Annotated in this window: 57 protein-coding genes (1 of these 57 running past the window's edge); 21 read left to right on the forward strand and 36 right to left on the reverse strand. The window is 65.9% G+C overall.

What is annotated here, in order from left to right; translation table 11 throughout:
* Positions 1–156: 156 nt before the first annotated feature.
* Both B2R83_RS09130 and B2R83_RS09135 read left to right on the forward strand, forming a co-directional pair.
* The gene (locus tag B2R83_RS09130) at positions 157–1,227 is read left to right on the forward strand and encodes a flavodoxin family protein (RefSeq protein ID WP_292040323.1); all 1,071 of its coding nucleotides are present in this window, start codon (positions 157–159) and stop codon (positions 1,225–1,227) included.
* A gap of 16 nt (positions 1,228–1,243) precedes the next feature.
* Positions 1,244–1,984 (forward strand): GntR family transcriptional regulator, encoded by a 741-nt coding sequence (locus tag B2R83_RS09135; protein ID WP_292040326.1) that lies wholly within the window; start codon positions 1,244–1,246, stop codon positions 1,982–1,984.
* 26 nt (positions 1,985–2,010) lie between these two features.
* Here B2R83_RS09135 and B2R83_RS09140 read toward each other — a convergent pair whose 3' ends face one another.
* From B2R83_RS09140 to B2R83_RS09190, 11 genes are all read right to left on the reverse strand, one after another.
* Positions 2,011–2,802 carry an SDR family oxidoreductase gene (locus B2R83_RS09140; protein WP_292040328.1) on the reverse strand — a complete coding sequence of 264 codons (792 nt, stop codon included), beginning with the start codon at positions 2,800–2,802 and terminating at the stop codon, positions 2,011–2,013.
* A gap of 96 nt (positions 2,803–2,898) precedes the next feature.
* Positions 2,899–5,694 (reverse strand): M16 family metallopeptidase, encoded by a 2,796-nt coding sequence (locus B2R83_RS09145; RefSeq protein ID WP_292040330.1) that lies wholly within the window; start codon positions 5,692–5,694, stop codon positions 2,899–2,901.
* 75 nt (positions 5,695–5,769) lie between these two features.
* Positions 5,770–6,219, reverse strand: a complete 450-nt coding sequence (locus tag B2R83_RS09150; protein WP_292040332.1) for a CBS domain-containing protein — start codon at positions 6,217–6,219, stop codon at positions 5,770–5,772.
* 83 nt (positions 6,220–6,302) lie between these two features.
* A complete protein-coding gene (locus B2R83_RS09155; protein ID WP_209588149.1) occupies positions 6,303–6,653 on the reverse strand; it encodes a DUF3579 domain-containing protein in 351 nt (116 codons plus the stop codon).
* A 114-nt stretch (positions 6,654–6,767) separates the two neighbouring features.
* Positions 6,768–7,727: a CobD/CbiB family protein gene (locus B2R83_RS09160; protein WP_036216010.1), complete on the reverse strand. Its 960-nt coding sequence runs from the start codon at positions 7,725–7,727 to the stop codon at positions 6,768–6,770.
* A 110-nt stretch (positions 7,728–7,837) separates the two neighbouring features.
* Positions 7,838–8,506 carry a CoA pyrophosphatase gene (locus B2R83_RS09165; protein ID WP_292040336.1) on the reverse strand — a complete coding sequence of 223 codons (669 nt, stop codon included), beginning with the start codon at positions 8,504–8,506 and terminating at the stop codon, positions 7,838–7,840.
* A gap of 68 nt (positions 8,507–8,574) precedes the next feature.
* Positions 8,575–8,961, reverse strand: a complete 387-nt coding sequence (gene rplS, locus B2R83_RS09170; RefSeq protein ID WP_027864878.1) for a 50S ribosomal protein L19 — start codon at positions 8,959–8,961, stop codon at positions 8,575–8,577.
* A 110-nt stretch (positions 8,962–9,071) separates the two neighbouring features.
* Positions 9,072–9,833, reverse strand: a complete 762-nt coding sequence (gene trmD / locus B2R83_RS09175; protein ID WP_292040339.1) for a tRNA (guanosine(37)-N1)-methyltransferase TrmD — start codon at positions 9,831–9,833, stop codon at positions 9,072–9,074.
* Positions 9,834–9,859: 26 nt separating this feature from the next.
* Positions 9,860–10,414, reverse strand: a complete 555-nt coding sequence (gene rimM, locus B2R83_RS09180) for a ribosome maturation factor RimM (RefSeq protein ID WP_292040343.1) — start codon at positions 10,412–10,414, stop codon at positions 9,860–9,862.
* Positions 10,415–10,431: 17 nt separating this feature from the next.
* Entirely contained in the window at positions 10,432–10,680 is a 249-nt protein-coding gene (gene rpsP / locus B2R83_RS09185; protein WP_036216003.1) for a 30S ribosomal protein S16, read from the reverse strand.
* 166 nt (positions 10,681–10,846) lie between these two features.
* A complete protein-coding gene (locus B2R83_RS09190) occupies positions 10,847–11,599 on the reverse strand; it encodes an AAA family ATPase (protein WP_292040476.1) in 753 nt (250 codons plus the stop codon).
* An 89-nt stretch (positions 11,600–11,688) separates the two neighbouring features.
* Here B2R83_RS09190 and B2R83_RS09195 point away from each other — a divergent pair, with 89 nt between their 5' ends.
* Positions 11,689–12,102 (forward strand): NINE protein, encoded by a 414-nt coding sequence (locus B2R83_RS09195; protein ID WP_292040345.1) that lies wholly within the window; start codon positions 11,689–11,691, stop codon positions 12,100–12,102.
* A gap of 98 nt (positions 12,103–12,200) precedes the next feature.
* On the opposite strand, the gene B2R83_RS09200 is transcribed toward B2R83_RS09195, so the two are convergent.
* From B2R83_RS09200 to B2R83_RS09250, 11 genes are all read right to left on the reverse strand, one after another.
* Complete coding sequence (locus tag B2R83_RS09200; protein ID WP_292040347.1) at positions 12,201–12,617, reverse strand: hypothetical protein; 417 nt, start codon at positions 12,615–12,617, stop codon at positions 12,201–12,203.
* A 103-nt stretch (positions 12,618–12,720) separates the two neighbouring features.
* On the reverse strand, positions 12,721–12,900 hold the full coding sequence (locus B2R83_RS09205; protein ID WP_292040348.1) for a hypothetical protein: 180 nt from the start codon (positions 12,898–12,900) through the stop codon (positions 12,721–12,723).
* A complete protein-coding gene (locus B2R83_RS09210) occupies positions 12,897–13,559 on the reverse strand; it encodes a hypothetical protein (protein WP_292040350.1) in 663 nt (220 codons plus the stop codon). Before B2R83_RS09210 ends, B2R83_RS09205 begins: the two co-directional genes overlap by 4 nt.
* A gap of 322 nt (positions 13,560–13,881) precedes the next feature.
* Entirely contained in the window at positions 13,882–15,672 is a 1,791-nt protein-coding gene (locus tag B2R83_RS09215) for an acyl-CoA dehydrogenase (protein WP_292040352.1), read from the reverse strand.
* Positions 15,673–15,751: 79 nt separating this feature from the next.
* Complete coding sequence (locus B2R83_RS09220) at positions 15,752–16,681, reverse strand: electron transfer flavoprotein subunit alpha/FixB family protein (RefSeq protein ID WP_292040356.1); 930 nt, start codon at positions 16,679–16,681, stop codon at positions 15,752–15,754.
* A gap of 19 nt (positions 16,682–16,700) precedes the next feature.
* The gene (locus B2R83_RS09225; protein ID WP_209588142.1) at positions 16,701–17,450 is read right to left on the reverse strand and encodes an electron transfer flavoprotein subunit beta/FixA family protein; all 750 of its coding nucleotides are present in this window, start codon (positions 17,448–17,450) and stop codon (positions 16,701–16,703) included.
* Between the two features lie 203 nt (positions 17,451–17,653).
* Entirely contained in the window at positions 17,654–17,881 is a 228-nt protein-coding gene (locus tag B2R83_RS09230) for a sulfurtransferase TusA family protein (protein ID WP_036216507.1), read from the reverse strand.
* 323 nt (positions 17,882–18,204) lie between these two features.
* Complete coding sequence (gene alaS, locus B2R83_RS09235; protein WP_292040358.1) at positions 18,205–20,814, reverse strand: alanine--tRNA ligase; 2,610 nt, start codon at positions 20,812–20,814, stop codon at positions 18,205–18,207.
* Positions 20,815–20,913: 99 nt separating this feature from the next.
* Complete coding sequence (locus B2R83_RS09240; RefSeq protein WP_292040360.1) at positions 20,914–22,584, reverse strand: flagellinolysin; 1,671 nt, start codon at positions 22,582–22,584, stop codon at positions 20,914–20,916.
* Positions 22,585–22,681: 97 nt separating this feature from the next.
* Complete coding sequence (ugpQ, locus tag B2R83_RS09245) at positions 22,682–23,434, reverse strand: glycerophosphodiester phosphodiesterase (protein WP_292040362.1); 753 nt, start codon at positions 23,432–23,434, stop codon at positions 22,682–22,684.
* Between the two features lie 21 nt (positions 23,435–23,455).
* Complete coding sequence (locus B2R83_RS09250) at positions 23,456–23,806, reverse strand: DUF1294 domain-containing protein (protein WP_292040364.1); 351 nt, start codon at positions 23,804–23,806, stop codon at positions 23,456–23,458.
* Positions 23,807–23,952: 146 nt separating this feature from the next.
* On the opposite strand from B2R83_RS09250, the gene B2R83_RS09255 reads away from it, so the two are divergent.
* Together B2R83_RS09255 and B2R83_RS09260 are read left to right on the forward strand one after the other, a co-directional pair.
* On the forward strand, positions 23,953–24,501 hold the full coding sequence (locus tag B2R83_RS09255; RefSeq protein WP_292040365.1) for a hypothetical protein: 549 nt from the start codon (positions 23,953–23,955) through the stop codon (positions 24,499–24,501).
* Between the two features lie 615 nt (positions 24,502–25,116).
* On the forward strand, positions 25,117–25,557 hold the full coding sequence (locus B2R83_RS09260) for a DUF3597 domain-containing protein (protein ID WP_036216498.1): 441 nt from the start codon (positions 25,117–25,119) through the stop codon (positions 25,555–25,557).
* Between the two features lie 136 nt (positions 25,558–25,693).
* On the opposite strand, the gene B2R83_RS09265 is transcribed toward B2R83_RS09260, so the two are convergent.
* Both B2R83_RS09265 and trpS read right to left on the reverse strand, forming a co-directional pair.
* Complete coding sequence (locus tag B2R83_RS09265) at positions 25,694–26,743, reverse strand: zinc ribbon domain-containing protein (RefSeq protein ID WP_292040368.1); 1,050 nt, start codon at positions 26,741–26,743, stop codon at positions 25,694–25,696.
* Between the two features lie 123 nt (positions 26,744–26,866).
* Positions 26,867–27,895, reverse strand: coding sequence for a tryptophan--tRNA ligase (gene trpS, locus B2R83_RS09270; protein WP_027866807.1), 1,029 nt, complete (start codon positions 27,893–27,895; stop codon positions 26,867–26,869).
* Between the two features lie 307 nt (positions 27,896–28,202).
* On the opposite strand from trpS, the gene B2R83_RS09275 reads away from it, so the two are divergent.
* The 3 genes from B2R83_RS09275 to B2R83_RS09285 all read left to right on the forward strand — a co-directional run bounded on the left by B2R83_RS09275 (position 28,203) and on the right by B2R83_RS09285 (position 33,179).
* On the forward strand, positions 28,203–30,521 hold the full coding sequence (locus tag B2R83_RS09275) for a family 1 glycosylhydrolase (protein WP_292040371.1): 2,319 nt from the start codon (positions 28,203–28,205) through the stop codon (positions 30,519–30,521).
* Between the two features lie 142 nt (positions 30,522–30,663).
* On the forward strand, positions 30,664–32,424 hold the full coding sequence (locus B2R83_RS09280) for a cation:proton antiporter (RefSeq protein ID WP_292040373.1): 1,761 nt from the start codon (positions 30,664–30,666) through the stop codon (positions 32,422–32,424).
* Positions 32,425–32,528: 104 nt separating this feature from the next.
* The gene (locus B2R83_RS09285) at positions 32,529–33,179 is read left to right on the forward strand and encodes a hypothetical protein (protein WP_292040376.1); all 651 of its coding nucleotides are present in this window, start codon (positions 32,529–32,531) and stop codon (positions 33,177–33,179) included.
* Here the strand turns inward: B2R83_RS09285 and B2R83_RS09290 are convergent.
* Both B2R83_RS09290 and B2R83_RS09295 read right to left on the reverse strand, forming a co-directional pair.
* Positions 33,176–34,786: an NAD(P)/FAD-dependent oxidoreductase gene (locus tag B2R83_RS09290; RefSeq protein WP_292040379.1), complete on the reverse strand. Its 1,611-nt coding sequence runs from the start codon at positions 34,784–34,786 to the stop codon at positions 33,176–33,178. The genes B2R83_RS09285 and B2R83_RS09290 overlap by 4 nt on opposite strands.
* Positions 34,786–36,297: a polyamine aminopropyltransferase gene (locus B2R83_RS09295; protein ID WP_292040382.1), complete on the reverse strand. Its 1,512-nt coding sequence runs from the start codon at positions 36,295–36,297 to the stop codon at positions 34,786–34,788. Before B2R83_RS09295 ends, B2R83_RS09290 begins: the two co-directional genes overlap by 1 nt.
* A 59-nt stretch (positions 36,298–36,356) precedes the next feature.
* On the opposite strand from B2R83_RS09295, the gene B2R83_RS09300 reads away from it, so the two are divergent.
* Genes B2R83_RS09300 through B2R83_RS09325 form a run of 6 tightly spaced genes read left to right on the forward strand, consistent with a single transcriptional unit; the run spans position 36,357 to position 41,100 of the window.
* Positions 36,357–36,743 carry a DUF350 domain-containing protein gene (locus tag B2R83_RS09300; protein ID WP_209588132.1) on the forward strand — a complete coding sequence of 129 codons (387 nt, stop codon included), beginning with the start codon at positions 36,357–36,359 and terminating at the stop codon, positions 36,741–36,743.
* Between the two features lie 41 nt (positions 36,744–36,784).
* Positions 36,785–37,825, forward strand: coding sequence for an SPFH domain-containing protein (locus tag B2R83_RS09305; protein ID WP_292040385.1), 1,041 nt, complete (start codon positions 36,785–36,787; stop codon positions 37,823–37,825).
* On the forward strand, positions 37,825–39,279 hold the full coding sequence (locus tag B2R83_RS09310; RefSeq protein ID WP_292040388.1) for a DUF4178 domain-containing protein: 1,455 nt from the start codon (positions 37,825–37,827) through the stop codon (positions 39,277–39,279). The genes B2R83_RS09305 and B2R83_RS09310 overlap by 1 nt, the downstream gene beginning before the upstream one ends.
* A gap of 10 nt (positions 39,280–39,289) precedes the next feature.
* Entirely contained in the window at positions 39,290–39,454 is a 165-nt protein-coding gene (locus B2R83_RS09315) for a hypothetical protein (protein ID WP_156923803.1), read from the forward strand.
* Entirely contained in the window at positions 39,451–39,810 is a 360-nt protein-coding gene (gene speD, locus B2R83_RS09320; RefSeq protein ID WP_209588129.1) for an adenosylmethionine decarboxylase, read from the forward strand. The genes B2R83_RS09315 and speD overlap by 4 nt, the downstream gene beginning before the upstream one ends.
* A gap of 36 nt (positions 39,811–39,846) precedes the next feature.
* Positions 39,847–41,100, forward strand: coding sequence for a CaiB/BaiF CoA transferase family protein (locus B2R83_RS09325; protein WP_292040393.1), 1,254 nt, complete (start codon positions 39,847–39,849; stop codon positions 41,098–41,100).
* Here the strand turns inward: B2R83_RS09325 and B2R83_RS09330 are convergent.
* The 7 genes from B2R83_RS09330 to B2R83_RS09360 form a co-directional block, all read right to left on the reverse strand.
* Positions 41,097–41,420: a hypothetical protein gene (locus B2R83_RS09330; RefSeq protein ID WP_209588127.1), complete on the reverse strand. Its 324-nt coding sequence runs from the start codon at positions 41,418–41,420 to the stop codon at positions 41,097–41,099. The two genes, B2R83_RS09325 and B2R83_RS09330, sit on opposite strands and share 4 nt — an antisense overlap.
* Positions 41,421–41,554: 134 nt before the next feature.
* Complete coding sequence (locus tag B2R83_RS09335) at positions 41,555–42,760, reverse strand: MFS transporter (protein WP_292040396.1); 1,206 nt, start codon at positions 42,758–42,760, stop codon at positions 41,555–41,557.
* Positions 42,761–42,770: 10 nt separating this feature from the next.
* Positions 42,771–43,643 (reverse strand): hypothetical protein, encoded by an 873-nt coding sequence (locus tag B2R83_RS09340; RefSeq protein ID WP_292040398.1) that lies wholly within the window; start codon positions 43,641–43,643, stop codon positions 42,771–42,773.
* 17 nt (positions 43,644–43,660) lie between these two features.
* Positions 43,661–44,443: a hypothetical protein gene (locus B2R83_RS09345; protein WP_036215965.1), complete on the reverse strand. Its 783-nt coding sequence runs from the start codon at positions 44,441–44,443 to the stop codon at positions 43,661–43,663.
* Entirely contained in the window at positions 44,440–44,949 is a 510-nt protein-coding gene (locus B2R83_RS09350; RefSeq protein WP_036215962.1) for a hypothetical protein, read from the reverse strand. Before B2R83_RS09350 ends, B2R83_RS09345 begins: the two co-directional genes overlap by 4 nt.
* Before the next feature lie 16 nt (positions 44,950–44,965).
* The gene (locus B2R83_RS09355) at positions 44,966–45,256 is read right to left on the reverse strand and encodes a DnaJ domain-containing protein (protein ID WP_027866825.1); all 291 of its coding nucleotides are present in this window, start codon (positions 45,254–45,256) and stop codon (positions 44,966–44,968) included.
* A gap of 96 nt (positions 45,257–45,352) precedes the next feature.
* Positions 45,353–45,484 (reverse strand): hypothetical protein, encoded by a 132-nt coding sequence (locus B2R83_RS09360; protein ID WP_292040402.1) that lies wholly within the window; start codon positions 45,482–45,484, stop codon positions 45,353–45,355.
* A gap of 141 nt (positions 45,485–45,625) precedes the next feature.
* On the opposite strand from B2R83_RS09360, the gene B2R83_RS09365 reads away from it, so the two are divergent.
* The 3 genes from B2R83_RS09365 (at position 45,626) to B2R83_RS09375 (ending at position 50,431) form a co-directional block, all read left to right on the forward strand.
* The gene (locus tag B2R83_RS09365; RefSeq protein ID WP_292040404.1) at positions 45,626–47,383 is read left to right on the forward strand and encodes a glutamine--tRNA ligase/YqeY domain fusion protein; all 1,758 of its coding nucleotides are present in this window, start codon (positions 45,626–45,628) and stop codon (positions 47,381–47,383) included.
* Between the two features lie 285 nt (positions 47,384–47,668).
* Positions 47,669–49,624, forward strand: coding sequence for a CHASE domain-containing protein (locus B2R83_RS09370; RefSeq protein ID WP_292040407.1), 1,956 nt, complete (start codon positions 47,669–47,671; stop codon positions 49,622–49,624).
* 114 nt (positions 49,625–49,738) lie between these two features.
* Positions 49,739–50,431, forward strand: coding sequence for a glycine-rich domain-containing protein (locus B2R83_RS09375; protein WP_292040409.1), 693 nt, complete (start codon positions 49,739–49,741; stop codon positions 50,429–50,431).
* Positions 50,432–50,490: 59 nt separating this feature from the next.
* On the opposite strand, the gene B2R83_RS09380 is transcribed toward B2R83_RS09375, so the two are convergent.
* The 3 genes from B2R83_RS09380 to B2R83_RS09390 all read right to left on the reverse strand — a co-directional run bounded on the left by B2R83_RS09380 (position 50,491) and on the right by B2R83_RS09390 (position 52,168).
* Positions 50,491–50,760 (reverse strand): hypothetical protein, encoded by a 270-nt coding sequence (locus tag B2R83_RS09380; protein WP_292040412.1) that lies wholly within the window; start codon positions 50,758–50,760, stop codon positions 50,491–50,493.
* A 260-nt stretch (positions 50,761–51,020) separates the two neighbouring features.
* On the reverse strand, positions 51,021–51,251 hold the full coding sequence (locus tag B2R83_RS09385) for a hypothetical protein (RefSeq protein ID WP_292040414.1): 231 nt from the start codon (positions 51,249–51,251) through the stop codon (positions 51,021–51,023).
* The gene (locus tag B2R83_RS09390; RefSeq protein WP_292040416.1) at positions 51,248–52,168 is read right to left on the reverse strand and encodes an SDR family oxidoreductase; all 921 of its coding nucleotides are present in this window, start codon (positions 52,166–52,168) and stop codon (positions 51,248–51,250) included. Before B2R83_RS09390 ends, B2R83_RS09385 begins: the two co-directional genes overlap by 4 nt.
* A gap of 117 nt (positions 52,169–52,285) precedes the next feature.
* Here B2R83_RS09390 and B2R83_RS09395 point away from each other — a divergent pair, with 117 nt between their 5' ends.
* The 4 genes from B2R83_RS09395 to B2R83_RS09410 form a co-directional block, all read left to right on the forward strand.
* Positions 52,286–53,314 carry a CDP-6-deoxy-delta-3,4-glucoseen reductase gene (locus B2R83_RS09395; protein WP_292040418.1) on the forward strand — a complete coding sequence of 343 codons (1,029 nt, stop codon included), beginning with the start codon at positions 52,286–52,288 and terminating at the stop codon, positions 53,312–53,314.
* 70 nt (positions 53,315–53,384) lie between these two features.
* The gene (locus B2R83_RS09400; RefSeq protein ID WP_292040421.1) at positions 53,385–54,644 is read left to right on the forward strand and encodes an MFS transporter; all 1,260 of its coding nucleotides are present in this window, start codon (positions 53,385–53,387) and stop codon (positions 54,642–54,644) included.
* Entirely contained in the window at positions 54,641–55,330 is a 690-nt protein-coding gene (locus tag B2R83_RS09405) for a response regulator transcription factor (protein WP_292040423.1), read from the forward strand. The genes B2R83_RS09400 and B2R83_RS09405 overlap by 4 nt, the downstream gene beginning before the upstream one ends.
* A gap of 4 nt (positions 55,331–55,334) precedes the next feature.
* Positions 55,335–55,361: the start of a sensor histidine kinase gene (locus tag B2R83_RS09410; RefSeq protein WP_292040425.1), read on the forward strand. It continues 1,200 nt past the right edge of the window; only the first 27 of its 1,227 coding nucleotides appear in the window; its start codon is at positions 55,335–55,337; its stop codon lies off the right edge, out of view.

Consider the following 55,361-nt stretch of genomic DNA (forward strand, 5'->3'; position numbering starts at 1 on the left):
CTTAACTGAACGGCATTAGGGCTCTGCCCGGTTTTTTTTCGTCCCTGCTTTGTCCGGGCGTTTTGTGCCGATTCTCCATGCTATGTGCGCGCGCGAACATCAGCGCCGCCGCGCCAGGCCGATAATTTCTGCCATTCAAACGCAGGCGGAGGCGGCATGACAGAGGTACGCAAGGGACAGGCACCGGCCAAGCTGGGGCGCAACGAATTCCACCTGCGCTTCCGCCAGGCCTTCTTCGATCCCGCCTACGACAAGCTGGCGCAGGAACTGGACGCCATCGAACAGGTGGCCTGGGAAGCCTATGACGAAGGCCGCAAGGCGCCGCGCACCGTGAAAGCCGGGCCCGGCTTCGCCGACCCGGGCTATGATCTCTCGGTGGAGTGGAAAGAGGCCCACGATCGCCTGCAGGCGGCCGAGCGGCACCAGAAGGACCCGTCCGCGCGCAACCGCATCCTCCTGATCAACGGCTCGGCCCGCAACGACGGCACCTGCCCCGGCGAGGTGTCCAAGAGCTGGCGCCTGACCATGCTGGCGCGCGAAGTCCTGCTGGCCGAGGGTTTCGAGGCCGACGTGCTGGACCTGAGCCTGCTCAATTCCGACTACGACCGCCACATCCATCCCTGCAAGGGTTGCGTCTCGACCGCCATGCCGCTGTGCCACTGGCCCTGCAGCTGCTACCCGAACCACGCCGAGCGCCAGGTGGGCGACTGGATGAACGAGATCTACGAGCGCTGGGTGCTGGCGCACGGCGTCATCATCGTCACCCCGGTCTACTGGTACCAGGCGCCCGCCGTGCTCAAGCTGATGATCGACCGCCTGGTGTGCGCCGACGGCGGCAATCCCGACCCCTCCTCCACCCACGGCAAGAAGGCCGAGCAGGCCAAGGAACTCGAGCTGAAGGGCTGGGACTATCCCAAGCACCTGGCCGGGCGCGCCTACGGGCTGGTGGTGCACGGCGACGTCGCCGGCATCGAAGGCACGCGCCGTTCGCTGGCCGACTGGTTCGCCTGGATGGACTTCGTCGATGCCGGCAGCTTCGCCCAGCTCGACCGCTACATCGGCTACTACGAATCCTATGCCGAGAGTCACGCGACGCTCGACCGCGATTGGGCAGTGCAGGAAGAGGTGCGCAACGTGGCGCGTGCGGTGATGGAGGCGGTGCGCGAGATCCGCGCGGGCCGGGTCGCGGTCTCCCAACATCGACTCAGGGACCCGCGCTCCAAGTAGCGGCTAGAATGCGGGGATGAACGTACTCGCAGAATTCATGCATTCGGCCGCCGGCGGCGGCAAGCTTCCCCTGTACCAGCAGCTGCAGCAGGCGCTGCGCCGCGCCATCGACGAAGGCGCCTGGGGCTCGGCCTCGGCCATCCCGGCGGAGCGCCAGCTGGCCCAGGAACTCGGCATCTCGCGCATCACGGTGCGCAAGGCGATCGACGCCCTGGTCGAGGAAGGCCTGCTGGTGCGCCGGGCCGGCGCGGGCAACTTCATCAACACGCGCATCGAGAAGAACTTCGCCAAGCTCAGTTCCTTTTCCGAGGACATGCGGGCGCGCGGGCGGGTGCCGCGCAACGAGTGGATCAAGCGTTCCGAAGGCCTGGTGACGCCCGAGGAGGCGCTGCGCCTGCGGCTCTCGCCGGGCGCGCCGGTCTACCGCTTCCATCGCATCCGCTATGCCGACGAGCTGCCGATGTGCCTCGAGTACGCGACCATCGCCGCTTTTGCCCTGCCCTCGCTCGATGCGGTGGGCGATTCGATGTACGAGGCCCTGCAGGCCGCCGGCCACCGGCCGGTGCGCGCCCTGCAGCGTCTGTCGGCGCTGCTGCTGAACGCGGAACAGGCGCGCCAGCTCGGGACGCGCGAAGGCGACGCCGGGCTGTGCGTGGAGCGGCTGGGGTTTGCCCGCGATGGACGGGCGGTGGAATTCTGCAGGTCCTACTTCAGGGGCGACATGTACGACTTCGTGGCGGAGCTGAACGCCACGTAAATGGCCGGCAAGGCCGGCCATTTACCTCAGATCGCGGTGAAGCCGCCGTCCACCACCAGCTCGTGGCCGTTGACGTAGGAGGCCTGCTCCGAGGCCAGCCACATGGCCGCATTCGCGATCTCGGCGGTCTCGGCGAAGCGCTTCATCGGATGCGCCGACTTGAGCTTCTTCTCGCTGGACGGATCGCGTTCGACCGCGCGCGCCAGCATCGGCGTCTTGACCGCGCCAGGGCACAGCGCGTTGATGCGGATGCCTTCGCGCGCGTACTCGGCCGACGCGCTCTTGGTCAGGCCGACCACGGCGTGCTTGCTGGCGGCGTAGATCGCGCGGTTCGGCGCGCCCACCATGCCCGACACGCAGGACACGTTGACGATCGCCCCGCTGCCCTGGCTGAGCATCTGGCGCAGCTGGTACTTCATGCACAGCCACACGCCCTTGACGTTGGCGCCAATGATGCGGTCGAACTGCTCCTCGTTGCCCTCGGCCAGCGTTGCGCACTCTTCGTCGACGGCGGCGTTGTTGATGGCGATGTCCAGGCGGCCGTAGTAGTTGATGGCCTTCTCGACCAGCGCCTCGACCTCGCTCGCCCTGGTGACGTCGCTGCGCACGAACAGCGCCTTGCCGCCGTTTTCCACGATCATCGCGGCGGTCGCGTGGCCGCCGTCGACGGCGGTGTCGGCGACGACGACCTGCGCGCCGGCGCGGCCGAAGGCCAGTGCGATCGCGCGGCCAATGCCGCTGGCCGCGCCCGTGACCAGCGCCACCTTGCCGGCGAACGACAGTTCCGGCGGCACTTGCGCTTTTGATATCCCTTTCATGATGCTCCTGATGCTGTGCAAATAATGCTTCCTAAGGGCAACATTTTAACGCAGCAATAGGGTCCTTGTCATAATTGAGAGTGCGCTTGTTGCTTTCTAGGGTGCCTTATTTCCCTTGTCGCCCGCCTTGCTCTGGTCGCCCGCCATCACCACCGACAGCTTCGCCGGGTCGATCGCCTTGCGGAAGGCCGCGTTCAGCTGCGGCAGCGTGACCGCCATCAGCTTGGCCTCGAACTGGGCCGACCAGTCGTAGGTGCGGCCGCGGTACAGGTAGGAAGTCCAGCCCGAGGCCAGCGCGGCATCGTTGGTCCGGTTCTGGATGCGCTGCTGCATCAGGCCCGACTTGGCGTCGGCCAGTTCTTCGGCCGTGAAGCCGCCTTTTACGGCACGCGCCAGTTCGTCGCGCACCGCGCTATCGAGCTTGCGCAGGTTCTGCGGGGCGGCGATGGCGCTGATCGAGAAGCTGCCCGCACGGTCGAGGTCCCCTGGCGACAGGTCCGAGCCGCCGCCGTAGGACAGCCCTTCCTTCTGGCGGATGCGGTCCATCAGGCGCGATTTCAGCCCGCCCTCGCCGAACACGTAATTGGCCAGCATCAGGGCCGGGTAGTCCGCATCCTCGAGGTTCAGGTCGAGGTTCATGCGCGCCAGGTAGAAGCCGTTTTCCTTGTCCGGCGTATCCAGCGTCTTGCTGATCGGCGCCACCTCGGCATGCTTGCGCAGCACCGGCGCCACGTTGGCCGGCGCTTTCCAATTGCCGAACAGCTTGTCGACCAGGGGCACGATCTCCTTCTGGTCGAAGTCGCCGACGATCGCCATCTGGGCCGGATTGGTGTTGTAGTAGTCGCGGTGGAAAGCCTGGATGTCCTCCAGGCGCGCCGCCTTGACGTCCTCCAGGTCTTCCTCGAGCGTGTTGGCGTGGCGGATGTCGCCGCGCGGGTACTGGTCGAAGTGGGTGGACAGCGCGCGCGAAGCCACGCTCTGCGGTTCGGCGCGGCTGGCTTCCAGGCCGACCAGGATCTGCTTGCGCAGCTGCTCGAATTCGGCTGCCGGGACGGCCGGCTCGCGCAGCACGTGGGCGGCCAGTTTCAAGGCTTCGGGCAGGTGTTCGCGGGTGGTCTGGAAGCTGGTCGGGCCGCCGGTCATCTTGAGCTTGTCGAAGGCGTCGGCCAGCTGGGCGCGGGTGTATTGGCTGGTGCCGCGCATCAGCATCGCGGACGAGAGCGCCGACACCATGCCCTTGCCGAACAGGTTCTTCTCGTCGCCCATGTGCTGGTACAGGTGCACGGTGACGGTCTCGCCGCGGTTCTTCTTCGGCAGCAGCGCCAGCTTCACGCCCCCCAGCGTCGTGAGCGTGGTGCGCTTCATGATGTTGGCCTGGCTCGGGTCGAAGTCTTCGGACACCAGGCTGGAGTCGGACGGCTTGTAGTCCTTCATGACCGTTTCCACGCTCGGCGCCGCCGGAATGACCGCCCGCACCGGCGTGTCCTCGGGTATGAAGGTGCCGGTCACGCGGTTGCTGCGCACGAAGTAGCGGCCGGCGCTGGCCGCCACCTGCTCCGCCTTGACTTCCTTGATGCGTTCGCGGCCCAGGAAATACAGGCGCCAGTCGCCCAGCGCGATGGCCTCGGACAGCGCCACGCCGAAGGCCTGGGCGTCGTTGACGCTGCGTTCGATCGTGTTGAGCCAGGAGCGGCGCACGCGCTCCATCTCTTCCTCCGTCGGCGGACGCTTGGCGAAGCCTTCGACGGCCTCAAGGAGCGCCTCGCGCACCGGCTCGATCGGCTCGCCCTTCTTCACCACCGCGCCGTAGAACTGCAGGCCCGGGGCGTAGCCGGTCTGGCCGAAGCTGAACACCTGGCTGGCCTTGCCGGTTTCCACCAGGAGCTTGTGCAGGCGGCCGTTCGGCGCGTCGCCCAGGATCTCGGAGGCGAAGCCGAGGGCTTCCGACTCCTGCTGCAGGTCGGACGGGATCTTGTAGCCGACCGCGACGATCTGCATGTCGCCCTGGCGCCGCACGGCGAAGCTGCGTTCGCCGTCCTGGGTCGGCTCGACGGTCCAGAACTGCGGCAGCGCGCGCTTCGGCTTCGGGATCGCGCCGAACAGGCGGTTGATCTGGGCCAGGGTCGCGTTCGGCTCGAACTTGCCGGCCACCAGCAGCACCGCGTTGTCGGGCTGGTAATAGGTGCGGTAGAAGGCCTGCAGGTTGGCGATCTTGACGTTCTCGATGTCGCTGCGGTTGCCGATGGTCGAGCGGCCGTAGCTGTGCCAGTCGTAGGCCACGCTCTGCATGCGCTTGAACAGCACCTGGCTAGGGGAATTCTCGCCGCTTTCGAACTCGTTGCGCACGACCGTCATCTCGGAGGCCAGGTCTTTCTGCGCCACCGGCGAGTTGACCATGCGGTCGGCCTCCATCTGCAGCGCCCAGTCCAGGTTCTCGGGCGAGGCCTGGAAGACTTCATAGTAGTTGGTACGGTCGAGCGAGGTGGTGCCGTTGAAGTCCATGCCGCGCCGCGCGAACTGGCCGGTGATGTCGGGGTTCTTCTTGGTGCCCTTGAACAGCAGGTGCTCGAGCAGGTGGGCCATGCCGGTCTCGCCGTAGTTCTCGTGGCGCGAGCCGACCAGGTAGGTGACGTTGACGGTCACGGTCGGGCGCGAATTATCGGGAAACAACAGCACCTTCAGGCCGTTGGCCAGGCGGTATTCGGTGATGCCCTCGGCGGAAGGGCCGAGGGTGACGCCCTTGGGCAGGGGCGCACTCTTCTGCTGCGGCGCTGTGCGCTGCTGCGCAGTATCCTGCGCCGGCGCGCTCCAGGCGGCGCCGGCCATGAAAAAGCACAGGCTGCCGCTGAGCACCTGCGCGGCGAGGCCGCGCTTGCAAGTCAATCCGTCCATGGTGTCCTGTCATGTTGGCAGGACAATCCGTCCTGCATGTTCGTGAACAATGCAGGATGGTAACAGACGGAATCCCTACTGGCGGGCCCTGCGCTCGTGCGCTTGTTGATATGGGCTAATACGGCTCAATTCGCCCATCTCTTCGGCCAGGAATTCGAGCAGGTCGTCGGCGCTGACGATGCCGGCCAGGCTGCCATTGGCGTCGATGACAGGCACGCGGCGGATGCCGCGCAGGCGCATGCGTTCGATGGTCTCGTAGACGTCGTCGGTGTCGCGCGCGGTGAGCAGGTCGTCGGTCATGATGTCGCCCACCTGCAGGCTGGCCGGGTCGAGCCCGGGAGCGATCACGGAAATGACGATGTCGCGGTCGGTCACGATCCCGACCGGGACGCGGGCGCCGTCGAACTGGTCGACGACGATCACGTCGCCCACGTGCAGGCGGCGCATCGTGATGGCCGCGCCCTGCACGGTTTCGTCACGGGTGCAGTGGGCGGCTTCGCTGGTGCAGATGTCGCGGATGTGCATGGCGGTGTCCCCCAATGAAAAATGGCGCTATGACTTTTATCATAGCGCCAGTTCTCGAATCTGGAAGGTGAAACCGGCAAGTGTCAGGCGGCCGGCTTCTTCTCGTCCGGGGCCGGCACGAAACATGCGTCCGCCACCTGCAGGTCGTTGTCCTTGGCAAAATTCAGCAGGAAGTGATAGGCCAGGGGTTCGATCTTCTGCAGTTCGCGGCTGACCACCACGGCCTTCACGCCGTTGACGACGGTCGGGTGGACCCAGGGCGAGAACTGGAGGTGGGAATCGCGGCCGGCGGCGCCGGGAGCGAAGCAGGACATGACGCCGCACAGGCGCTCGGCCCAGTCGCTGGGGCGGAACTGCCTGCCTTTGCTCGTAATGCCCAGGATGAAAAACTCGTCCTTCAGTTTTTCATCCGTGGTGTGCGGTAACTCGGCCATAGTGCTGCTTGCTGATACAAGAATACTGCGTGGATGAGAACAACCTCAGCTCAGTATTATATCTTATAGAAGACTCAAGGACGAGACCCGATACACGCTGATACACGATAAGGCTCAGCCGAGCCACACCACGCTCGACAGCAGGAGTAGCAGGATCATCCACAGGATCAGCGCCCGCCACACCAGCCCGACCGTGCTCTGCAGCGCGCGCAGGTTCGGTTCCTCGCCCGGCAGCACCTCGGTATCGCTGTCGCTCAGGTCGACCGTGGCGGCATCCGCCGGCAGCAGCTGCGGGGCATTTTCGTTCGGCGTCCCCAGCCGTACGCCCATCGCGCCGCCGCCCGCGGCCAGGATGATGCCCTTCGATTCGTCGGCCCAGCGGCGCGCGAAATTGCGCCAGGCATAGATCGCGTCCTCGAAGTTGCCGACCACCGCAAAGGCCACCGCCGTCAGGCGCACCGGGATCCAGTCGATCCAATAAAACGCCTTGGCGGCGAACAGGCCGAAGGCCTCGTTGCGCATGTGGTCGGGTTCGTTCCAGGCGCGCGCCAGGTATTCGGACACGCGGTACATCACCGCCCCGGCCGGTCCGAGCGGCATCAGGAACCAGAAGAATACGCCGAATACGTTGCGGTGGGTGGTGATCAGGGATTTTTCGACGGCGACCCGGGCGATCTCGGTGGCGTCCATGCCGACGGTATCCAGGCGGGTCCACTCGGCCAGCAGCTGGCGCGCCCCGGCTTCGTCGCCCTGGTTCAGGGCCAGCTGGATCGAGGTGAAATAATGGCTGTAGTGGCGGAAACCCAGGGTCAGGTAGACGATCAGGACGTTCCAGGCAAAGGCCAGCAGCACCAGGTTGTAGTGCATGAAGACCCAGTAGATGAGCCAGGTCGGCAGCATCAGCGCCAGCATCATCAGGATCCAGCCCATGCGGCCATTCTTCTGCTCGCCCGCATTGAACCAGCCCTCGATGCGCATCGCGAACGCCTTGATGCCACCGTAGACCTGGTTATCGGCCCGCAGCGGCTTCAGCTGTTCGATGATCAGCGCGACGAGGATGGAGAAAAATGTCATTCAGGAATCCTTTTTTGTTCTGGCAATACCATGCTGCCCGCTACGATAGCGGAGAAGCCGTCCGGAATCAAATCAGCGAGTGGAGGATTCTTTCAGGTAAGTCGAACCAGTCAGGCGCGCAGGAAGTGATACAGGTTGCGCAGCATGGCGGCCGTCGCGCCCCAGATGAAGTAATCCTTGTAGGGCATGGCATAGAAGCGCCGCTTGCCGCTGCCGTCCGGCAGGGCCACCGAACGGCGTTGATGGTGGGCGCCGGACATCAGGAAGGCGAGCGGCACCTCGAAGATCTCGGCCACTTCGCCCGGGTCGGCGCGCAGCGCGAACGGCGGCTGCACCATGGCGACGACCGGGGTCACGCGGTAGGCGCTGATGGTGACGTGTTCGGGCAGCACGCCGATGATCTCGACGTGGCGGCGGTGCAGGCCGATCTCCTCCTCGGCCTCGCGCAGGGCGGTCTCGATCGGCGAGGAATCCAGCTCTTCGGCACGGCCGCCCGGAAAGCTGATCTGCCCGGCGTGGCTGGACAGGTGGTCGGTACGGCGGGTCAAGAGCACCGTAAGGCCTTCCGGCCGCTCCACCAGCGGCACCAGCACGGCGGCGCGGCGCAGGCGCAGGGCAGGCGCGGCCAGCGACTCGTCGGAGGTTTCGGGCTCCCACGACAAGGTGCGGGCGAAGCGCGCGCGCACGGCCGCCGGATCCAGCAGTTCCGGGGCGAGCGGCGCTTCGCCGGCCAGGCCCTCGACCGGCATCAGGGTGGGATCGAACACGGGCTTATGCAAATCGCATTTCCTTCGGCGGAAAAGAAAAAGGCATCCTTGCGGATGCCTTTTTCAGTGCACAGACGCTATTACTCAGCAGCAGCAACGGTAGCTGCTTTGCGCTGCGGCAGCTTTTCCTTGATACGTGCCGATTTGCCCGAACGCTCACGCAGGTAGTACAGCTTGGCGCGACGGACGTCACCGCGGCGCTTCACTTCGATCGAAGCGATCAGCGGCGAGTACAGCTGGAAGGTACGCTCGACGCCTTCGCCCGACGAGATCTTGCGAACGATGAAGTTCGAGTTTAGGCCGCGGTTACGACGCGAGATGACGACGCCTTCGTATGCCTGGGCGCGCTTGCGGTTGCCTTCGACGACGTTGACGCTGACGACCACGGTGTCGCCCGGTGCGAAATCAGGGATCTTGCGGCCGAGGCGCGCAATTTCTTCTTGCTCGAGTTGTTGGATCAGATCCATTTTTATTACTCCATAAACCATCTTGCTGGCGCTGTACGAGATGCCCAGTAGAGGATGGGGTTGAACATGCGGGCAACATGCCCGCCGTTACATGCACACAAGGTACATTCTTACTCGGCAGGCTTGTCCAGCTCTGCCAGAAACTTTTCGTCGGCCTTGCTCAGCTGGCCGCTGGCACGCGCACGCTCCAGCTGGTCCGGCCGCTTCCTGAAGGTGGCCTCCAGCATGCGCTGGCGGCGCCACTTCATAATCTCGGCGTGGTTACCGCCCATCAGCACCGGCGGCACCGGCTCGCCTTCGTAGACTTCCGGGCGCGTATAGTGCGGCGAATCGAGCAGGCCGTTGACGAAACTGTCTTCGACCGCCGAGGCTTCATCGCCCAGCACGCCGGGCAGCAGCCGCACCACCGCATCCATCAGCGTCATCGCCGGCAACTCGCCGCCCGACAGCACGAAGTCGCCGATCGAGATTTCCTCGTCGACGCAGCGGTCCAGCAAGCGCTGGTCCACCGCTTCGTAGCGGCCGCACAGCACGACCAGTCCCGGCTCGTTCTTCAAGGCCATCGCACGTTCGTGCGTCAGCGGCTTGCCCTGCGGCGACATGAACACCACGCGCGGCATGGGCAGGCCGAGCTCGACCTGGCGCTGTTTGGCGGCGCCGATCGCGGCTTCGAGGGGCTTGGCCAGCATCACCATCCCGGGGCCGCCGCCGTAAGGGCGGTCATCCACGGTGCGGTGGCGGTCCTGCGTGAAATCGCGCGGATTCCAGATCTGCAGGCCCCAGCGTCCCTGTTCGAAGGCGCGGCGGGTCACGCCCGACTGCGTCAACGCGGTAAACATTTCCGGAAACAAGCTCACGACATCAAACTGCATCGGGACCTCGCTTCACGTTTCCAGGGTCAATAATCCAGACCCCAGTCAAGGGTAATTTTTTTCGATTCGAGATCGACGGTTCGGACGAACTGGTCCACAAACGGCACCAGGCGCTCCGATACTTTCGCATCGGGGGCGCCGGCCTCGACGGGCGTGATCCTGAGGATCGACTGCGCGCCGTTGTGCATCATGTCAGTCACCTTGCCGAGGGCTTCGCCCTCCAGGTTGACCGCGTCCAGTCCGATCAGGTCGGACCAGTAGAATTCGTCTTCCTCGAGCTTCGGGAACTCGCTGCGCGCCACGAACACGCCCGCGCCCTTGAGCGCTTCGGCTTCGTTGCGGTCGCGCATGCCGACAAAGGTGGCGACCACGTCGCCGCCATGCATCTTCGCGGTCCGCACAGAGACGGAGCGCTGGGCCGGCTTGTCGAGCCACCAGGTCTTGACCTTCAGCAGCGCATCGGCGTCGACCGAGAACGGGGTGACGCGAAGTCCACCCACGATCCCGAATGCGCCGGACACATATCCAACCTGAACCAGGTCGTCGGGGACTTGCACCCCGGATGCTGCCGAATCGGTCAAGCCTTGACCTGCTTTACTTAGGCTGCAGGCTGCTGGTTGGCAACCAGGCGAGCAACGGTCGGCGACAGTTGTGCGCCAACGCCTTGCCAGTGAGCCAGACGGTCAGCAGCGATACGCAGGCCGACTTCAGCGCCCGAAGCCATCGGGTTGTAGAAACCGATGCGCTCGATGAAACGGCCATCGCGACGGTTGCGCGAATCGGTTGCAACGATGTTGTAGAACGGGCGCTTTTTTGCGCCGCCACGAGCCAAACGGATAACGACCATAATATTTCCAAAAAGTTGTATTGGACGGAGAAAGCCGACGATTATAGCGCGTAAGCCTAGATAGGGGCAAGCGGTTATAGCAACACGGCGGACACGCAACGTGAGGTTCGGCGAATTGAGCATTATCGCCGATTTTTGGCGACAAGGCCACTGCTGGCGGCCCTCCCTACTCCTCGCCCATCAAAACTCGCAACATACGGGCCGGATTGGCCAGGAAGTCGCGGGTGACTCGGTAGTGTTCCGTATCCTCGTAGGCGACCTGGCTGATGCCATGCTCGCCGAATGCGTAGATGGTGGCGTTCGGATAGGCCATCAGGATGGGCGAATGGGTGGCGATGACGAACTGGCAGCTCTGGCCGACCAGGTCGTGCAGGCGGCTCAGCAGCGCCAGCTGGCGCTGGGGCGACAGGGCGGCTTCGGGCTCGTCGAGCATGTAGAAGCTCTGTCCGCGGAAACGCTCCATGAACAGGCTCAGGAATGACTCGCCGTGCGATTGCGCATGCAGGGACTTGCCGCCGAACGAGTTGATGATCGGTGGGCCGCCAGGCCCTTCGTCGAGGCGCTCGATCTCGCTGCCGAGGTTGTAGAAGGTCTCGGCGCGCAGGAAGAAGCCGTCGCGCGGCTTTTCAAAGCCGCGCACGAAACGCAGGTGTTCGTGCAGGCTCGAATGCGACTCCCAGGTCGCGAAGCGGAAGTTGCGGCTGCCGCCTTCGGCATTGAAGCCCATGCCCACTGCGATCGCCTCCAGCAGGGTCGACTTGCCGGAACCGTTCTCGCCCACCAGGAAGGTGACGTTCGGGTGCAGGATCAGGCGCGCGAGGGAGCGGATCGCCGGCAGGGTGAAGGGAAACGCGGCGGGCTCGAGCGGCGCGGCGGGCTTGAGCTGGATTTCTGCCAAGTAGGAGCGCGTCTTGAGCATGGTCGGATGATGGGCTGGGTGCACGCAATGCGTGCCTTCCTTGCCATTTTGCACCATACTTCGGTTTTCCTGAACTTTTGGCAATGCTCATGGCTGTCCAGCACAAGAACAAGACCATCGCCGCCCTGCTCGCCCTGCTGCTGGGCGGCTTCGGCGTGCACCGCTTCTACCTGAAAGGCGGCGCCGACCGCCTCGGGCTGCTGCACCTGTGCAGCCTGCCGCTGACCGGCATCCTGTGGGGCGCGGTGAAGCCGCACCCATTCTACGTGCTGCTGCCGCTATTGCTGTCGTACATCGTGGGCTTCGTCGAGGGGCTCATCATCGGGCTGACGCCGGACGAGGCCTGGGATGCGCAGCACAACCAGGGCAGCGGCAAGCGCTCGCGCTCGAACTGGGTGCTGGCGCTGGTGCTGGTGCTGATGCTGGGAGTGGGAGCGATCGTGCTGATCGGGACCATTGCGCGGGTGTTCGACCTGCTGTACACCGGCGGCTCCTACGGCTGATCGCGGCTTGCTGGAACCCGGGGGAACAATGCCGGCAGCATCGTTCCCCCGGGCTCACATGCGGACTAGAGGCCCTCGTAGGGGCCGGCGGCGACCGACTAGTCGTGATCCTTGTCGTGGTCCTTGTCGTCGTCCTGGTCATGATCCTTGTCGTGATCATGATGCTTGCCGAGCTTCTTTGCTTCGTCGACCAGGTCGTGCTGCAGGTGGTCGAGCTTGCGGGCGAAGACGCCGAGGCGCTCCAGCGCGTCCTTCACGAAGGCCTTGTACTCGTAGAGCTCCTTCTTGTACTTGTAAGCCTTCTTCTTCCACTCCTCGCGCTCTTTCTTGTACTCGTCGCGTTCCTTGCGGTACTCGTCGCGCTCCTTCTTGTACTCGGCCCGCTCCTTCTTGCACTTGCAGTAATCGCGGTCCTTGTCGTCATCCTTGCCGTCATCCCTGTCCCGGTCGCGGTCGTGGCCGCAATCCTTGTCGTGGTCGTGATCGTGGTTGTCGCCGTATTTCTCGATACCCATGATGTTCTCCTCGTCGAGCCGCTGAGTGTGGGATGGGCCGCGCGGCTCATGCGCGGCTTAGGTACAAGTTAGTTCCGTAAGGATGAGTCCGCTTTTAGCCAAACTAAATATCGCCAGACATGTTTTTATGCAAATTTCCTTTGCACATAATGTCTTTAGCGCAAAGCTTATTTGCCGAAATAAATTGAAACGATGTAAGCGTCAGCAGGGCAATAAAAAAAGCGGCCCGCAGGCCGCTGCAAAGACGGTGTTGGCACACCGCCAGCACTTCCACTGCGCTCACAAGCCTGCTGGCCAGCGATACTTCGGCAGCACACGCGGCGCGGTGCCGCTGATGACGACGATCTCCCGGCCTCCCACCAGCTCGATCTGGGCCGGATCGCCCGCGTACGGCGTAAGTCTTTCGTTCTCGATCAGGTAGAAGCGGACCGGCCCCGCCAGCCCGGCCGTGCCCGCGGCCGCCAGGGGCTGGCGCCACAGCGCGAAGAACTGCCCCAGCGTGAAGCGTTTCGCGACATCGGTCTCGATGTGCAGCACGCCGGTCACGTCGTGGGTGTGCAGCTCGTAGGTACAGCCATTGCTGCGGCCGACATTGTCGGGCAGGCCCTGGCGCACGCCATCCTTGTAGACCGAGAGCAGGGAATGCACGTGGTAGCGGATCGTGCCCAGGCAGCCGACGCCGCCCACCGGGTCGCGCGTGGGCGGTGCGGTCCAGGCCGGCCAGCCGCGCGGGCTGTTGATGGTGCCGGCGACGAGCTCGGTATAGGTGTCGGCCAGCACGATCTCGGGCGCTGGTGGGTTCGGCTGTGGCGGCGGCGGCTCGGGCGGCGCCGGCGGCGTCGGTCCCTGCGGCGGACTGGGCACGACCGGCGGCGGATCGGCCGCCGTGGCGCCATCGCCGTCGGAATCGTTGCCGCCGCCACAGGCGGCCAGCAGCAACATTGATGAAACCGCCAGGGCTGTGCAAGGGTACGTGCTTCGTCGCGTTGACAGCATATCGGCTCCCGTAGTGATGATAGGTAGAGCCAGCTTACGAACGCGGCCGTCACGCTTCGTTTCCGATATCAAACTCAGCGGGCGGGCAACAAAGAACAGCGGGGTCAGGTCTGACATTCGAACATCGGGGTCAGGCCTGACATTCAGACACGAACTCAAGCATGTGTTTATCGTACTGCTCAGCCCGTGTCCGAATGTCAGACCTGACCCCCGCAGAAACAATAAAAAAAGCGGCCCGCAGGCCGCTCCGTGTCGATGCTCCAGACGATCAGAACTGATCGACCTCCAGTGCCAGCACGCCCGGCGCGCCTTCGACGATGGCGGTGCGCAGGCCCGGGGCGCTCGAGAGCACGTGGTCGGCGAAGAAGCGCGCGGTGGCGATCTTGGCGCGCAGGAAGGACGCATCGCCCTCGCCCGCCGCCAGCTTCTTCTGGGCGACCAGTGCGGCGCGCGCCATCTGCCAGCCGCCCAGCACGATGCCGGCCAGCTTCAGGTACAGCACGCTGCCGGCGAACACCGCGCGCACGTCCGATTTGGCGTTGGCCACGACGAAGTCGACCACCTGCTCCAGCGCGGTGACACCTTCCGCCAGCCGGCGGCGGATCGCAGCAAATTCCTCGCCCTGGACTTCACCCAGCTGCGCCTCGACCGCGCGCACCTGCTCGATCAGCGACTTCGCCACGGCGCCGCCGTCGCGCACGGTCTTGCGGCCCACCAGGTCGTTGGCCTGGATCGCGGTGGTGCCTTCATAGATGGTGAGGATCTTGGCGTCGCGGTAGTGCTGGGCCGCGCCGGTCTCTTCGATGAAGCCCATGCCGCCATGCACCTGCACGCCGTCGCGCGCCACGTTCTCGCTCATCTCGGTCGACCAGCCCTTGATGATCGGGACCAGGTATTCGTAGACCGACAGGTTCGCCTTGCGGGTCGCTCCGTCAGGGTGGTTGTGCGCGATGTCGGACAAGGCGGCGCCGACGTAGGCCAGCGCACGCGCGGCCTCGGTCTGGGAACGCATCGACATCAGCATGCGGCGCACGTCCGGGTGGTTGATGATGGCCACCGGGCCCGGCGAGCCGGCCACTTCGCGCGACTGGACCCGGTCCTTGGCGAACGCGACGGCCTGCTGGTAGGCGCGTTCGGCCAGGCCGACGCCCTGCATGCCGACGCCGAAGCGGGCCGCGTTCATCATGATGAACATGTACTCGAGGCCGCGGTTCTCTTCACCCACCAGGGTGCCGATGGCGCCGCCGTGGTCGCCGAACTGCAGCACCGCGGTCGGCGAGGCCTTGATGCCCAGCTTGTGTTCGATCGAGACGCAGTGCGCGTCATTGCGCTCGCCCAGCGAGCCATCAAGGTTCACCAGGAACTTCGGCACGATGAACAGCGAGATGCCCTTCACGCCGCTTGGCGCGTCCGGAGTGCGCGCCAGCACGAGGTGGATGATGTTCTCCGCCATGTCGTGCTCGCCGTAGGTGATGAAGATCTTGGTGCCGAAGATCTTGTAGGTGCCGTCGCCCTGCGGCTCGGCGCGGGTGCGCACGGCGGCCAGGTCCGAACCGGCCTGCGGCTCGGTGAGGTTCATGGTGCCGGTCCACTTGCCGCTGATGAGCGGCTCCAGGAACAGCTTCTTCTGCTCGTCGGACCCTGCGGTGAGCAGCGCCTCGATGGCGCCGTCGGTCAGCAGCGGCGCCAGCGCGAAGGACAGGTTGGCGGCGTGCAGCATCTCCATGCACGGCGTCGCGACCAGCTTCGGCAGACCCTGGCCGCCGAATTCGCTCGGATGCTGGATGCCCTGCCAGCCGCCTTCGGCGAAGGCGCGGAAGGCGTCGCGGAAGCCCTTCGAGGTGGTGACCGACCCATCCTTCCAGAAGCTCGGCTCCTTGTCCCCTGGATGGTTCAGCGGCGCGATGACTTCGCCGCAGAACTTCGCGCTTTCTTCGAGCACGGCATCCACGGTGTCCGGGGTCGCGTCCTCGCAGCCAGGCAGCTGGTTGATCTCGGCCAGATTCGCCAGTTCGTTCACCACGAACTGCATGTCTTTCAGCGGGGCTTGATAGCTCACCTTTGTCTCCTGATATGAAAACGTCGTTCCGGCGCAGCTTGTGACTGCACGGGAACGACGGAAAATCGGCTAGGGGTGATTAGCCCAGTTCCTTGACCAGCTGCGGCACGACCTCGAACAGGTCGCCCACCAGGCCGTAGTCGGCCACCGAGAAGATCGGCGCTTCCGGATCCTTGTTGATGGCGACGATGGTCTTCGAATCCTTCATGCCGGCCAGGTGCTGGATCGCGCCCGAGATACCGACGGCGATGTACAGGGTCGGGGCGACGATCTTGCCGGTCTGGCCGACCTGCCAGTCGTTCGGCACGAAACCGGCGTCGACCGCGGCGCGCGAGGCGCCCATGGCGGCGCCCAGCTTGTCGGCCAGGGGTTCCAGCAGCTTGAAGTTCTCGGCCGAGCCGATGCCGCGGCCGCCCGACACGATGATCTTGGCGGCGGTCAGTTCCGGACGGTCCGACTTGGCCAGCTCGCGGCCGACGAAAGCCGACTTGCCCATGTCGCCAACGGCGGCGATCTGCTCCACGGCAGCCGAACCACCGCTTGCGGCGGCGTCGAACGCGGTGCCGCGCACGGTGATGACCTTCACCGGGTCGCCCGACTGGACGGTGGCGATGGCGTTACCGGCATAGATCGGGCGCTCGAAGGTGTCCGGGGACTCGACCTTGGTGATTTCCGAGATCTGGGCCACGTCCAGCTTGGCGGCCACGCGCGGCAGGATGTTCTTGCCGTAGGCGGTGGCCGGGGCCAGGATGTGCGAGTAGCTTGCGGCGATCGCCAGGATCTGGTCGGCGACGTTCTCGGCCAGGCCGTCGGCGAAGTGCGGCGCATCGGCGACCAGCACTTTGCTCACGCCGGCGATTTGCGCGGCGGCTTCGGCGGCGGCGCCGCAGCCCGAGCCGGCGACCAGGATGTGGACTTCGCCGCCACACTGGGCGGCCGCGGTCACGGTGTGGTGGGTAGCGCCCTTGAGGGAGCCGTTGTCGTGTTCTGCAATGACGAGTGCGACCATGTTCTTTTCCTAAGTATGTTTAGATAACCTTGGCTTCGGTGCGCAGCTTCTGCACCAGGGTCGCCACGTCCGGCACCTTGACGCCGGCCGAGCGCTTGGCCGGCTCGGTGACTTTCAGGGTCTTCAGGCGCGGGCTCACGTCGACGCCCAGGTCTTCCGGCTTGACGGTTTCCAGCGGCTTCTTCTTGGCTTTCATGATGTTCGGCAGCGTCACGTAGCGCGGCTCGTTCAGGCGCAGGTCGGTGGTGACGATGGCCGGCAGGGTCAAGGCCACGGTTTCCAGGCCGCCGTCTACTTCGCGGGTCACGGTGACTTTACCGTCTTCCAGCACCACTTTCGATGCGAAGGTGGCTTGCGGCCAGCCCAGCAGCGCAGCCAGCATCTGGCCGGTCTGGTTCGAATCGTCGTCGATCGCCTGCTTGCCCAGGATGATCAGCTGCGGCTGTTCCTTGTCGGCCAGCGCCTTCATGATCTTGGCCACGGCCAGCGGCTCGGTCTCGACACTGGTCTCGACCAGGATGCCGCGGTCGGCGCCGATCGCCATGCCGGTACGCAGGGTTTCCTGGCACTGGGCCACACCCACCGACACCGCCACCACTTCGGTGACCTTGCCGGCTTCCTTCAGGCGCGTGGCTTCTTCCAGCGCGATCTCGTCGAACGGGTTCATCGACATTTTGACGTTGGCGATATCCACGCCGCTGCCGTCGGATTTGACGCGGACCTTGACGTTGTAGTCGACCACGCGTTTGACGGGTACCAGGACTTTCATAGGGTGCCTTTAGAAAATGGAATGGGTGACAGACGAAAATGGCCTAGATTATAAGAGAAATTCGGCTTCAGGTCGAAATTAAAGCACGATCGTGCGATTTTTAGTTAGAGGATTTCGACTAAAGTACGATCTTAAGGCTGTCGGGTAGAAGGATGCGGGGCTGGCGCAGGCCTGCCCCGTCATTGTAGCGCCGCCGGCTAGAATTACTTGCGGCGCATCAGGAAGGTGAATTCGCCGTTTTCGACGGTGTGGGCCAGCAGGGCGTTGCCGGTCTGCTTGGCGAACGCCTGGAAGTCGCGCACGGAACCGGTATCGGTTGCCACGATGCGCAGCACCTGTCCGCTTTCCATCTCGGCGAGTGCCTTCTTGGCTTTAAGGATCGGCAGCGGACAGTTCAGTCCGCGCGCATCCAGGTCTCTCTGGAATTCCATGGTATCAATGTCGATAGTAGTGTCGCTCATCGCATGCCTGCAAAGTAGATGGTGCTCGGAAGTCGAATACTACTCCCTTTTCGGCAGTATGACGCAGCGCACCAAAATAGTCACACATTGTTGCACGCCTGCAACCGATTGTGAAATTATCTATGCTTGCGCACCATGGCAAGTCACCAAAGAAACCGATCGGCACCGCCATGGTGCGCTACATGGTAAATGCGGTTGCGCCGATGGATTGCAAGCGCATTGAACTGGCTGCGACCCGCACATGAAAAACGCCGCCCGAGGGCGGCGCTTTTTACCGGATGGTCAGGAAATGCTTATGCGCGCTCGCCCACCCAGCCGGCCACGCCGGCCAGTGCCTGCGGCAGGCCTGCCGGATCGGTACCGCCGGCCTGCGCCATGTCCGGACGGCCGCCGCCCTTGCCGCCCACCTGCTGGGCGACGAAGTTCACCAGTTCGCCGGCTTTCACCTTGCCGGTGGCATCCTTGGTCACGCCCGCGATCAGGCTGACCTTGCCGTCCGCCACGCTGGCCAGCACGATGGCGGCGGTTTTCAGCTTGTCCTTCAGCTTGTCCATGGTCTCGCGCAGCGCGGTGACGTCGGCGCCTTCCATGGTCGCGGCCAGCACCTTGATGCCGTTCACGTCGACGGCCTTGGTCACCAGCTCGTCGCCCTGCCCTGCGGCCAGCTTCGACTTGAGCGCGGCCACTTCCTTCTCCAGCGACTTGACCTGGTCCTGCACCTGGGCGATGCGCGAGGGCAGCTCGTCCGGGCTGGTCTTCAGGGCGCCCGCGGCTTCCTGCAGCTTGCGGTTGATCGACTGCACCAGCGCCAGCGCGCCCTCGCCGGTCACGGCCTCGACGCGGCGGATGCCGGCGGCCACGCCGCCTTCCGACACGATCTTGAACAGGCCGATGTCGCCGGTGCGGGTGACGTGCACGCCGCCGCACAGTTCCTTCGACGAGCCGATGTCCAGTACGCGCACGGTGTCGCCGTACTTCTCGCCGAACAGCGCCATCGCGCCGTGCTTGACGGCGTCATCGAACGTCATGTGCTGGGCCTGGGTGGCGTGGTTCTCGAGGATCTCGCGGTTGACGATCATCTCGACCTTGGCGATTTCCTCAGCGGTCAGCGGTGCGCCGTGGCTGAAGTCGAAACGGGTCTTCTCCGGATCGACCAGCGAGCCTTTCTGCTGCACGTGGCTGCCCAGCACTTCGCGCAGGGCCTTGTGCATCAGGTGGGTCGCCGAGTGGTTGCGGATGGTGCGCGCGCGCTTGACGGTGTCGACCTGCGCGTCGACGGTGTCGCCGACTTTCAGCGAACCTTCGCGCAGCACGCCGTGGTGGCCGAAGACTTCGGCCTGGATCTTCAGGGTGTCCTCGACGTCGAACAGCTTGCCGTCCGAGCGGATCACGCCCTGGTCGCCCACCTGGCCGCCCGACTCCGCGTAGAACGGGGTGGTATCGAGCACCACGATGCCTTCCTGGCCTGCCTGCAGTTCCTGCACCGACACGCCTTCGGCGTACAGGGCCAGCACGTGGGTATTGTGGGCCAGCGAGTCGTAGCCGACGAACTTGGTCTTCTCGCCCGCATACTCGACCTTGGCGGCCATCTTGAACTTGCCGGCGGCGCGCGCGGTCTTCTTCTGCTGCTCCATGGCGGCGGCGAAGCCCTCCTCGTCCAGCGTCACGCCGCGCTCGCGGCAGATGTCGGCGGTGAGGTCGAGCGGGAAGCCGTAGGTGTCGTACAGGGTGAAGGCGGTGGCGCCGTCCAGGTTCCTGGCGTCCTTGGAGAGTTGAGCTTCCAGGATCTTCATGCCGTTTTCCAGGGTTTCGCCGAAACGCTCTTCCTCGGTCTTGAGCACCTGGGCCACGCGCTCTTTTGCTTCGCGCAGTTCCGGATAGGCTTCGCCCATCTCGATGTCGAGGTCCGCCACCAGCTTGTGGAAGAAGGGCTTGGTCTGGCCCAGCTTGTGGCCGTGGCGCAGCGCGCGGCGAATGATGCGGCGCAGGACGTAGCCGTGGCCTTCGCTGCTCGGGATGATGCCGTCGACGATCAGGAAGGACGCGGCGCGGATGTGGTCGGCGATGACCTTGAGCGAATTGTTTTCCAGGTCGGTGGCGCCGGTTTCACGAGCAGCCGCCTTGATCAGCGCCTGGAACAGGTCGATCTCGTAGTTGCTGTGCACGTGCTGCAGCACGGCGGCCAGGCGCTCCATGCCCATGCCGGTGTCGATCGACGGTTTCGGCAGCGGGGTCAGGGTGCCCGATTCGTCGCGGTTGAACTGCATGAACACCAGGTTCCAGATCTCGATGAAGCGGTCGCCGTCTTCTTCCGGCGAGCCCGGAGGACCGCCCCAGATGTCGGCGCCATGGTCGTAGAACACTTCGGTGCACGGACCGCAGGGGCCGGTGTCGGCCATCTGCCAGAAGTTGTCGGATGCGTAGCGCGCGCCCTTGTTGTCGCCGATGCGGATGATGCGCTCTTTCGGCACGCCGATCTCGTTGGCCCAGATGTCGTAGGCCTCGTCGTCCTCGAAGTAAACGGTGACGGTCAGCTTCTCGGCCGGCAGCATGTAGACCTTGGTCAGCAGCTCCCAGCAGTAGTTGATCGCGTCGCGCTTGAAATAGTCGCCGAAGCTGAAGTTACCCAGCATTTCGAAGAAGGTGTGGTGGCGCGCGGTGTAGCCGACGTTTTCCAGGTCGTTGTGCTTGCCGCCGGCGCGCACGCAGCGCTGCACGGTGGTGGCGCGCGAGTACGGGCGCGTATCCAGGCCCAGGAACACATCCTTGAACTGCACCATTCCGCTGTTCGTCAGCAGCATGGTCGGGTCGTTGCCCGGCACCAGCGGGCTGGAACGGACGATGGTGTGGCCTTTGGACTCGAAGAACTTGAGGAACTTTTCGCGGATTTCGGAGGATTTCATGTCGTGAGGGCGGAATGAGGGAGCATGCGCTATAAAAAATCGATTATAGCGTAGCTGGCCCGTATCGGCCCGGCCGATATTGACGGCCGGGCGCGCCGCTCAGCGCAACAGCGACAGCACCGCGCGCGGCTGGCTGTTCGCCTGCGCCAGCATCGCCGATGCCGCCTGCTGCAGGATTTGCGCGCGCGTCAGCCCGGCCGCCGCGCCGGCGTAGTCGACGCCCGCGATGCGCTCCTTCGCGGCCGCCATGTTGGCGGAACCCGCCTGCAGCGCGCCGGCCGCCAGGTCGAGGCGGTTGCTGGAGGCGCCCGCCACCACGCGCTGCTGGTTCACGTAGGCCAGCGCCTCGTCCACATGCAGCAGGGCCACCGCGCCGCGCTGCATGTCCAGCTTGGCCAGCCCAAGCGCCGCGGCGTTGATGGCGCCGAACTGCAGCTCGATCAGGTCGCCCGCCTTGTCGCCGGCCTGCACCTGCACCCGGCGCACGCCGGTGTGCCCGCCCAGTTCCGGATACTCGACCACGAAGCCGCCCAGGCCATCGTCGGCATTGTTGTCGCCGGCGTCCGCGACCACGGAGCGGGCGTCGAACTCGGGTCCGCCGTCGGCGTCGAGGCCGCCGATGGCGCCGGTGTCGCGGTTGGCCAGGTTCATCTTGTTCAAGAGGAATTCGTCGCCGTCCGCCCCGAATTCCATCAGGAAGTCGGCCTCGCTCGCGATCTTCCCTCCCGTGACGGCATCGAGCGCGGTACTCAGGGTTGCGCCCTGGTTCCTGCTCAGGTGCTGCATCAGCCCCTTCATTCCGCCTTCCACCCCCTGGTCCTTCAGGCGCTGGTGCAGGAAACGGGCGGCGACGTAGGCGCTCTCGTATTCGTAGGTGCCGCCGGAGACGCCGATGCTGCCGACGATCGTCGCGGCATCGGTGCCGGCGAGCGCGCTGCGCACGCGCTCGTCGGCGCCGTGGATCAACTCGGCGCTACCTTCCCTGAACCAGGACGGCAGGTTCGCGTAGTTCATCGTGCGCGCCATGATCGCATGCGCCATCTCGTGCGCGATGATGCGGTCGCTGTACATCGGCGCGCTGCCGCCGTCCGCGGTGGCGGCGCTGCCGAAGTCGGCCATGTCGATGTTCAGCGACAGGTTGTCGAGCTTGCCGGGGCCACTGCCGGCCACCCAGGCCAGCACGCCGCTCGGCGTGCCCGGGGAAACCAGGTTGACCTTGAGCTTGACGCCATCCGCCTCGAGCCCGAACAGGTCCTTGACCATCTTCTCGGAGGCGCTCAGCCAGCCCGTCTTGAGGCCGTCGAGCACCGCCCGCTTCTGCTCGTCCTCGCCGCCGATGCTGACCCGGTCCTGCGAGAACAGCGCCTCGCCGTTGAACTGGGTCTCGGCCCCGACCCGGTTGATGTGGTTCAGGATTTCCATCGCCTCCTGCTGCAGCTTGGCGCGGTCGCCGCTGCCGTAACTGCCGTTGCCGGAGGCAACCGCCAGCTCGCGCAGGCGCTGCAGGCTGTCGATCACGTTCGCCAGCGCACCGTCCGCGACCTGCAGCATCGAGCCGCCGTCGCTGATGGCGCGCATGGCCTGGCTGAGGCCGCGCATGCTGGAATCCATGCGCGCGGCGATTGCCTGGCCCGCCGGGTCGTCGGCCGCCTTGTCGATGCGCGTGCCCGCCGTGAGGCGCGTGAGCAGCGTTTCCTGCGCGGCGAGGTGCAGGCGCAGGCTGCGCTGGGCATTCAGCGACAGCGAATTATTATTGATTGACAATGACATGAAGTCATCCGTTTTGGCAGTTGTCAGCCTTTATCGACAACCGGTCAATTTCCTGAAGGGGTGTTCTTAAAATATTTATATCGATCCGGCCTGCAAGCTAAGCCAGCCTGGGACCGATCAAATCGATGCGGTCGGTACAGAAGGCCTCAACGCCCCAGTCCAGCAGCTCGCGCGCCCGCACCGGCTCGTTGACGGTGTAGCAGAACAGGCCGAAGCCGGCATCGCGCACGGTCTTGGCCAGCGCCGGGGTCAGGTGCTTGTGGTTGGCGTGGATCGCCACCGCCTCGACCGAGCGCGCCAGCGGTTCCCAGCCAGGCGGCAGCTCGCTCATCAGGAAGGCGCGCGGCAGGTCGGGGGCAGCGTCGCGCGCGCTTTCCAGGGCCGCCAGGCTGAACGAGGACAGCAGCGGCACGCGCTCCAGCCTGCCTTCCGCGATCTCGTCCGCGAACATGGCGCGGGTGATGCGCGCCACGGTCTCGCCGGTCTCGCGGTCGAAGCCGCGCGCCGGCTTGACTTCGATGTTCATCCAGATGCCCTGCGCCTTGCAGTACTGCGCGAACTCGACGAACAGGGGCACCGGCTCGCCGCGGTAGTCGGCGCCGAACCAGCTGCCGGCATCCATCCGCGCCAGCTCATGCGCATCGTAGTCGAACACGTGGCCGGCGCCGCTCACGGTGCGGCCGAGGTAGGGGTCGTGCATCACCACCGGCACGCCGTCGCGCGCCAGCATCACGTCGAACTCGATGGCGCGGAAACCGAAGTCGATGCCGCGCTGCAAGCCGGCCAAGGTGTTTTCGGGCGCCAGGCTGCCGCCGCCGCGATGCGCCAGGATCCGGGGATATCGCCACATGCCCACCTCCTTTTGCAGGAATCAGGAAACTGCCGGTATGCCGAGCTGCCGTGACAGGTACAGGAAGAGTACGAGGTTCAGCACGACGGTCAGGTAAAACTTCCACTGGAACGAGGTCTTCGACGTCTTGTGCCGCAACCATTGCTGCGCCAGTACGGCGCCTGGCCAGCCGCCGACCAGGCCGAGCAGCAGCAGGGTCGACTCCGGCGTGCGCCAGTTGCCCTTGCGTGCCGCCGACTTGTCGATCGCGTAGGCCACGAAACAGCTCAGGCTCATCGCCAGGTAGGCGGCGCCGACCTGCAGCGGCAGGTCCCACTTCCAGGTGGCAGCGGCGTACAGGACAGCAAACAGCAGGAGCGGCAGGTAAGGCATACGGTGAGCTTACCCCGGCAAATACCTTGGTGTCTACATGGAAAGGAAATACTGCTTTTGGCCGGTGACCGTGGGATAACGAACAGAGGGCGCGATGTCGAAACGCCTACCCTTGATCTTCTACGTGTCACAGCAAGGAGTACGAGATGGCTTTCGATCTTGGCAGTCTTCTGAACCAGTACCTGGGCGGCGGCGCCGGCGGCGGCAACCCCCACCAGGCCAACGACGACTTCGACCGGGTGGCCTCGAACGCGCCGCCCGACGTGCTGGCGCGCGGCGTGACCGGGGCCCTGCGCTCCGACCAGACCCCGCCCTTCCCGCAGATGGTGAGCCAGATGTTCGGGCAGAGCAATCCGAACCAGCGCGCCGGCATGCTGAACCAGCTGCTGGCCACACTGGGCCCGGCCGTGCTGTCCCAGCTCGCCAGCCGGGCCGGCGGCCAAGGTGGCCTTGGAGGCCTGGGCAGCATCTTTGGCGGGGGCCATGCACCCACCCAGGTCACCCCGGAGCAGGCCTCGCAGGTCTCGCCCGAAGAGGTGCGCGAACTGGCCGAAAAGGCCGAGCAGGAAAACCCGAGCATCGTCGACCGCATGGGCGACTTCTATGCCCAGAACCCGACCCTGGTCAAGGCGATCGGCGGCGCCGCCCTTGCCATCGCACTGGGCCATATGGCGCAAAACATGCGCCGCCAGTGATCCATGGCGCTTCACCGTTGAATAGCGAACAGAGCAAGCATTGGCAAAACGCCTACGCTTGCTATTCAACCGTATGCAGTCAGGAGAACGAATATGGCATTTGATTTGGGCAATCTGTTATCGCAGTATCTGGGCGGCGGCAACCAGGACCGGGCGGCCGACGATTTCGACCGCGTGGCCCAGAGCGCGCCGCGCGCAACGGTCGCCGAAGGCGTCGCCAATGCCCTGCGTTCCGACCAGACCCCACCCTTCCCGCAGGTCGTCAGCCAGCTGTTCGGGCAAAGCGATGCGAACGGCCGCGCCGGCATGCTGAACCAGCTGCTGGGTTCCCTGAACCCGGCACAGCTGTCCTCGGTGGCAGGCGGCGTGTTCGGCAAGCTGTTCGGCGGCGGCAAAGTAACGCCGGAACAGGCCTCGCAGGTCTCCCCCGAGCAGGTGCGCGAGCTGGCTGAACAAGCCGAGCAGCAGAATCCCGGCATCGTCGACCGCATGAGCGCCTTCTATGCCGAACACCCGACCCTGGTCAAGGCGATCGGCGGCGCCGCGCTGGCGCTCGCGCTCGGCCACGTGGCACAACGCATGCGTTCCCAATCCACCATTCACCAAGGAGATGACATGGGCATCCTGAGCAATATTTTTGGCAAGATCTTCCCGAAGGCGCACGCCGCCAACAAGGGCCCGCAAGCGCAGGCCCAGGCCCCGGCGCCACAGGCCCAGCCACAGGCTGCTCCCCAGCCCCAGGCGCAGCCGCAAGCACAGCCTCAGGCCCAGCCGCAGGCCGCGCCGGCCATGATGGACCAGGTCGACGTCGAGGAAATCCTGACCACCATGCAGAAGTCGTCGGGCCAGCAGCTGAACTGGCGCAGCTCGATCGTCGACCTGCTCAAGCTGCTCGGCCTGGACAGCAGCCTGCAGGCCCGCAAGGAACTGGCCGCCGAGCTGCACTACACCGGCGACACCAGCGACTCGGCCTCGATGAACATCTGGCTGCACCGCCAGGTCATGAACAAGCTGGCGGCCAACGGCGGCAAGGTGCCGGCCGACCTGCGCGACTAAGCCCGGCTTNNCCCCCCCCCACGCGGGGATAGGCAAAGGCTCCGCTCAGGTACCGGATGATCTCGCTGCCAACATTCACCGCGTGGGCGGACAAGCCGCCCACCCTACGAAAATCGCCCTCTGCAATCGGATAGTCCTAATCGGCCAATGACGTATTCGCCGCCGTCCCGCACGAAAAACAGAAGCGGGCGAAGGCATTCTTGCGGCTGCTGCAGCAGCCGCAGCGGTCGAACAGGCCGATGCCGCAGTGCGGGCAGAAGTCGACGCTCGCATCCTTCAGGTCGACCGGCCGCTCGCATCCCGGACACACGCCCTTGCCCAGCCGGGCAAGGGCGGCGTCGTAGCGCAGGGTCTGGCGGCGCTGCACGTCCGGCAGCGCTTCGGCCTGCCGCTGGCGCGCCAGGTAGTGCTGCAGCGAGACGATCGCGTAACGTCCCACCAGCACGGTGACGGCGATGCCGACCAGGTAGCGCACGTAGCCGCCATAGCTCGGCAGGTAAGGCACGAGTTCGAAGAAGAAGGCGAACAGTGCGAAGAAGATGAATCCCCACACGAAGGGCCAGTACTGGCTCTGGCGCTTGCGCGCGAACAGCCAGCCGGCCAGCACCAGGAGCGGCAGGGTCAGGGCCAGGCGGTACAGGAAGACCCGCAGTTCCTTGGACGTGGCCGCCTTCTCGTAGGCGGCCCGCGCCGGCCTTTCCATGCGCTCCCAGCGCATCTGCGCGCGCTGCAGGGCCTGGTCGGCGTCCAGCAGGGCCTGCTGCTGGGCCTGGACGGCCGCCAGCGCGCGGCGCTCGTCGGCCTCCAGCTTGTCCAGTCCGCGGGTACGTTCGAGCAGCTCGGGATCCTGGTCCGGACGCGCGGTCGCGCGGCGCGTGGCCAGCCAGTTATCGAAGGTCTCGCGCGCCGAACGGGTGTTCGCGCGCGCCACCTCGTGCTGCTGGGTGGCCTGCTCCAGGTCGAGCTGGGCGCTCTCGCGCCGGGCCCGCGCCGCTTCCTGGCCGGCGCGCAGGGCATCGACCGCGTTGCGGTCCATGAACTGCTCGATGCTCAGGGGCCGCTCGACGTCCCACAGGTTATCGACGACTTTGCCGCCCAGGCCGATCAGGAAGGCGGCGAACGCGAACGCGACCAGCCACAGGGCACGTTGCATCCATTGTTCGGTCAGGCGCAGGCCTTTGCTCATGAAACAGTCCTCCAGTGACGGTGATGGCGCAAGCGTGCCACTGGAGGGAGTCGCGGGCCAGTGCCGGCCGCAAGGGAGAGGTGTGCCGATACCCGGGGTACCGGCACACGATACCGCGGAGGATCAGAAGTAGGACAGGCCCAGCGCCTTCTTCACTTCGTCGGTGGTCTGCGCCGCCACTTCACGCGCCCGCATGGTGCCTTCCTTGAGGATCTGCAGCACCTGGCCGCGGTCCTTGGCAAACTCTTCGCGGCGTGCGCGGATCGGCGCCAGCAGCTCCTGCAGGATGCCTTCCAGGCGCTTCTTGACCACGCTGTCGCCCAGCCCGCCGCGGGTGTAGTGGGCCTTCATCTCGGCCAGGCCTTCCTTGTCGGTATCGAAGGCATCGAGGTAGATGAAGGCGACGTTGCCCTCCAGGTGGCCCGGGTCGGACACCTTCAGGTGCAGCGGGTCGGTATACACCTGCTTGACCGCGGCGCGGATCTCGTCGGCGCTGGCGCCCAGGTTGATGGTGTTGCCGAGCGACTTGCTCATCTTGGCACGGCCGTCGATGCCCGGCAGGCGGCCGACTTCCGGCACGATCGCCTTGCACTCGACCAGGATGTCCTTTTCCGGGCTGTAGGTACGGTTGAACCTGCGCACGATCTCGTTGCACTGCTCGATCATCGGGATCTGGTCCTCGCCCACCGGCACCACGCTGGCCTTGAAGGCGGTGATGTCGGCGGCCTGGCTGGCCGGGTAGGTCAGGAAGCCGGCCGGGATGTCGCGCTCGAAGCCGCGCAGGATGATCTCCTGCTTCACGGTCGGGTTGCGCTCGAGGCGCGCCACGGTCACCAGGTTCAGGTAGTAGAAGGTGAGCTCGGTCAGTTCCGGGATCTGCGACTGGATCAGGATGGTCGTGCGGGCCGGATCGATGCCGCAGGCGAGGTAATCGAGCGCCACTTCCACCACGTTCCGGTGTACCTTACCGATGTCATCCATGTTGTCGGTCAGCGCCTGGGCGTCTGCGAGCATGACGAACTGGCGGTAGGTATTCTGGTACTCGACGCGGTTGCGCAGGCTGCCGACGAAGTGGCCGAGGTGCAGCGGACCGGTAGGCCGGTCGCCGGTGAGGATGATAGGCGTGGAAGTGTTCGGGGTTGGGGAGCTCATCGGGTTTCCTTGTTATTGCCCCGATCCTCCTGCGCTGGATGCGAAAACGCCACCCGGATCGAGGCGGCGTTAGTCGAAATGCACATCATTCCTGTGGCCGCACGCGATGGAAGCGGCGCCACCAGGTCAACAAAAAGTGATGTGCTTTCGGAAAATTCATGGACCGCATGGTTGCAGGTTGGCGCAAGGATGTCAACCGCTACCGAGTCCCTGGCCTGCGGCCGGCTCTCCCCTTTCGACGATTTCTTGCCTGGGACGCCGAGCTGTAGGGAACTTGTTGTTAGAAAATTAATATTTGGTGAAACTGATGAATCCACAAAAGAGCACGAACAGCCAAATCCGTCCCCTGGAACTCTGGGGCGGCCTCGAATGCACGGTCAACCGTGTCCGCGACGAGTATTTCAGCCAGCTCGAGCGCAACGGCCATCACGGCCGCGCCTGCGACATCAAGCGCTTCGCGTCCACCGGCATCCGCGCAATCCGCTATCCCGTGCTATGGGAACGCACCGCGCCCGAGGGCCTGGCCAGCGCCGACTGGAGCTGGGCCGACGAGCGCCTGAACGCCCTGCGCGAAGCCGGCGTGACGCCGATCGCCGGCCTGGTCCACCACGGCAGCGGTCCGCGCGACACCAGCCTGGTCGATCCGGCCTTCGCCGAACGCCTGGCCGAATATGCCGGCGCGGTGGCCGCGCGCTATCCGTGGCTCGAGTACTACACCCCGGTCAACGAGCCCTGCACCACCGCCCGCTTCGCCGGCCTGTACGGCGTCTGGTACCCGCACGGCCGCGACGACCGCACCTTCATCGAAGCCCTGCTGGTCCAGTGCCGCGCCGTGGTGCTGTCGATGCGCGCGATCCGCGCCGTCAACCCGAACGCCAAGCTGGTCCAGACCGACGACCTCGGCAAGACCTACGGCACGCCGGAACTCAGCCACGTCGCCGAGTTCTACAACGAACGCCGCTGGCTGGCCTGGGACCTGCTGTGCGGCATGGTCGATGAAAACCACAAGCTGTGGAAATACCTGACCAGGACCGGCATCGCGGCCGAAGAATTCCTGTGGTTCCGCGAGAACCCCTGTCCGCCCGACATCATGGGCGTCAACTACTACGTCACCTCCGAGCGCTGGCTGGATCACCGTCCCGAGCGCTTCCCCGAGCACCACCGCGGCGTGGCCGACGGCATCCCTTGCGCCGACATCGAGGCCTCGCGCGTGCTGGCCACGCCGACGCCGGGCATCGCCCCGCTGCTGCTTGAGACCTGGGACCGCTACGGCATCCCGCTGGCCATCACCGAAGCCCACATCGACGCCAACCGCGAAGACCAGCTGCGCTGGCTGCTCGAGATCTGGGAAGCGGCCCAGCAGTCGCAGCAGAACGGCGTCGACGTGCGCGCCGTCACCGTCTGGTCGCTGCTCGGCTCCTTCGACTGGAACAGCCTGGTTACCCAGAACAAGGGCTACTACGAGCCGGGCCCCTTCGACGTGCGCTCGCCGATGCCGCGCCCGACCGCGCTGGCGCGGATGATGCAGGAACTGGCATCTAGCAAGCCGCTGTCGCACCCGGTGCTGCGCGGCCAGGGCTGGTGGCGCCGCCAGGGCCGCTTCCTGTGCCACCCGCCTGTGGCCACGCCCGCGGCGCTCACCTCGATCTCGGCCGACGGCCACCGCCTGGTGGGAACAAGCGCCGCCCCGATCCTGATCCTGGGCGCCACCGGCACCCTGGGCCGCGCCTTTGCGCGCGTCTGCCGCAAGCGCAACCTGTCCTACCGCCTGCTGTCGCGCAAGGAGATGGACATCGCCGACGCCGGCTCGGTCGAGCGTGCCCTGGCCGAGCACCAGCCCTGGGCGGTCATCAATACCTGCGGCTACGTGCGCGTGGACGATGCCGAGAATGAAGCCGAGCGCTGCCTGCGCGAGAACACCGCCGGCGCGGCGATCCTGGCCGCCGCCTGCGCGCGCCACGGCATCCACCTGACCACCTTCTCGAGCGACCTGGTATTCGACGGCAAGCAAAGCCGCCCCTATGTGGAGTCGGACCCGGTGGCCCCGCTGAACGTCTATGGCCGCAGCAAGGCCGAGGCCGAGGTGGCGGTGCTGGACGAACACCCCGGCGCGCTGGTGGTGCGCACCAGTGCCTTCTTCGGCCCCTGGGACCAGTACAACTTCGTCACCCTGGCGCTGAACGCGCTCGAGCGCGGCGAGCCCTTCGTGGCCTCGAACGATCTGACGATCACGCCGACCTACGTGCCGGACCTGGTGCACGCCTGCCTGGACCTGGCGATCGACCGCGAGGCCGGCATCTGGCACCTGGCCAACGGCGGCGAGCTGACCTGGGCGGAACTGGCCCTGAAGGCAGCCGAGCGGGCCGGCGTGGATGCCAGCCGGCTGGAAGCGCGATCGATCGTCTATCCGGCCCCGCGCCCGGCCTACTGCGCCTTGACGAGCGAGCGCGGCATCCTGCTGCCGCGCCTCGACCAGGCGCTCGACCGCTACCTCGAACTGCGCAACGTGCACGATCCGGAGATCGAGGAACTCCAGCACACCGCCGAAAGCCGCCAGCCGGTGGCCAGCGGGCACCGGCAGCAGGAGGAGACGCCGCCGGAGGCGGTGCAGGCGGGGAATTGCTGAGGCGTTCGCTCTGCGCTAGCAAACGTCAAATTGGGTTCCCGCCTTCGCGGGAACCCAAGTTCTCTATGCTCTGCCACTGTACTGACACCCCCACTCCCACGCTACAATCCCGGGCAAACAACAACGCCACCGCCCACCCATCGTGCAAGAGCAACACGCATTCCCCTTCCTGCGGGAGATCCTCCTCTTCCTGATCCTCTCGGGCATCCTGATTCCCATCCTGCAGCGCCTGCGCATCAACCAGGTGATCGGCTTCCTCGCCGTCGGCACCCTGGTCGGCCCCTTCGGCCTGGGCCTGCTGGCCGGCGAGGTCCCCTGGCTGGCCTTCCTCACCTTCCCGCGCGACCAGGGCATTGCGGCGCTCGCCGAGATCGGCGTGCTGTTCCTGATGTTCATGATCGGCCTCGAACTCTCGGCGGCGCGCCTGTGGGCGATGCGGCGCTGGGTGTTCGGCGCCGGCACCGCGCAGGTGCTGGCCAGCGCGGCGCTGCTCGGCGGCGTCCTGCTGCTGGCCTACGGCCTCGACGCGCAGGCGGCCCTGGTCGTCGGCCTGGTGCTGTCGCTGTCCTCCACCGCGGTCGTGATGCAGCTGCTGGCCCAGCAGGGAGCCACCGGTTCCCCGCTCGGCCAGGCCGCCTTCGCCATCCTGATGCTGCAGGACCTTGCGGTGGTGCCGATCCTGCTCCTGATCGGCGCCCTCGGCAGCGGCAGCGGCGGCGACAGCGTCGCGGTCCTGGCGCTCACCACCCTGCTGAAGGCCGGCATCGCCATCACCCTGATCTACCTGGTCGGCGGGCGGGTCGTCCACAAGCTGTTCCGCGCGTTTGCCGAGCACCGCCAGCCGGACGTGTTCATGGCGCTGATCCTGCTGAGCACCTTCGGCATCGCCGGCCTGTCGGCCGCCGCCGGCCTGTCGATGGCGCTGGGGGCGATGATCGCCGGCCTGCTGCTGGCCGAGACCGAGTTCAAGCACGAAGTCGAACTGATGGTCGAGCCCTTCAAGGGCCTGCTCATGGGCCTGTTCTTCATGACCGTCGGGATGAGCATCGACACCCGCCAGATCCTGGCGGCGCCCCTGCTGCTGGCCGCCTCGCTGGCCGGGCTGGTGCTGATCAAGGCGCTGGTGACGGCAAGCCTGCTGCGCATCGGCGGCCAGCCCTGGAGCCGCGCGCTGGAAGGCGGCCTGCTGCTGGGCCAGGGCGGCGAATTCGCTTTTGTGGCGATCGGCTACGCCATGAGCGCGCGGGTGCTCGACCCGGCGCTCGGCGGGCAGGTCATGCTGGTGGTCGGCCTGTCGCTGTTCGTCACGCCCCTGCTGGCGCGTCTGGGACGCGCCATCGGCGAGCGCGGCGAACACGCGCGCAACGAACATGCGGCACAGGCCGACACCGGGGCCCTGGGCTCGGCGCGCGGCCGCGTCATCATCGCCGGCTTCGGCCGCGTGGGCCAGCAGCTGGGCAAGCTGTTGGGCGAGCAGAACATTCCCTTCGTGGCCTTCGAATGCGACGCCAAGCTGGTCTCGAAGCTGCATGCGGAAGGCCAGCCGGTCTACTTCGGCAATGCCGCGCGCCCCGAGCTGCTGCGCCGCGTGCATGCCGACGAAGCGCCGGCGATCGTGCTGACCATGGACCATCCGGCGTCGAGCATGCAGGCGGTGCGCGGCATCCGCCGCGAGTTCCCGCATGCGCGCCTGTTCGTGCGTTCGCGCGACGAGAAACACGCGCGCGCCCTGCGCCTGGCCGGCGCCAGCGTGGTGGTGCCGGAAACACTGGAAGCGAGCCTGCAGCTGTCGGCCTTCGTGCTGGAGGCGATGGGGCTGGACGCGCGCCTGGTCGCCGGTATCGTCGACCACGAGCGCGACCTGGTCACGGCCAAGCTGCTGGAGCCGGAAGGCGCCGCCTAGCGCCGGTCGTCGTCGGAACGGTCGAGTTGTGTACGCCTGACAAAGCCCGTACGCAGCGGAACAGCCTCGCTATACTGGACCGGTCCACCGTCTGGAGGTGCACCATGTTCGCCCGCTTCGTCTGCACATTGCTCGTCGCCTTTCCCCTGCTGGCCGGCGCGGCCGACACCCTGGTCGTCACCAGCCGCGCGACCGGGACGCTGTATCTTCCCGGCTCCCCGGGATACGCCTACTCGCTGGACTTCGCTTCCGAGCTGCGGCCGGCGTCGGTCGGGCGCCAGTCCGGGGACATCGTGTTCAGCGAATACGGTCCTGCGACCTTCACCCTGAGCTACAACGGGCGGACCGAAGTCTGGTCGGACGCCTGGGATCCCGGCATGGGCCAGACCTCGGGAAGAATGTCTCCCGGCAGTTCCATCCTCAATACCGGCGACACGTTCTCGCACGACTTCCGCTTCCTGCTCACCCGCGACAACTACGGGGCGGACGGAGGCATCTCGCTGAGCACGCCAAGAGGCTCCTTTCCTGGATCGCTGGATTTCGTTCCCCAGGCCTTCACGGTAACCGATCCCGACCGGGCCAGCCTGGTCATCAACATGCTCATGGGCGGCGAACGCATCGCCCAATGGTACGGGACGGTGGACAGCTTTTCATTGTCGATCAGTCCGGTGCCGGAAGCGCGCGCCCTGCAGGTGCTGCCGCTGGGATTGGCCATCCTCCTGGCGGCCGGGTGGCGCCGCCGCATGCCGGCCTAGGCGGGCACGCGCGCAGCCCTGCCGGCCGCCAGGCAGCCCCACCACGCGGCCTCTTCGAACACCGACAGCCCGGACAGGTCGGCATGGGCAAACAGCAGCGGGCCATCCGCCTCGCGCAGCGCCGCCAGGCCGGCGTTTGCGCGAAAGCCAGGTTGCGGCACCGCCATCGCATGCGCGCGCAGCGTGATGTCCACGCGCTCGACACAGGGGGCAAAGGCCCAGCCGTAGGCTTCCTTCAGGTCGCTTGCGGCCAGTTCCAGCAGCGCGTCCGGACTGGCCGATTGCAGCCATCGGCGCGCTTCCCCTGGCGTGCGCCCCGACAGCGCCGTATAGGCCGTGAACACGGTCTTCTCGGGCGGGCGCGAACGGATGTCCTGGTGGGTCGAGACAACGTAGCCGAGTCCCCTGCCCCTGTAGACCACGTTGTCCCAGGCCAGCTGGGCCTCGGGCAGCTCGCGCGGGAAGTCGCGCATCAGGAAGTTCGACACCATCCAGGGCGCGTAGTCCGGCAGATGCCGGCGCGGATCGAAGCCATAGCGCTCGATGCCCTCGACAACCCGGCTGGCGACGAACAGCGGCATGGCGCAGATCGCGCGACGCGCCCGCACCAGGAAAGTACGCGGCTTGCCCTGCTCCAGCACGAAACAAAGCGCCTCGACCTTCCCATCCACTTCGCGCACGGAGGCAGCGCTCCCGGAACGACGGCGCGGTCCCGCCTTCGCCGCCAATGCCTCGGCCAGCGGCGCCAGTCCACCGGGCCAGGTCAGCAGCGCGTTCTCCTCCGCATTCGCCGCCAGCCCCCAGCGCCCGGCAAAGTAATGAATACCGGCCCAGGCGGACACGCGCTCGATGCCCGCGCCGTAGTCGTCGCGGCAGCAGTAGTCGAGGTACCAGCGCAGCGTGGCCGAACGATAGCCCTGCTCGCCCAGCCACTGCGCGAAGCTGACGCGGTCCAGTGCCGCAAACGCCGGATCGCTCGAGGACAAGGCCAGCGGGAACGCGAAAGCGCGCCGTCCATCCTTGTCGCGTACATGGCGCAAGCGCGCCATCTCATCGAAGAAGGCCTTGTGCTCGGCCGCATCCGAAGCGTCCGTGGGGACCAGCCCCTCGTGCCAGACGCCACCGCGCAGCAGGCGTTCCTCCGGCCCGTGCAGGATAAAGCGCTCGTCGTAATAGGGCTTGTCCTGGTCCGCGTCGCGCAGCAGGATGCCGAGGTCCGCCAGCATCTCGCGCACATGGGTCGATTCCGGACCGGGCAGCGGCAGGTAGTGCGCGCCCGTCGGGCAGGACAGGTCGCCATAGCGGCTGCCTGCGGCGTTGCCGAAGGCTTCAGGCCCGTCGAGCAGCAGGAAATCGTCATGGCCGAGGCGACCCAGCTTCCACGCGGCGCTCAGGCCGGCAATGCCGGAACCGAGGATCACCACATCGGTCTCGACGGTTTCCGACGGCGGCGGCAGCTGCCCGCGATCGCGCAGGAAGTGTCCTTCCGCCCTGCCCGGCGTGTGCACGGCGGGCGTGATCTCTTGCCAGCGCATGAAGCCGGCGCTGGTGGCCAGCCCGGCCGCGCCGGCGCCCGCCGCCGTCAGCAGGAAGGAACGGCGGTCCATCAGCGGATCACCTGGTTCCAGTCTTCCTCGAACTCGCGCACCAGCGACTGGGTGTCCAGGCGGTTCGGCACCATCTGGCGGCGCGGCATGTCGGGCGGCCAGTCGAACATGGCGCGGGTGGTCTCGCCGGTCAGGTAGCGCATCGGCAGGCGGTACGAGGTCGGCGGCACGAAGCGGCCCTGGGGCGAGGCCATGATGAAGCCCCACTCGCCGAAGGATGGCACATACAGGTGATAGGGCCAGGTCTTGAGCCCGACTTCGCGCAGCGTCGCCTCGATGGTCCAGTAGGCGTTCGGCGCGAAGAAGGGCGAGGTCGACTGCACCGCGATCAGGCCATTGGCCGCGACGTGCTTGCGCAGCATGCCGTAGAAGGGCACCGAGTACAGCTTGCCGAGGGCGAAGCTGGACGGATCGGGAAAGTCGACGATGGCCACGTCGTACATGCCGGCCTGCCTTTGCAGCCAGATGCCGGCATCGGCATTGACGATCTTCACGCGCTTGTCCTGCAGCGCGCCGGCATTCAGCTTGACCAGTTCCGGACGGGTCGCGAAGGCCTGGGTCATGGCCGGGTCCAGGTCGACCAGGGTCACCTCTTCCACCTGCGGGTAGCGCAGCACTTCACGCAGCGCCAGGCCGTCGCCGCCGCCCAGCACCAGCACGCGCCTGGCCCAGGGCAGCGACTGCATCGCCGGGTGCACCAGCGCTTCGTGGTAGCGGTACTCGTCGCGCGAGGAAAACTGCAGGTTGCCGTTGATGTACAGGCGCAGGTCGTCCTTCCAGCGCGTGATCACCAGGCGCTGGTAGGGCGTGGTGGTCGAGTACACGACGTCGTCGCCGAACAGGCCGTGCTCGCCCCACTCCACCATCCGGTCCGAGAAGCCGAAGCCCAGCACCAGGGTGAACAGCACGGCGCTGGCGCGGATCGCCTTGCCGCGCAGGTGTTCCAGCTCATGGCGGAACACGTACAGGGTCCACATCGCCACACCCACGTTGAGCATCCCGAACAGGAAACCGGTGCGCACCAGCCCGAGATGGGGCGCCAGCACCAGCGGGAACAGCAGCGACACCGCCAGCGCGCCAAGGTAATCGAAGGTGAGCACGCGGCTGACGATCTCGGCGAACTCGGTACGGCGCTCGTTCAGGGCGCGCATTACCAGGGGCACTTCCATGCCGACCATGGCGCCGATCAGGAACACGGTGACGTAGAGCACCGTGCGGAAGGGCGCGCCCATCCAGGTGAAGGTCATGAACAGCACCGCCGCCGAGACCCCGCCGATCAGGCCGACGGCCAGTTCGATGTCGATGAAGCGGGACAGCACGTCCTCGTCGCGCACATACTTCGAGAAGTGGGCGCCGACACCCATGGCGAACAGGTAGCAGCCGATGATGGTGGAAAACTGCAGGACCGAGTCGCCCAGCAGGTAGCTGGACAATGCACCGGCAATCAGTTCGTAAGCAAGTCCGCAGGAAGCGACAACAAATACCGACAGGATCAGAATTTTTTTGGTCATGAAACAAATTTGTTCTAAGATCGCTGCTGCAATCTTGATTACTTTCTTTGGAGAAGCTTGTGCCCGCCATCCTAAACTATGTGCTGCATCTTGCGACGGCAATCGCGCTGGTTCTGGCATTTTTTGTGGTGTACACGCGGGTCACGCCTTACGACGAAGTACTGCTCATCCGCCAGGGGAACTGCGCCGCCGCCGTCTCGCTGGGCGGCACCCTGCTCGGCTTTTCGGTGACGATCGCCTCGGCGCTGATGCACACCGATAACTACTACGAATTCTGCGGCTGGGCCGCGCTGGCCATGCTCATCCAGGTGCTGGTGTTCGTCATCGCCACGCGCCTGCTGCGCATGTCGAAGGACCAGATCGAGCACAACAACGTCGGTTTCGGCATCCTGCTGGGATCGATCTCGCTGTCGATCGGCCTGGTCAACGCCGGCAGCATCTCGTGATTTCACCAGGCTTCATTCAACGCGCATAAAGAGGAACCACCATGTCTCTCGGCTCATTCATCAAGAAGCAGTTTCTCGACGTCCTGCAGTGGAACGAGGAAGGCGAAGGCGTGCTGGCCTGGCGCCATCCGATGGAGGATTACGAAATCCAGAACGGCGCCACCCTGGTCGTGCGCGAGTCGCAGGTCGCCGTGTTCGTGGACGAGGGCCGCGTGGCCGACGTGTTCGGACCGGGCACGCACCGCCTGACCACATCGACCCTGCCGGTGCTGACCAACCTGAAGAACTGGGACAAGCTGTTCGCCTCCCCGTTCAAGTCGGACGTGTACTTCTTCAGTACGCGCGTGCAGACCGGCCGCAAGTGGGGCACGCCGCAGCCGGTGACGATCCGCGACAAGGATTTCGACATGATCCGCGTGCGCGCCTTCGGCATGTACTCTTACCGCATCGCCGACCCGCGCCTGTTCTTCACCGAGATCAGCGGCACCCGCGCCGTCTACACCCGCGAGGAAGTCGAAGACCAGCTGCGCGGCCTGATGCTGGCCACCATGGCCAACTCGCTGGGCGCCTCAAGGATCGCCTTCCTCGACATGGCCGCCAACCAGACCCTGATGGCGCAGCAGATCCGCGGCGACCTGGCCACGGCTTTTGGCCGCTACGGCATCGGGCTGGACGAATTCAACGTCGGCAGCGTCAGCCTGCCGGAAGAACTGCAGGCGGCGCTCGACGAGCGCATCTCGGCCGGCATGAAGGCCAGCCTGGGCGCCGACAAGATGGGCGGTTTCACCCAGTTCCAGGTGGCCAGCAGCATCCCTCTGGCGGCCCAGAACGAAGGCGGCATCGCCGGCATCGGCGCCGGCGCCGGCGCCGGCATCGCCATCGGCCAGGCCATGGCGCAGGGCATGCAGGGGGCGTTCGCCCCGGGCGTCGCCACGCAGCCGCAACCGGCCGCGGTGCCGGCCGCGAGCGAGTCGATCGAAGACCGCCTCGCCAAGCTCAAGGGCCTGCTCGACAAAGGCCTGATTTCGCAGGGCGACTACGACAGCACCAAGGCCGAGCTGCTCAAGAAGCTGATCGGCTGATGCAGACCGTTTCCTGTCCTTCCTGCGGCGCACCGGTCAGCTATCGCTCGCACGCCTCGGTCCTGGCGGTGTGCGAGTACTGCCGCGCGACCGTCGTGAAGGAGCTCGATGCGGTGCGCGACCTCGGCAAGATGTCCGAGGTGCTGGAAGACTATTCGCGCATCCAGATCGGCACGGCCGGCGTGCACGGCGGCCGCGGCTTCACGGTCGTGGGCCGCATCCAGCTGCGCTATGACGCCGGCATGTGGAACGAGTGGTATGTGCTGTTCGACGACGGCCTTGACGGGTGGTTGGGGGACGTCTCCGGCCAGTACGTGATGACCACGAAGCGCGAGCTCGGAACCGGCTGGCCCGCGTTCGAGGCTGTCCGGGTCACGCACCAGTATGACGTCGGCTTCGGCCCTTACGTGGCTTCCGACAAGCGCGTGGCCAGGTGCACCGGCGGCCAGGGCGAGCTGCCCTTCCGTGTCGGAGAAGGCTGGGAAGCGCGCGTGGCCGACTTCCGGCGCGGCCCGAGCTTCGCCACGCTCGACTACTCGGATGGCACGCCGCCCTTGCTGTACGCAGGCACGGCGGTGACGCTGGAGGAGATGAAATGCCAGCTGCTGCGCGACGACGAGCAGATCAAGGCCAGCGCCGGCAAGTACCGCGGCAAGGTCGACGTGCTGCAGTGCCGCTCCTGCGGCGCCTCGATCCGCTACCTGCCCGGCCTGGCGGCCAACTGCGTCTGCCCGGCCTGCTCGACCCGCATGGATGCGTCCTCGCCCACGGTCGAGGTGCTGCTCAAGGGCGAGGAGCACGAGCGCGTCCAGTTCACCCTCTCGCTCGGTTCCGTCGCAAAGATCGGCGCCCAGACCTACCACGTGCTGGGCGCAATGCGGCGCCAGGACGACGAAGGCGAAACCTGGGACGAATACCTGCTGTACTCGACCCAGGGCCCCTTCTTCTGGCTGGTGGAGAGCAGCGAAGGCTGGTTCCGCTCGCAGGTACTGGACGCCTGGCCGGCGCCGGCGCTGCCGGCCATGCCCGCCGTGCAGCTCGACGGCGTGGAGTACAAGCGCACCTGGGTCTACCAGGCGCGGGTGCTGTACGCCGCGGGCGCCTTCAACTGGCGCGTCAAGGCGGGCGACACCGTGCAGGTCGCCGAGTACGAACACGGCCAGAACGGGCTGGCGGCCGAGCACACGCCGGATGAGCTGACCTGGTCGCGCTCCTCGCCAGTGGCGGAGGATCAGGTGCGAACCTGGTTCGGCCTGGCGAAGCCGGCGGCGAAAGCGGCAGCCGGCAAGAGCCTGACGAATTCGGACATCGCCTGGCGCGCTCTCCTCTGGATCCTGGGCCTGAATTTCATCCCGCTCGTCTTCAATTTCACCGCGACGATCTTCCTGCTCGCGGCCGGCCTCGCGGCGCTGTTTCTGCCGATGATGCTGGCGCCCGAGAAGAAGAAATCCTGACCTCCATCGCATGAACCGCAACTTCCTCCTTTACGCCATCGTCGTCACCCTGGTCACCACCATCGTGTGCTGGGTCAGCATGGCATCGAGCAGCCGCACGGGCGGCGGCAACAGCTGGCGCAGCCACAGCTATGGCAGCGGCAGCGGCAGCTATTCCGGCGGCGGCCACAAGTGAGCACGCCGCACCGCCCTGCCGGCATCCATTTGCTGGCCGACCTGGCCGGCATCGATGCAATTCTCTTGACGGATGCCCAGGCGATCGACGCCCTGCTGCGCGAAGCCGCGCTGGCCGCCGGCGCGCGCATCCTGCACAGCCACTTCCACGCCTTCGGACCGGGCATGGGCGTGACCGGCGTGCTGCTGCTGGCCGAGTCGCACATATCGATCCACACCTGGCCCGAGCATGGCTTTGCCGCCGCCGACATCTTCATGTGCGGAGAATCGCAGCCGCAGCGCGCGCTCGCAGTCATCGATGCGGCCTTCAGGCCGAACACGCGCTCGGTCCAGACCATCGCGCGCGGACAGCTATAATCCTGGACTTGGCAAGAACAACCCAGCAGGAACAGAATGACGCAAGCTGCTTCCACTTCCAGCGCGCTGCCGAAGGCGCTCGGCCACATCCGCGTGCTCGACCTGTCACGCGTGCTCGCGGGCCCATGGTGCTCGCAAAACCTGGCCGACCTCGGCGCCGACGTGATCAAGATCGAACGTCCCGGCAACGGCGACGATACCCGCGCCTGGGGCCCGCCCTACGCCAGGGATGCGCAAGGGCACGATACCAGCGAAGCCGCCTATTACCTGGCGGCCAACCGCGGCAAGCGCTCGGTGACGGTGGACATCGCCAGCAGCGAAGGCCAGGCCTTGCTGCACGCGCTGGTCAAGCATTGCGACGTGGTGCTGGAGAACTTCAAGGTCGGCCACCTCAAGCGCTACGGCCTCGACTACGAGACCCTGAAGGCGATCAAGCCCGACCTGGTCTACTGCTCGATCACCGGTTTCGGCCAGGACGGCCCCTACGCCCACCGGGCCGGCTACGATTTCCTGATCCAGGGCATGGGCGGCCTGATGTCGGTCACCGGCGAACGCGACGACCTGCCGGGCGGCGGCCCTCAGAAGGCAGGCGTGGCCCTGACCGACCTGATGACCGGCATGTACGCGACGGTGGCCGTGCTGGCTGCCCTGACCCACCGCGACCGTACCGGCTGCGGCCAGCACATCGACATGGCCCTGCTCGACACCCAGGTGGCGATGCTGGCCAACATGGGCAGCAACTACCTCAACAGCGGCAAGCCGCCCAAGCGCTGGGGCAATGCGCATGCCAACATCGTGCCCTACCAGACCTTCGCCTGCCTGGATGGTCACATCATCGTCGCCACCGGCAACGACGGGCAGTACCAGAAGTTCGTCGAAGCGGGCGGCCGCCCCGAGCTGGGGAGCGACCCGCGCTTCGCCACCAATCCGCTGCGCGTGCAGAACCGCGACCTACTGGTGCCGATCCTGGCCGAGATGGTCAAGGAAAAGCGCCGCGACGAATGGATCGCCCTGCTGGAAGCGGTCGGCGTGCCTTGCGGGCCGATCAACGACATTGGCGAGGTGTTCGCCAACGAGCAGGTGCGGGCGCGCGAAGTCGCGATCGAACTGCCGCACCCGACCGCGGGCAAGGTGAAACTGGTGAGGAATCCGATCCGGATGTCGGCCACGCCCGCGACCAGCGACAAGGCCCCGCCCCTGCTGGGCCAGCACACCATTGAAGTGCTCCACGACATGCTGGGCCTCGGCGAGGCGGAGATTGCCGCCTTGCGCGGCAAAGGGGTGGTTTAATGTAATTGGTGCTTGAGGTCCGACAGGACGTCATGCACCCGCGTCACCACCGAGGCGACCTGGGGCGAAGGCTGGGCGCTGCGGCACATCCGCTTGGCTTCGTCGCCCATCTCTTCCAGTCGGTCGATGCATTGCACCATCCGCATCTGGTCGTTCGATTGCATGACACGCTGGGCTTCCGGCATTTCGTGGGCGATCTTCTGGATGCAGTCGCGGATTTCGCTGGGCGCCCCCTGGTCGTTCCGGGTGACTTCTTCGGCCTGGTTAATCGTCTGCTGGATTTGGCTGAAGCGTTGTTGAATTTCGGCAGCTTGCAACATGATGAGCTCCTGAAAGTAAGGCGGTGAACCGCTCGGATCACTCACTTTAGTCCTCCCAGCAGGGATATCAAGCACGCGTTTCTGCCGTGCGCGCGTCAAGCCCGGGGCGGCTGCCGACACCTGAGACCGGCCCGCTAGGCGGAAGGAGCCGGCGCCAGCCGCCGCAGGCGCAGCGCGATGGCCATCCCCACGCCGAGCAGCCCGCCGAGCACGGCGACCACGCCCGGCCAGCCCCAGTGTTCCCACACATAGCCGGTAAACCAGCCCACCACGCTCGATCCCAGGTAGTAGCAGAACAGGTAGATGCCCGAGGCCAGCGCCTGCGGCGGCCGGGCGCGCCGCCCGACCCAGCTGCTGGCCACCGAATGCGCGGCGAAGAAGCCGAAGGTCGCGAGGCCTGTGCCGAGCACGATGGCGACGACCGAATCGTGCAGCGTCACCAGGAGGCCCGCGATCATCACGCTAATTACCAGCCACAGCACGTTGCGCCGTCCGAGCCGGTCGGCCAGCTTGCCGGCCCACATCGAGCTGAACATGCCGAGCAGGTAGAGCAGCGACACCGCGCCCACCGCGCTCTGGCTCAGGCCGAACGGTGGCGCAAGCAATCGGTAGCTGATGTAGTTGTACAGGCTGACAAAACAGCCCATCAGCAGGAAGGGCAGCACGAACAGCCAGGGCAGGCCTTCGTCCGCCAGGTGGGTGCGCAGGCCGTCGAGAAAGCCCGGCCCCCTCGCCCGCTTCGCTTCGCCATGGCGCGAAGGTGGCAGGCTGCGCGAGAACTCCCAGGCCGCATACAGCCCGGCCGCGCCCAGCAGCCCGACCGCGATGCGCCAGGAGACGAAGTCGCTGATGACCGAGGACAATACCCGCCCGCTCATGCCCCCGAAGGCGCTGCCGCTGATGTACATGCCCATCGACAGGCCGAGCGAGCTCCCTTCGATCTCGTCGCTGAGGTAGGCCATCGCCACCGCCGGCAGGCCGCCCAGCACGAGGCCGAGCAGCATGCGCACGCCGACCAATTGGGTGTAGTCCAGCGCGAAGGCCGAAAGGACGGTGAGCAGTGCGCCGCCGACCATCGAGGCCACCATCAGCTGCTTGCGGCCGATGCGCTCGGCCACGCTGCCCGACAGCAGCAGCGCCACCGCCAGCGTGGCGGTGGAGACCGACAAGGCCAGGCTGGATTGGGCGGGCGTGAGGGAAAAGTCCTGCGCCAGCAGCGGCATCAGCGGCTGTACGCAGTAGAGCAGCGCGAAGACGGAGAAGCCGCCGAAGGCCATGGCGCGGTTGATGCGGCGGAAAGCGGGACTTCCCGCCGCGATCGGACTGCGCGCTTCTGCCACGGCAGGCCCGTTACGGCAGGTCCGGATCGAGTTCGGACCCGGCGTAGTTTTCCAGCTCCGTGAAGAGCTGCTTCATCGTTGCCTTGGTCTTGATGTGCTGCAGCACCGTGCAGTGCTCGCGGTAAGTAGCGATGCGCTCGGCGATGATGGGCTGGTGCTGCGCCGGGACCTGCGCCATCAGCGCGGCCCAGCCGGCTTCGAAGTCAGGATCGTTCTTGCGCACCGACTTCACCAGGCGCTCGAACTCCTTCTGCCCGGTGCGCGCCGTGATGCGCCCGCCGCCCTCGACCGCGAAGATGATCGCCAGCGCGATCACGCCTTCGGCGTTCAGGTCCGGGTCGTTGATCGGGCCTTCATAGTGGTGGCGGCGGATCCACTGGGCCGCGCGCACGATCGCCTGCACGCCCTGGCGCTGCTTCAGCTGGCCGAGGTAGCGCTCGTAGCCGGTCCAGCTCTCGCCAGGGTCGGCCGTGCACAGGTCGACGAACAGTTCCTTCAGGCGGCGCTGGGAATAGATCGGGTCGACGTCGTACTCGCCGACCAGGCTGTCCTCGGGCAGCGCCGACAAGTCCTTGACGAGGCGGAAGCCCTGCTGGAACACCAGTTCGGCGCCCTCCTCGATCAGGATGTCGAGCGCGTCGAGGTCGTCGTCGCTGTCGACCAGGTGCTCGAGGCCGAGCGAGACCCCGCCCACGGTGAGCAGCAGCGCGCGCTGGATGCCCTCGGCGGTGCGGTCGTTGGTGAACTTCTCGGCCACCATGGCGGTGATGCCGGACAGTTCCTCCGCCAGCAAGGCGGCCTCGTCCGGCGTGGCCTCGGTGGGCAGCAGCTTGATCGCGCGCACCAGGCGCGGCGGCTTCTCGATGACGATTGCAGGCAGCATCGTTCCTGGCGCTCCGCTCACGAGAAGATGTCCGTGCCCATGCTGCGGCGGGTACCGCGGCGCGGCATGCTGCGCACCGACGGCACCTGCTTGCGCAGGCGGTACAGCAGTTCACGCGTGCTGCGCTGCATGAAGGGCGATTCCTCGTCCGGGTCGTCCGGCAGCTCGACGTCGGCCATCTCGGCGCTGTGGCGGAATTCCGGGAACAGCTCGAGCAGCGAGCGCTCCCAGCCGTCCTCGCTGGCCTTGGCCAGGTCGACCGCCAGCGGCGCGATGTCGCTGTCGCCGCTGGTCTGGGCAGTGACGTAGCGGCCCTTCGACAGGATTTCGCCGGCCAACTCGAGGATTTCCTTCGGGGCCAGCGACCACAGGATGGCGAACACGGTGGCGCCATGGTCGGTGGCGGACGCTTCCTGCAGCAGCTCGTGGCGGCGGTCTTCGTCGTCGTTCGCGTAGACGATGCCGTGCACGTGGTTGAACAGGTTCTCGGCGATGCGTTCCGGATCGTCCTCGATCAGGTTGTCCGGCCAGGTCGCGGCGATGTAGGCCAGGCTCTCGGCCCAGGCCTTGGGCGGCACCAGCATGGTGGCCAGCGAGGTCTTGGCGCCGTCGAAGCCGGACAGGTGCAGCGCGGTGACCTGGGGCGGCAGGGTCGACAGCACTTCGACCACGGCATAGTCGCCGTGCTCGTCGGCCGCCTGGGAGAACGCCTCTTCGGCGTGCTCGAGCGAGCCGGCCAGCACCAGTTCGCTGACCTGCCTGGTCAGCGCCGGCAGATTGGCTTTGTTTTCGTCGCTCATTCGCGCTCTCCGTCCGCATCGAACAGCTGGGTGAAGTCGTCGGTGGCAGCCGTGTCGTCCATGTCGTCGTCGTCGCCTTCGTCGCCTTCCCCGAGGCGGGCGAAGTCGCGGTCCTCGTCTTCCCAGCGGCCCTGGTTCTTGTAGAGGAAGGCCGTGATGATGGCCTGGCGCGCCAGCTCCGGATAATTGGCCGTCATCGCTTCGTACATGGCGCGGCCCTGTTCACCTTCGCACTCGGCCATCGCGAACACGCGCGCAGGGTCGTCGCCTTCGTAGTCGGCGGCCTCGCGCAGCAGGCCGCGCGGATCCTTGAACCTGATGCAATCAACGAGCGCGAAGGCCATCAGGTTGACGTCGTCCAGGCCCGATCCGCTTGCGTATTCCGAGACCAGGGCGCCGACCATCATGTCGTAATTCTTCTTGTTGGGCGGGTCGCCCAGCGTGCCCTCGATCTGTCCGTCCAGTTCGCGCGACTGGAACGAGAATTCGGGATGTACGTTTTTCATTGTGTGTCCTGTTGATTCATTGCTGTAGGTTCACGCCATTCAGCGCGAACAGCGAGCGCCACAGCTCGAAGGCTTCGGCTTCGGCATCGAGCACGATGCGGTGGTTGACGCTCTGGTTGTATTCGGCACGCTTGACCGGATCCGACAGGATCTCATAGGCCTTGGTAACGGCCTTGAAGCGCGCTTCGGCGCCCGGCGCCTGGTTGCGGTCCGGGTGGTAGCGCATGGCCAGCGAGCGATAGACCTTCTTGATCTCGTCGTCGCCGGCATTCGGGGCGACACCGAGGATCGCGTATAAATTTTCCAATTGGAACTCTCTTAAGGCAAAGCCGCACAGCTGCAGCCGCAAAACGGCAAGGACGAGATTATCCTATAGAAAACGGCAAGTTGGCGAGAACGGGTGTCAGTGGCGGTGGGGCGGGACCGGCGGCGCCGGCTGCGGGCGCGGCGCTCCTTGCAGCGGCGACAGCGGCATGCCGGCCAGGGCCAGCAACCAGGCGCGGACCAGTTCCGGATGAGTGGCGAGGGTTTTCATGGTGGAACCTTGCGAATGGACGGAGTTACCCCAAGTATGTAGCTGTGAAACGGGGCGTACCGTGCGCTTCACCACATACTGGAGTGAGAGGCTGCTGCGTTACGGTAAAATGTCCGGAATAACCTATCCCATCTCTTTTTCATGAGCATTGATAAGAACACCCCGACGGCGGCGGGCAATCCCCCCTCGTCCAATTTCCTGCGCGCCATTATCGAAAACGACCTGGCAGCAGGCACGCACAAGCGTGAGGGCATGCCGCCCGTGATCACCCGTTTCCCGCCGGAGCCGAACGGCTACCTGCACGTGGGCCATGCCAAGTCGATCTGCCTGAACTTCGGCCTGGCGCGCGACTACAACGGCCGCTGCCACCTGCGCTTCGACGACACCAATCCGGAGAAGGAAGACCAGGAATACGTCGACACCATCATGGATTCCGTGAAGTGGCTCGGCTTTACCTGGGAACAGGGCGACGGCGAATACCTGCATTACGCCAGCGACTATTTCGACAAGCTGTACGAGATGGCGGAATACCTGATCCGCGAAGGCAAGGCCTACGTGGACAGCCAGAGCCCCGAAGAGATGGCGAAGAACCGCGGCAACTTCAGTACGCCGGGCACCAACTCGCCCTTCCGCAACCGTCCGGTGGAAGAATCGCTGCAACTGTTCCGCGACATGAAGGCCGGCAAGTACAAGGACGGCGAGCACATCCTGCGCGCCAAGATGTCGGAAGACGCGATGTCCTCGCCGAACATGACCAACCGCGATCCGGCCCTGTACCGCATCCGCCATGCGCACCACCACCGCACGGGCGACGCCTGGTGCATCTACCCGATGTACGACTACACGCACCCGATCTCGGATGCGCTGGAAAACATCACCCATTCGATCTGCACGCTCGAGTTCCAGGACCACCGCCCGATGTACGACTGGCTGGTGGACACCCTGGCCGACGGCGGCTTCTTCCCGCGCCCGGTGCCGCGCCAGTACGAAATGGCGCGCCTGAACCTGACCTATGTGGTCACGTCCAAACGCAAGCTGCGTCAGCTGGTGGATGAAGGTGTGGTGACCGGCTGGGACGACCCGCGCATGCCGACCATCGTCGGCCTGCGCCGCCGCGGCTACACGCCGGAATCGATCCAGCTGTTCTGCGAGCGCATCGGCGTCTCCAAGGCCGACGGCTGGATCGACATGAGCACGCTGGAAGGCGCGCTGCGCGACGACCTCGACCCGAAGGCGCCGCGCGCCATCGCCGTGCTGCGTCCGTTAAAACTCATCGTCGACAACTTCCCGGAAGGCGAATCGGTCGAGTGCTCGTCGCCGGTCCACCCACACCATCCGGAGATGGGCGTGCGCAGCTTCCCGTTCACGCGCGAGCTGTGGATCGAGCAGGAAGACTTCATGGAAACCCCGACCAAGGGCTACCACCGCTTCACCCCGCCGGTGGGCGAGCAGCCGGGTTCGCGCGTGCGCCTGAAGTACGGCTTCGTGGTCGAGTGCACCGGTTTCGACAAGGACGAGAACGGCAAGGTCACGGCCGTGCACGTGAAGTACTTCGAGGATTCGAAGTCGGGCACGCCGGGCGCGGACAACTACAAAGTCAAGGGCAATATCACCTGGGTCAGCGCAGCCACCGCGCTGGAGGCCGAAGTGCGCCTGTACGACCGCCTGTTCACCGAGCCGCAGCCGGACGCCGGCGGCAAGGACTTCAAGGCCGCGCTCAACCCGAACGCGCTCGAGACCGTGACCGCCTACCTGGAACCGGGCATGAAGGACGCGGTGGCCGACCAGCGCTTCCAGTTCGAGCGCCACGGCTATTTTGTGGCGGACCGCGTGGATTCGCAGCCGGGCAAGCCGGTGTTCAACCGCGTGACGACGCTGAAGGACAGCTGGGGGAAGTAATTCCTCTTACGCCTTACTGTTAAGGCAATCATTTCTGCGTTTTGCAGGTATTTGAGGGGAGCAATGCTAGACGGCATTGCTCCCCGAATTTCTTGTTTTTGACCAAAAACGTTTCCACCCCGTCTACATCGTTGCACATCCACGATACCTATTCATCCTGATAGGTTCGTCGTTCCGTAAAGATGCTTAGTGTAGGCATGTATGTCGCATTATCGCGACGCATTCACCTAGCAAGCGAGATTACGGATCATGCTTCCCCGCAGCTCCTCCAACCATCATGTCGTCATGCCGACGGCGATGCTGACCGGGGCATTGCTGTCCGTGGCGGTCGGCGCTGCCCTCTACCTGGCTACCGCCAAGGCGATCGAAACCGATGCCCAGACGCGCTTTCGCGGCATGGCGCGCACCGCCCAGTTCGCGATCGAAGCGCGCATCAAGAGCTATACGGATGTCCTGCGCGGCACGGCCGGACTGTTTCGCGCCAGTGCCACGGTCGGGGCCGACGAATTCCGCCATTACGTCGAGCAGCTCGACACGCCTCGCAACTTCCCGGGCATCGAGGTCATCAATTTTGCACGCGCCGTCGGCCCGGCTGAACTGCCGGCAGTGGACGCGGACGTGCGCCGCCGCCTGCGCCAATACGGCATGCCCGAGCCTGCCACGAAGCTGCAAGCTTTGCCCGGCCGCGACAGCTACACCATCCTCCTCTACATGGAACCGGCCACCCCGCAAACGCTCGACAAGCTCGGCCTGGATCTGGAAGCACGCAGTTACATCCGCCGAACGGCGGCAGAGTCGCGCGACAACAACACCATCGCGGCCTCGGGTTTCCGCGTCAGGATAGGCCCCGGTCCGATCCAGAACGTGCTCGCGATGCGCTTGCCGGTGTACCGCAGCGACATGCCGATCGATACGGTCATCCAGCGCCGCGCCGCCTACATCGGCTCCGTCGGCATCGGTTTCGGCGTCAACAGGATGGTCGACGGCGTGCTCGAGGGATTCCCGCTCGACGGGGTGCGCCTGGTACTCACCGACCTCGACGATATTCCGCAGGAGCCGGGCGAGAACCGGCGCAACGGTGTCCTGTATGACAGCAATCAGGCGACGAAAGTCCCGCAGCAGCTGGTCTCCGACGAAGCCGGCCTGCTGCGCGCCAGCTTGCCGATCGCATTCAACCAGCGCCATTGGCTCGCCGATTTCAGTATCGAGAAATCAGCGCTGTACACGCGCTTCGACCTGTTCTATCCCTGGTTGGCCGCGCTGGCCGGCACGCTCAGCACCGCCCTGCTCTACGCGCTGTTCCAGACCATGGCCTCGTCGCGCCGCAGCGCCCTGCGCATGGCGGAGGACATGACGCGCGAGCTGCGCGCCAGCCAGGCCAAGCTGCAGGCCACCAACGAGAAGCTGCGCCAGCTGGCCGCGCACGCGGAACAGATCAAGGAAGGCGAGCGCAAGCGCATCGCGCGCGAGATCCACGACGAGCTCGCGCAGAACCTGCTGGCCTTGAAGATCGAGGCCGAGATCCTCGCCAACCGCACGCGCGACCGCCATGGCCGTCTGTACGAACGCGCCAGCGCGACCGTACGCCAGATCGACCTGACCATCCGCAGCGTACGCCAGATCATCAACGACCTGCGGCCGAATGTGCTCGACCTCGGCCTGAACGCAGCGGTGGACTGGCAGGTGGCGGACTTCTCGCGCCGCACCGGCATCGAATGCGAACTGGTCGAGGACGAAACCGAGCACCACCTCGACGACCACTGCGCCACTGCCTTCTTCCGCATCCTGCAGGAGTCGCTCAACAACGTGGCGCGGCACGCGCGCGCGACCAAGGTGCGGATCGACCTGCACCAGCACGCCGACATGCTGACCATGACGATTCGCGACAATGGCATCGGCATGCAGCCGGGCAGCCGCAACCGCAACGGATCCTTCGGGCTGGTGGGCATCGAAGAGCGCGTCAACATCCTGGGCGGCAGCTTCTCGATCAGCAGCGGCCCGGACACCGGCACCACCATCGTCGTCACCATTCCCGTAGGCGGGCATCCATCCGAACCACCCGCTGTCCCAACTCACGACAGCGATGCCGCACTGCCGGCCATCGCCTTAACATGGAGCGGATGTGCGCCCATGTTGTCTCGTTTCAGCACAGCAGTTACTCGGTTGACAGAACTCAACATTAAGCCTGACCGGTCGCAGGACAATTGTTATCACTGCCACCGGTCAAGACGCAGTTCCTGACTTCCGATTAACCGCGTCACGTTCTTTGAGGAGGATTCTCTGACGTACCGCTTCAACACTAGGGATAAAAAAAGAATGCCTTAACAAACAGATCTACAACAAAAGGTGATAACTATGTCGACCAACGAATTCGCAGCATTTGAAGCACTTGATCTTGCCCCGATCAAAATGAAACTGATGCATGTGGAATCCGGCGAAGGCTGGTCCGCCCTGCGGGCCGATGCAGTGGAAACGGAATACCGCCGCTTCCTGTTCCTGATGAAGAAATACCCGGACGCGGAGGCATCGCCGACCGTCGACGTCGACATTTTCTGGCACTACCACATCCTCGACACGATGAAGTACGCTCGCGACTGCGAAGCCTTGTTCGGCTACTTCCTGCACCACTATCCGTACGTCGGCATCGGTGCGGATGAGCACGACGGCGACCAGGCCGCCGCAGGCGATCGCATGCGTGCGATCTACGAAACGGAATTCGGCGCCCGACCAGCCGCCAACGCTGCGTTCGCATTCTGCTCCGCGCCTGGCAAGCCACTCGTTGCCGCGAATGCCGCATACGCATTCTGTTCGGCCCCGGGCAAGCCGCGCGAAGCCGCAGGCGCCGCATACGCCTTCTGCTCCGCACCGGGCAAGCCGGGCGAAGCCGCCAACGCCGCGTATGCTTTCTGCTCCGCACCGGGCAAGCCGCGCGAATCCGCAGGCGCCGCGTATGCCTTTTGCTCCGCGCCGGGCAAGCCGTCGCAGGCACAGCCTGATACCAAAGGATATGGCGCCGCATCGGGCAAGGAGCTGGCGCACGCCGCCTGATTCTCCTTCCCTGAACGGCCGGCCGGACGACGCTTGCGTCCCGCTGGCCGTTTTTTCATTCAGGCCGCCAGCGCTGGTCCCACTCCCTGCGGCCGGGTCATCAACTCGCGCAATTCGCGGATGCTGAACTCGCTCTCTTCATGCATGCGCAGCAGCAGCGTGGCGCCGATCGGCAGCGTGTTGTGGCGAATCTTGCTGATCACCGGCGGCGCCACTTCGAGCACGCGCGACAGGGCGGCGTCGTTCTTCAGGCGGAGCCTGGCAATGATGGCGTCGAGGAGCCGGTTGGGGTCGTATTCCGCGCCGGGCGGAAGGCGTCTGATGGGCATGGTTTCTTTCAGGATTGTTAAATATTTGTCACTTTGCGTGATCTGTCGCGAATTCTTTGCATACAGGTCCAATATTGCATCGTTTGTATGGCATTTTTCGCCTGGGACGAAATGATACACATTAGGAAAGCCATTTGCACAAGCTGCTGCCCTTATGGAAGGCATCCTCGGGTGGCAAGCGCGTGCGCATGCCTCCGGCAAGGCCGGACGCATCGGTGGTGCGGGAGATTGCCGCCCCGGGCGCAGGGCGGCGGAAGGATTTACTTCTTCTTGCCGGGGGTGGCCTTCTTGGCCAGGCCGCTGGCCTGGTACAGGGTTCGGGCGTCGGCGTGCGCACGCTCGACGGTGCGCATCTCGGGCTTGTCGTCGTGGGCGACGAAAAATTCCTTGTCCTGCGCGTCGACGACGATCTTGATCGCGGCGGCGTCCGCGATCCCGTATTTTTCGACGATCAGGGTGGTCACTTCGTCGAGGTATTCTTCATAGGTCATGCTGGTTCTCCTTGGGTGCCCGATTGTACGGGAGCCGCGGCAAGTTGCGCCAGCGCCGCCGGCACGTCCGGATGGCGCAGCCGCACGCGCAGCTCGCGCTTCAGGCGCGTATTGTCCAGGCGGCGCGATTCGGACATGAAGGAGAGCAGCGTCGGCGTGACCACCGCCTGCAGCTCGGCGCGCGGCAGGCGCGGCGGACGCGCCAGGCCAAAGGCATCGGCCACGGCGTCGAAATAGTCGCCCATCTTCATGCGCGTGTCGTCCACCGCGTGCACCACCCGGCCCGCGCCGCGCGCGCGGAACAGCGCAAGCAGGACGATGCGCGCCAGGTCGTCGGCATGGATGTGGTTGGTGTACACGTCGTCTTCCGGCCGCAGGGCCGGGGTGCCCTGCTCCAGCCGCTTGAGCGGGAGCCGCCCGGCGGCATAAATGCCGGGCACGCGCAGGATGGCCAGCTGCGCGCCGCCCGCCAGCGCCCAGGCGCGCAGCACCCGCTCGGCATCGACGCGCCGCTGCGCACGGGCATTGCGCGGCGCCACCGGACGCGTCTCGCGCACCAGTTCGCCGCCGCAGTCGCCATAGACGCCGCTGGTGCTCACATACACCAGGCGCGCCGCCTTGCCCAGCGCCGCCACCAGGTGGCGGGTGCGGCGGTCGAACGCTCCTTGCGGCTGGGGTGGCGCCAAATGCACGACCCAGTCGGCCAATCCGCGCAGGCGGCCCAGGGTATCGGGCTGGTCCAGGTCGGCGACGATGGGCACCGCGCCGGCGCTCCGCAGTTCGGCGCAGCGCTCGCGCTGGCTGGTCAGGGCGAACACCCGGAAGCGCCCGCCGAGCAGGGGCAGCAGGCGCATGCCGACGTCGCCGCAGCCGACGATGAGCAGGCGCGGACGGAGGAAAGCGGAAGGCTGGGTCATGGCGAGGGTGCGGATTGGGAAGCCCGTCACTCTAGCACAGCGCCGTCCTGGCGTTTCCCGGCCCCGCTGGCCCCGGTGTAGAATACCGGCCATTCACAATCGGCATCCAGACCCTGCATGACTTTCCAGATCACCGTCCAGCCCAGCGGCCACCAGTTCACCTGCGAAGCCGACGAAACCGTCCTCTCTGCCGCCATCCGCGCCGGCATCGGCCTGCCCTACGGCTGCAAGAACGGCGCCTGCGGTTCCTGCAAGGGCAAGGTCCTCGATGGTGCGCTGACCCACAAGCCGCACCAGCAGCGCGCCCTGAGCGACATCGAAAAGACCCAGGGCATGTCGCTGTTCTGCTGCGCTGTGCCGCAGCAGGACCTGGTCATCGAAGCGCGCGAAGTCGGCGGCAGCTCGGAGTACCCGGTGCGCAAGATGCCGACCCGGATCGCGGGCGTCAAGCGGGCCGCGCCGGACGTCGCCATCGTCACGCTGCAGCTGCCGGCCAACGAAGCGCTGGCCTACCGCGCCGGCCAGTACATCGAATTCCTGCTCAAGGACGGCAAGCGCCGCGCCTACAGCATCGCCTGCGCGCCCTCGTTCAGCGGCCCGCTCGAGCTGCACATCCGGCACCTGCCGGGCGGCCTGTTCACCGACCACGTCTTCGGCGCCATGAAGGAGCGCGACATCCTGCGCTTCGAAGGCCCGCTCGGCACCTTCTTCCTGCGCGAAGAATCCGACAAGCCGATCGTGCTGCTGGCTTCCGGCACCGGCTTCGCGCCCGTCAAGGCGCTGGTCGAGCACCTGATGCACCTGAAGTCAACGCGTCCCGTGCGCCTGTACTGGGGCGGCCGCCGTCCCCAGGACCTGTACATGGACGAGCTGTGCCGCGCATGGGAAACCACGCTGCCGGACTTCCAGTACGTCCCGGTGATCTCGGACGCGCTGCCGGAAGACGCCTGGCAGGGCCGCACCGGCTACGTGCACGCGGCCGTGATGCAGGATCTCCCGGACCTCTCCGGCCACCAGGTCTATGCCTGCGGCGCGCCGATCATGGTGGAATCGGCGCGGCGCGACTACGTGGCGCAGTGCGGACTGCCGGAAGACGAGTTCTTCGCCGACGCCTTTACCAGCGAGGCGGACCTGGCGCAAGCCTGAGGCACGGCAGGGCCGCAATTCGGGCACAATGCAGGGTTAACGAGCCCGAGCATTGTCCCGAAAGCCCTTCATGTCCCTGCTGTCCCCTTCCAGCGGCCTGGCCGTCCTGCGCAACCGTAACCTCGCCTTCTACCTTTCCAGCCGCTTCCTCGGCACCCTCGCGGTGCAGATGCAGGGCGTCGCCATCGGCTGGCAGGTCTACCAGATCACCGGCAGCCTGTTCGACCTGGGACTGATCGGCCTGGCGCAGTTCGCGCCCTTCCTGGTGCTGATCCTGTGGGCCGGCCACGTGGCCGACCGCCACAACCGCCGCAACATCGTCCTGCTGTGCATGGCCACGCAGCTGCTGTGCAGCCTGCTCCTGGTGAGCTTCACGGCGAGCGGCAGCACCATCGTCTGGCCGGTGTTCGCGATCCTGGTGCTGTTCGGCTCCGCGCGCGCCTTCATGATGCCGGCCTCGCAGGCGGTGCTGAAGAACCTGGTGCCCGACCAGGACTTCAGCCAGGCCGTGGCCTTGAGCTCCTCGACCTTCCACGTGGCCGTGATCGCCGGCCCGGTCATCGGCGGCCTGCTGTACGCCTTCGGCCCGATGACCGTGCACGTGATCTCGGCCAGCCTCTTGAGCATTGCGGTGCTGTGCATGTCGCGCACCCGCGCGACCCGACAGGCGCGCAGCCAGGGCCCGGTGAGCTGGCATTCGCTGATGGAAGGCCTGCGCTTCGTGTGGTCGCGCCCGATCGTGCTGGGCGCGATCTCGCTTGACCTGTTCGCGGTGCTGTTCGGCGGCGCCACCGCCCTGCTGCCCGCCTATGCCCACGACGTGCTGCATGCCGGCCCCACCGCCCTCGGCTGGCTGCGCAGCGCTCCGGGACTGGGGGCTGCCCTGTGCTCGATCGCGCTGGCCTTCTTCCCGATTCAGCGCCGCGTCGGCCTGTGGATGTTCGGCGGCGTCGCCGTGTTCGGCCTGTCCACGCTGGTGATGGGCTTCACCAGCAGCTTCCCCGTAGCCCTGGGCGCCCTGTTCCTCCTCGGCGCGGGCGACATGGTGAGCGTCTACATCCGCCACCTCTTGGTGCAGTACGAAACCCCGGACGACATCCGCGGGCGCGTCAGCGCGGTCAATTCCGTCTTCATCGGCGCCTCCAACGAGCTGGGCGAATTCGAATCGGGCGTCACCGCCGGCTGGCTCGGCCTGGTGCGCGCGATCCTGCTGGGCGGCGCCGCCACGCTCGCCGTCACCGGCCTGTGGTCGCTGCTGTTCCCGGTGCTGTCGCGGATGGATCGTTTCCCGCACCATCAGGAAGATAAAAGCGAAAGGCAGCGCGCATGAACCGCCCGGTGCTGAGCGTGCTGGTGGTCGAAGACCACCCGACCATCGCCCGCCAGCTGGTCGATTTTCTCGAGGGACTGGGCTGGCAGCTTGACCATGCCGGCAGCGGCGCCCTGGCCGTGCGGCTGGCCACCGAGCATCGCTACGACGTGGTGCTGCTCGACCTCAACCTGCCCGACATGGACGGCCTGCAGGTGTGCCGCGAGATCAAGGCGCATGCCCCCAGCAACGTGCCGGTCCTGATGCTGACCGCACGCGACGCCTTCGAGGACAAGGCGCAGGGCTTCCGCGAAGGCGCCGACGACTACCTGGCCAAGCCCTTCGACCTGCGCGAGGTGGCCCTGCGCTGCGAGGCGCTGGCGCGCCGCGGGACGCTGCACCGGCAGCAGGAGATGCGGGTCGGCCCGCTGACCCTGCTGGCGCGGGAAAAGCGCGCGCTCTACGAGGGCCGGCCCCTGGTCCTGACCCAGGCCGGCTTCAGCATCCTGCAGCTGCTGTGCAGGGAGCATCCGCATCCGGTCTCGCGCTCGGCCCTGGTCCAGCACCTGTGGGGCGCGAATCCGCCCGACAGCGATGCGCTCAAGTCGCACATCTACACCTTGCGCAAGACGCTGGAAGCGGCCTCCGGGCGCAGGCTGCTCGCCACCATCCTGCAGCTCGGCTACCGGCTCGACCTGGAGGCCTAGGACCATGCCCAGGTCGATCCGCCGCAGCCTG

Source organism: Massilia sp. UBA6681, from assembly GCF_002454935.1.
GTDB classification, from domain to species: Bacteria; Pseudomonadota; Gammaproteobacteria; order Burkholderiales; family Burkholderiaceae_D; genus Telluria; species Telluria varians.

Coding starts and splice junctions, on each gene's coding strand:
- B2R83_RS09260 (WP_036216498.1), top strand. CDS start 25,117: ATGGGCATCCTGAGCAATATTTTTGGCAAGATCTTCCCGAAGGCGCAC.
- B2R83_RS09360 (WP_292040402.1), bottom strand. CDS start 45,484: ATGAAAACCCTCGCCACTCATCCGGAACTGGTCCGCGCCTGGTTGCTG.
- B2R83_RS09400 (WP_292040421.1), top strand. CDS start 53,385: ATGTCCCTGCTGTCCCCTTCCAGCGGCCTGGCCGTCCTGCGCAACCGT.
- B2R83_RS09155 (WP_209588149.1), bottom strand. CDS start 6,653: ATGGCCGAGTTACCGCACACCACGGATGAAAAACTGAAGGACGAGTTT.
- B2R83_RS09220 (WP_292040356.1), bottom strand. CDS start 16,681: ATGGTCGCACTCGTCATTGCAGAACACGACAACGGCTCCCTCAAGGGC.
- B2R83_RS09225 (WP_209588142.1), bottom strand. CDS start 17,450: ATGAAAGTCCTGGTACCCGTCAAACGCGTGGTCGACTACAACGTCAAG.
- B2R83_RS09140 (WP_292040328.1), bottom strand. CDS start 2,802: ATGAAAGGGATATCAAAAGCGCAAGTGCCGCCGGAACTGTCGTTCGCC.
- B2R83_RS09370 (WP_292040407.1), top strand. CDS start 47,669: ATGCCGACGGCGATGCTGACCGGGGCATTGCTGTCCGTGGCGGTCGGC.
- B2R83_RS09275 (WP_292040371.1), top strand. CDS start 28,203: ATGAATCCACAAAAGAGCACGAACAGCCAAATCCGTCCCCTGGAACTC.
- ugpQ (WP_292040362.1), bottom strand. CDS start 23,434: ATGTGGCGATATCCCCGGATCCTGGCGCATCGCGGCGGCGGCAGCCTG.
- B2R83_RS09240 (WP_292040360.1), bottom strand. CDS start 22,584: ATGTCATTGTCAATCAATAATAATTCGCTGTCGCTGAATGCCCAGCGC.
- rplS (WP_027864878.1), bottom strand. CDS start 8,961: ATGGATCTGATCCAACAACTCGAGCAAGAAGAAATTGCGCGCCTCGGC.
- B2R83_RS09295 (WP_292040382.1), bottom strand. CDS start 36,297: ATGACCAAAAAAATTCTGATCCTGTCGGTATTTGTTGTCGCTTCCTGC.
- B2R83_RS09325 (WP_292040393.1), top strand. CDS start 39,847: ATGACGCAAGCTGCTTCCACTTCCAGCGCGCTGCCGAAGGCGCTCGGC.
- B2R83_RS09385 (WP_292040414.1), bottom strand. CDS start 51,251: ATGACCTATGAAGAATACCTCGACGAAGTGACCACCCTGATCGTCGAA.
- B2R83_RS09285 (WP_292040376.1), top strand. CDS start 32,529: ATGTTCGCCCGCTTCGTCTGCACATTGCTCGTCGCCTTTCCCCTGCTG.
- B2R83_RS09345 (WP_036215965.1), bottom strand. CDS start 44,443: ATGAGCGACGAAAACAAAGCCAATCTGCCGGCGCTGACCAGGCAGGTC.
- B2R83_RS09265 (WP_292040368.1), bottom strand. CDS start 26,743: ATGAGCAAAGGCCTGCGCCTGACCGAACAATGGATGCAACGTGCCCTG.
- B2R83_RS09135 (WP_292040326.1), top strand. CDS start 1,244: ATGAACGTACTCGCAGAATTCATGCATTCGGCCGCCGGCGGCGGCAAG.
- B2R83_RS09395 (WP_292040418.1), top strand. CDS start 52,286: ATGACTTTCCAGATCACCGTCCAGCCCAGCGGCCACCAGTTCACCTGC.
- B2R83_RS09340 (WP_292040398.1), bottom strand. CDS start 43,643: ATGCTGCCTGCAATCGTCATCGAGAAGCCGCCGCGCCTGGTGCGCGCG.
- B2R83_RS09290 (WP_292040379.1), bottom strand. CDS start 34,786: ATGGACCGCCGTTCCTTCCTGCTGACGGCGGCGGGCGCCGGCGCGGCC.
- B2R83_RS09190 (WP_292040476.1), bottom strand. CDS start 11,599: ATGCTCAAGACGCGCTCCTACTTGGCAGAAATCCAGCTCAAGCCCGCC.
- B2R83_RS09210 (WP_292040350.1), bottom strand. CDS start 13,559: ATGTTGCTGCTGGCCGCCTGTGGCGGCGGCAACGATTCCGACGGCGAT.
- trmD (WP_292040339.1), bottom strand. CDS start 9,833: ATGCAGTTTGATGTCGTGAGCTTGTTTCCGGAAATGTTTACCGCGTTG.
- B2R83_RS09130 (WP_292040323.1), top strand. CDS start 157: ATGACAGAGGTACGCAAGGGACAGGCACCGGCCAAGCTGGGGCGCAAC.
- trpS (WP_027866807.1), bottom strand. CDS start 27,895: ATGAGCTCCCCAACCCCGAACACTTCCACGCCTATCATCCTCACCGGC.
- B2R83_RS09330 (WP_209588127.1), bottom strand. CDS start 41,420: ATGTTGCAAGCTGCCGAAATTCAACAACGCTTCAGCCAAATCCAGCAG.
- B2R83_RS09255 (WP_292040365.1), top strand. CDS start 23,953: ATGGCTTTCGATCTTGGCAGTCTTCTGAACCAGTACCTGGGCGGCGGC.
- B2R83_RS09160 (WP_036216010.1), bottom strand. CDS start 7,727: ATGACATTTTTCTCCATCCTCGTCGCGCTGATCATCGAACAGCTGAAG.
- B2R83_RS09195 (WP_292040345.1), top strand. CDS start 11,689: ATGGCTGTCCAGCACAAGAACAAGACCATCGCCGCCCTGCTCGCCCTG.
- B2R83_RS09365 (WP_292040404.1), top strand. CDS start 45,626: ATGAGCATTGATAAGAACACCCCGACGGCGGCGGGCAATCCCCCCTCG.
- B2R83_RS09150 (WP_292040332.1), bottom strand. CDS start 6,219: ATGCACATCCGCGACATCTGCACCAGCGAAGCCGCCCACTGCACCCGT.
- B2R83_RS09405 (WP_292040423.1), top strand. CDS start 54,641: ATGAACCGCCCGGTGCTGAGCGTGCTGGTGGTCGAAGACCACCCGACC.
- B2R83_RS09350 (WP_036215962.1), bottom strand. CDS start 44,949: ATGAAAAACGTACATCCCGAATTCTCGTTCCAGTCGCGCGAACTGGAC.
- B2R83_RS09230 (WP_036216507.1), bottom strand. CDS start 17,881: ATGGAATTCCAGAGAGACCTGGATGCGCGCGGACTGAACTGTCCGCTG.
- B2R83_RS09250 (WP_292040364.1), bottom strand. CDS start 23,806: ATGCCTTACCTGCCGCTCCTGCTGTTTGCTGTCCTGTACGCCGCTGCC.
- rpsP (WP_036216003.1), bottom strand. CDS start 10,680: ATGGTCGTTATCCGTTTGGCTCGTGGCGGCGCAAAAAAGCGCCCGTTC.
- B2R83_RS09305 (WP_292040385.1), top strand. CDS start 36,785: ATGTCTCTCGGCTCATTCATCAAGAAGCAGTTTCTCGACGTCCTGCAG.
- B2R83_RS09145 (WP_292040330.1), bottom strand. CDS start 5,694: ATGGACGGATTGACTTGCAAGCGCGGCCTCGCCGCGCAGGTGCTCAGC.
- B2R83_RS09315 (WP_156923803.1), top strand. CDS start 39,290: ATGAACCGCAACTTCCTCCTTTACGCCATCGTCGTCACCCTGGTCACC.
- B2R83_RS09375 (WP_292040409.1), top strand. CDS start 49,739: ATGTCGACCAACGAATTCGCAGCATTTGAAGCACTTGATCTTGCCCCG.
- alaS (WP_292040358.1), bottom strand. CDS start 20,814: ATGAAATCCTCCGAAATCCGCGAAAAGTTCCTCAAGTTCTTCGAGTCC.
- B2R83_RS09380 (WP_292040412.1), bottom strand. CDS start 50,760: ATGCCCATCAGACGCCTTCCGCCCGGCGCGGAATACGACCCCAACCGG.
- B2R83_RS09310 (WP_292040388.1), top strand. CDS start 37,825: ATGCAGACCGTTTCCTGTCCTTCCTGCGGCGCACCGGTCAGCTATCGC.
- B2R83_RS09390 (WP_292040416.1), bottom strand. CDS start 52,168: ATGACCCAGCCTTCCGCTTTCCTCCGTCCGCGCCTGCTCATCGTCGGC.
- B2R83_RS09200 (WP_292040347.1), bottom strand. CDS start 12,617: ATGGGTATCGAGAAATACGGCGACAACCACGATCACGACCACGACAAG.